This is a genomic window from Lysinibacillus sp. NPDC097868 (assembly GCF_044761135.1).
In the GTDB taxonomy this organism is placed as follows: Bacteria; Bacillota; Bacilli; order Bacillales_A; family Planococcaceae; genus Lysinibacillus.
In genome coordinates this window covers 1-57,235 of record NZ_JBIWBS010000010.1, presented here as the reverse complement: position 1 = coordinate 57,235, position 57,235 = coordinate 1, and the positions used below count along the sequence as shown (strand labels likewise).

Here is a 57,235-nt window from a genome sequence, read left to right as displayed (position 1 = left end):
CCAGGATCAAACTCTCCATAAAAGAAATTTGATTAGCTCAAATTGTTTTGCTGGCATCAATTTTGATGTCCAAAATTTTGTTTCGTTCACTAACGGAGTTAGCTAATAAAAACTATATTGATTACGTTTTGCTTGTTCAGTTTTCAAGGTTCATTTTGTTACCAGTTATTTTCAGTAACTTTTATATAATAACATTTTCGATTTTCTTTGTCAACAACTTTTTGAAATATTTTATTCCCTTAAGAAGTGACAACTTTTAAATCTTACCACTATGTAATGTTGATGTCAACACTTTTTTGTGATGTTATTAATAGTTTGCAATACTTAATGTTGCGTCGTCTTAGCGACAAGTAATAATTTAACACGATTCTATAAACTCTGCAAGTGTTTTTCTACAAAAATATCATTTTATAAAAAAACCGTCATTAGTAAGCTATTAATAGCTTATTCTAGCTTCAAAGTTTTTGCATTTATTGTTCCTCTAAAACATTATTTTTACTATACCTCTGTTTTTGTAATTTCACAATAAAATAAAGAGACCCTTTTTATAAAGGATCTCCTTATTAAGATATTATTTTGTAGTGTGGCGCATTGTTGGGAATAATAATACGTCACGAATTGACGGCGAGTTTGTAAGAAGCATAATTAAACGGTCGATACCTATACCTAAACCACCTGTTGGCGGCATACCGAATTCTAAAGCTTCAATAAAGTCATTATCCATTTCGTGTGCTTCGTCATTACCAGCTTCTTTTTCAGCTAATTGTGCCTCAAAGCGTTCGCGTTGATCGATTGGGTCATTTAGTTCTGTAAAGGCATTTGCATGCTCACGACGCACAATAAACAATTCAAAACGATCTGTAAAACGCTCGTCCTCTGGATTTTTCTTCGCTAAAGGAGAGATTTCTACTGGGTGACCGAAGACAAACGTTGGTTGCACAAGAGTTTCTTCTACTTTTTGCTCGAAGAATTCGTTAATAATATGGCCGACTTCGTGCGCAGCCTTTACTTCTACTCCGTGCTCTTGAGCAAGTGCCTGAGCTTGTTCTTTCGTCATCGGTTGCCAGAAATCTACACCTGTAGCTTCTTTAACAGCATCTACCATGTGAACACGTCTCCAACCAACTGCTAGGTTGATCTCATCTTCTCCGTATTGAACTAACGTTGTGCCAAGTACTTCTTGTGCTACATGTGCAATTAAGTTTTCTGTCAATGACATAATATCTTTGTAGTCCGCATAAGCTTCGTACAGCTCAATCATTGTGAACTCTGGATTGTGACGAGTTGAGATACCTTCGTTACGGAATACACGCCCAATTTCATAGACTTTTTCTAGTCCACCAACGATTAAACGTTTTAAGTGCAGCTCGATAGCGATACGCATATATAGTTCCATATCAAGTGCGTTGTGGTGAGTAATGAATGGACGAGCCGCTGCACCACCAGCAATAGTATGAAGCATCGGTGTTTCCACCTCTAAATAACCTGCGTTATCTAAATAGTTGCGAATAGCACGGATAATTTTAGATCGTGTAATAAATGTATTTTTGCTATCTTCGTTTGTCATTAAATCTAAATAACGTTGACGGTAACGTTGTTCTACATCTTGTAAGCCATGGAATTTTTCAGGCATAGGACGTAGCGCCTTTGTTAAGAATGTAAATCCTTCAGCTTTTACTGAAAGTTCTCCCACTTGCGTACGGAATACGTTACCACGTACACCAACGATATCGCCTAGGTCAGCTTGTTTAAATAAGTCATAAGCTTCTTCACCAACATGGTCCTGACGAACGTAGATTTGAATTTGGCCACCTAAATCTTGAATATGTGCAAATCCAGCTTTCCCTTTACCGCGTTTTGTCATAATACGACCTGCGATAATAACTTCTTGTAAGTTTTCTTCTAGCTGTTCTTTTGTTTGATCTGCGAATTGTTCACGCACTTCTGTAGATAAATGTGTACGTTCAAATCGACTACCAAATGGATCTTGTCCGTTCTCTTGAATAGCAGTCATCTTTTGACGTCTCACCAAAAGCTGATCATTTAACTCTTCTATGTTTGACACTTGTTTCACTCCTTATTAAATTGTCCGCGTTTACGTCCATAATATTTCTATTGTACACAATTTTAAAGCTGTATTCATCTGTTTCGGTTTAATTTCCAAAAGAGTTAAAATTATTAATAATTCTAAAAATTAAAGTGAGCATAAAAAATTTTATTCCTTATACACTAGTTTGTTCTATATCTTCTTTCCATAAATCACATAAAAAAGAGGCATCTCAAAATAAAATTGAGACGCCTCTTTTCACTTTATACGATTAATTCTTTCTGCTCTGGCACAAAAACACCAGAATCAAGCTCTTCATATTCTTGCACAATCCCATTTAGTATAGCACGTAACTCTACTGCTGTTTCGGTTTGGTTAATGGCACTACGAGCTTTACCATTACCGCGAATACCTTTTAAATACCATGATGCGTGTTTCCGCATTTCACGCACAGCCACACTCTCGCCTTTTAGTTGCAGTAGACGTTCAAAGTGCAGTAAACATACATCCATTTTTTCATGAACCCCAGGCTCGTCTTTTAACTCACCTGTTTCAAGATATTGAACGGTACGATAAATCATCCATGGATTACCTAATGCCGCACGTCCTATCATAACCGCATCCACACCCGTTGTATCAAGCATACGTTTTGCATCTTGCGGTGTTTCAACGTCGCCATTGCCAAGCACAGGAATATTTACATTTTCCTTTACTTGACGAATAATATCCCAATTTGCTTTACCTTCATACATTTGCACACGAGTACGACCATGAACCGCTACCGCCGAAGCGCCAGCACGTTCTACAGCCTGTGCATTTTCTACAGCAAAGACATGTTCATCGTCCCAGCCAATACGCATTTTTACGCTGACTGGCTTTTTCACAGCATCTACAACTGCTGCTACCATTTCGTATATTTTGTTTGGATCTAAAAGTAAACGAGCGCCTGCTTCACACTTAATAATTTTATTAACCGGACAGCCCATATTAATATCAATAATATCAGCAGTTGTGTTTTCGTCTACATACTTCGCCGCTTCTACTAACGTCGTTTTATCTCCACCAAAAATTTGTAATGAAAGGGGGTTTTCTCGTTCATCGATATAAAGCATACCTAACGTTTTTTCGTTTTTATTAACAATCCCTTTATCACTAATCATTTCGGCATATACAAGCCCTGCTCCAAATTCTTTTACTGTTAATCGGAAAGCAGAGTTACAAATCCCAGCCATTGGTGCTAAGACGACACGGTTGTCCATGACAATATCGCCAATTTGAAACGGCTTCTCAGTTGTCTGACTCAACGTCGATTTCCTCCTTCTACGGGCTTTACCCTACATTCCTAAAGATCTATTGTTAATGCTTAGGCAGTTATTGTTAAGTTAACCACAAATAATAAGATATCATCACATATGCTCGTTACTTCATAGACGGCATAAATCTCGTATCCGATGATTCCTTCCATAGCATTATGCCTTCCTCTTGGCAATTTAACTGTTTCAGCGTTTCATGCGCTCGTTGTAATTGCTCTCCTACCGGTGTAGGCGTAATTTCTATGAGTGGCACTAACACGAAAGCTCGTTCATACATTCTTGGATGTGGCACAAGCAAACTCTCTGTTTCAATATTTTCGTGATTGTAGACCAAAATGTCAAGGTCAATGATTCGGGGTCCCCATCGAAACTCTCGAACACGACCTAGCTCGTTCTCTACTGACTGACAAACCTTTAGCAATTCCGAAGAAGAGTAGCTCGTTCTAATATAAACCGCAATATTTAAAAAATCCGCTTGGTCAGTGTAACCTACAGCCGCTGTTTCATATATAGAAGATATACGAACAACCTCTACCCCTTCCTTTTCTATTAAAAGCTCGATGGCATGCTGTAGATTTTCATAGCGCTCACCAATATTTGTTCCAATTGATAGATACACATCATTCATTAGAAATCACCTCTAATAAGCTCAACTGAAACTTCTTTATAATAACCATGTATCGGAGGATCTGGTTTGATGAGTTCAACTCGAACACCTTTCACCTTGTCAGGGTAAGCAGAGAGTATACTGTTTGCAATTTTCGATACAAGTGCTTCTATTAACTTAAGCGGTTCACCCTCAACAATGTCACGACATAGCTCATACACTTCCGCATAATTTACAGTGTGCTTTAAATCATCTGTTTCTCCCGCCTCGGTCATATCAACCGCAAGTGAAACATTGGCACGAAAGCGCTGACCAAGTGTTGTTTCTGCCGCTAAAACACCGTGGTAACCATAAAACTGCATATCCTTCAAATGAATATAGTCCATTATGCTTCCTCCTCGTATATACGTTTGCCGACTAACACATCTGTCATCTGCGAAGCACGTGCCATTTCTTTCACATCATGCACACGAATCATATGGCAGCCTTTTTCAATACCGTAAACAACGGTTGCACTTGTACCTTCTATTCGTTCTTCTACAGGAAGCTGCAATACATTGCCGATCATCGATTTACGTGAGGTTGCTAATAACACCGGGTACCCCATGTCCACTAAATCAGCAAGATGCTGCATCATAGCAATGTTATGGGATGTTGTTTTAGCAAACCCAATACCTGGATCCAAAATAATATGCGTGTCGGGCACACCCGCCTTTTTCGCAATCGCAATACTTTCTTCAAGATCAGCCTTTGCTGTTTTCCAAAAATCAGTTCCGTAGTCCATATCTTCACGATTATGCATTAAAATTATAGGTACATTTAGTTCTGCAGCAACCTGGGCAATTGCAGGTTCTGATTTTGCACCCCAAATATCGTTAATAATATGCGCACCCGCTTCAATTGCTGCACGTGCTACGTTCGCTTTATACGTATCAACTGAAATAATTGCAGGCACTTCTGCTATTAGCGCCTGAATTACTGGTACAATGCGAGCAATTTCACCTTCATCAGAAATACGCTCATAGCCAGGGCGTGTCGATTCTCCGCCTACATCAATAATTTTTGCACCATCAGCGACCATTTTTTTAGCTTGTTCTACTGCCGCCTCGACGTTATTGTATTTTCCTCCGTCTGAAAATGAATCTGGCGTGACATTTAAAATCCCCATTACGAATGTTTCGCTTGTATAATCTAATGTAATCCCGTTAATCGTTAACGGTGTTATATATTTTTCTAGCATTTTGACGCTCCTTCTATTCTTGTTCCACTTCTTTGACAAACGCTTCATGTAAACGCAAATAAATAGGCCCCTTATTGCCTAACAACTGTATATCTTCTATTCTACAAATGGGTACAAGCTCTTGCACAGAGTTTGTAATAAAACATTCGCAACCTTGTTCCACATCATTTTTAGTAAAAAGACCTTCTTGTACTTCAATTCCTAGTGATTGTGCGCGCTCAATTACCCACGCTCGCGTTATCCCTGGTAAAATACCAGCTTCTAAAGAAGGCGTATATAGTATATCATTTTTCACCCAGAAAATATTTGATGTAACACCTTCAGCAACATAACCTTCTTCTGTTAAAAAGAAACCTTCCTGCTCGGCTAATGAAGGCATTTCAAATCTTCCTAAAACGTTATTGCCATAATGATGTGACTTTACACGATACGCTCCTTCAGGCGTATTCCGTCTTGTCTCTAACCATTGTGCTGTTTTTTCTTTCCCCCGAGGTGCATCAAGTAATTCCTTACGAAAGACAATAACATTTGGTTGCGTATACTCCCTCGGCTGTAAACCAATACCATGCTCACCAGCAGATACATTTACACGAAAATAACCATCTGTTCCATCTGCCGCTGCATTTAGTTGTTCAAAAACAGCAAGCAAATTCTGCTTTGTATATGGCAAGTGAATATGGAATTGCGTTAGTGCCGCTTGTAATCTTTCCATATGCGCATCCCAAAACAGCACTTTTCCGTTGTAAGTACGAAATGTCTCAAAAAAACCTAACCCATATAAAAAGCCGTGGTCAAATGGTGAGATTCGTAATTCATCCACCGCTACGTATTTTCCATTAATCCAGCACTGCATTTTGCTTCGCTCCTTGTACGTACAATTCGATAAAATGACGCAGCAGCTTTTTCCCCTGTTCCGTCATAATAGATTCCGGATGGTATTGCACACCTTCAATTGGATAGTCTTTATGACGAATACCCATAATTTCTCCTTCTTCAGTCCATGCAGTTACGTCAAAGCATTCTGGTAATGACTCTTTCTCCACAATAAGGGAATGATAACGTGTTGCTTTAAATGGATTTGGCATACCTGCATGTAATCCTATTTCCGCATGTAAAACGGGAGACGTTTTACCATGCATTAAACGCTCCGCACGAATAACATTCCCACCAAATACTTGAGCAATTGCTTGATGTCCGAGACAAACACCTAAAATAGGAATATTTCCCGCGAAATATCGAATGATGTTTAAACTTTCACCAGCTTCGTTCGGACTACAAGGTCCTGGTGAAATAACAATCATATCTGGCGCAAGTTTTTCAATATCTTCAACTGTTAACGAATCATTTCTTTTCACTATTAACTCATGTCCAAACTCTCCAAAATACTGCACAAGATTATATGTAAAAGAATCATAGTTATCAATCATTAAAATCATTTTGCTCGCTCCTCTGCCATCGCCTTAGCCTGCCACATCGCTTTTGCTTTATTTAGAGACTCTTGGTATTCTCTTTCTGGAACAGAATCTATAACAATACCTGCACCAGCTTGTATATGAGCCATTCCGTCTTTTACAAATGCTGTTCGAATAACAATATTTAATTCCATATCCCCTGTATAGCCTAGCCAGCCAATTGAGCCTGTGTATAATCCTCGACGTACTGGCTCTAGTTCTTCAATAATTTCCATCGTACGAATTTTAGGTGCCCCCGTAATAGTACCGCCTGGGAACATCGCTCGTACAACATCTGCATTTGTCTTGCCTTCAGCTATTTCACCACGTACATTTGACACAATATGCATTACATGTGAATAGCGTTCAATCACCATAAACTCGTCTACTTCAACAGTACCGTATGCTGAAACTCTCCCTAAATCATTACGCTCTAAATCTACAAGCATTACATGCTCAGCTCGCTCTTTCTCGTTATCAATTAATTCTTTCGCCAATGCAATGTCTTCCTCTTCCGACTTTCCTCTCGGACGCGTACCTGCTATTGGTCGTGTTGATAACTCATTGCCATGGCGCTTTACTAGCAACTCAGGAGATCCCGACACAACAGCAAACTCAGGCGCTTCAATATATGCCATATATGGCGACGGATTAAACGCACGTAGTGCCTCATAAACATCCATCGCAGTAGCATTTAACTTTTTAGATTGACGCACCGATAAATTCACCTGAAACACGTCACCCTGCGCTATATACGTTTGGATTTTTCTCACTGCAGTTTCGAAATCTGTTCCTGCGAATGACACAAGTAATTCACTTTCATCATTCACCACTTCAACAGCACTTGTCTTTTCAAATTTTCGTAAATGTAAACCTTCCTGTGCCGCTACTTGCCATGCATGCGCGCGCTCCTCTAAATTCACATCGCTATCTGCTAACTTCATAAGCGTCACTGCATTTGTCGTGACATCATGTACCGCCCAACAGTCAAATAGATAGAAATAAATATCTGGCACCATTAAATCATCTGTTCCCACTATAGGCAGCTCTTCAATCTTTCGAGCGTAATCGTATGACACAAAGCCAATTGCGCCCCCCTGAAAAACTGGTAGCTTAGGGTCATAAGTAAATTGATAGGTAGCTACTAATTGTTCTAGTAAATCAAGCGGCTCGCCTGTTAACATTTCACTGTTCCCATTTCTCCACTTGACTAGCAGACCACCTTCAATTGATTGGGCTGTTGCTAAAGGTTGCCAAGCAGCAATCGAATAATGTCCCCCACGTCCACTCTCTAAAAAAACATGGGCTTGTTCATGTTCAGTTTGCTTCTTATAGCTATAAAAAAACGCGTCTGCGTCCATCTTCATCGATTTGGTTGATAATGTATTCACGTCGCTATTCCCCTTTAAATCATATGATGTGATTCCATCTTAACTAGAAAAATGAAAAGATGCGAATTTTTTTTGCTAACAAAAAATAACTATAAACACCCCACTTACTACAACAGATTTGCAAGCACAATACCAATACTGTTTAGTAACAATCGCACCTTTTCTTTCACAAAATCGCAAAAATAAAAAGACGCCTATAATAGGTGTCTCTTTAGAGTGTAGACAAACCATTGATTTCTGTTTCATGCGCTCCCTTTCTGCAGGCACGGCTCCAACTAATTTTTTGTGGCGCCTGCCACAAAAAATGATTTTCCGTTCATGCTGTTCCCGCAGAAGTGTCACACATCCCACAAAACGCAGCGCGCTATAAATTCCGAGGTGAATATAGACCTACATCTTCTTTCCAAAGTTGTTTGCGCAAAAGGAATGTCATAGTAGCGCATCTCAGAACGCTCAAAACGTAAGGCGCAAAAAACATTGCACACGTTAGAATCCTTAACGGAAATCAAGATAAGTCGTCACCGCTGTTCCAAAAAAAGTAGGCAAACTCAATAAATTGAGTTTGCCTACTTTTTGCGAGACTCATAGGAGAGTCTTTTTTATATTCAAATTAGTCTTCAAATTGATATAAAGGTGTAGATAGGTAACGCTCACCGTTTGAAGGTACAATTGCAAGAACATTTGAGCCTTTACCTAAACGTTTCGCAGTTTCGATAGCTGCATAAATCGCCGCTCCTGAAGAAATACCGCATAGAATACCCTCTTCACGCGCAACTTTACGAGCTACATCAAACGCAATTTCATTTTCCACAGGGAATACTGATGAATAAACATCTGTATCTAATACTGCAGGTACAAATCCAGCACCAATACCTTGGATTTTATGTGGACCTGGTTGGCCTCCTGAAAGTACAGGCGAGTCTTTTGGCTCAACAGCAATAATTTCGATTTCTGGATATTTCTCTTTTAATACGCTACCAGCACCTGTAATCGTACCACCTGTACCAACGCCCGCAATAAATGCATCTAATTTTAAGCCATCAAATGCTTCTACGATTTCTGGACCTGTAGTTAAACGGTGTACAACCGCGTTAGCTGGGTTTGTGAATTGTTGTGGTAAAAAGTATCCGTGTTCTGCAGATAATTCTTCTGCCTTTGCGATAGCACCCTTCATGCCTGCTGGCCCAGGTGTTAACACTAAATCGGCACCGTATGCACGCAATAGGTTACGGCGCTCTAAACTCATTGTTTCTGGCATTACTAAGATTGCTTTATATCCTTTAGCTGCAGCGATCATTGCTAATCCAATCCCTGTATTACCTGAAGTAGGTTCAATAATAGTGCCACCTGGTTTTAACGTACCATCTTGTTCAGCAGCTTCGATCATTGCTAAAGCTAAACGGTCTTTTACAGAGCTTCCTGGGTTAAAATATTCTAATTTAACATAAACAGTACCTTCGTTCTCACCTGTTGCATGATTTAATTTCACGATTGGTGTTTTACCAACTAATTCAGCTACCGAGTTTGCTAATCTACTCATTTATTAATCCACTCCTAATCCCTACTATTTTTATAGGTTTTACTTATTTTGTATTTTATCAATTTTTTAGTTGAATTGTCAATCAATAAAACTTATATTTTCAGAATATTTATTAGAAGCCAGAAAGTACGCTACTCCCTGGCTTCCTTTTATCATTTCTTTTCCTCACCATAATACCAAGTTGCCTTAAACTCCGACCAAAATGCTTCTGGTGTTATAGATTGTTGCAATTGCTCCAATGCAAGCTCTCGTTCGATATGTTCTTTCACATCGTCATATGTAAAGGATTGACCTTCTATTACTTCTTGAACTTGCACAATTCCGTAATGTCCGTTATCTAGCTTAAATGCCTTACTAACCTCATTTGCTGATAAAGCTTTCGCTGCTTTTAAAATAGTTGGATCAATATTGCCCTGCTTTTCAGTTAGGAAACCGATATCTCCACCTAAGCTAGCTGATGCGCTATCAATTGAAATCTCACGTGCAAGCACGGAAAAATCAGAGCCACTTTTCAGTTCACTTAACGCTTCTTCAGCTGCCTTCTTTGAATCCACCTCAATGAAATTCGTACGATAGCTTGTTTCAGTATTGTATAACGCTTTATTTTCTTCATAGTATTTTTTAATACTATCTTCTTTAATAACTACATCTTTTGTCAGTACTTTATCTAAAATAAGGCCTGAGCGAATTTTCTGTTTTAGCTGCTCAGCTGATAAATTTTGCAATGCCGTATCGAATTTGTCTTGAGCTGAACGCATTAACGCAAGCTCTAAATCAATCTCTTTTTCAGACACCTTTATTTTATATTTATCGGCTGCCTTTTCCATCACTGATTCATTAACTAAATTTTGAAGTGTCTCTTTACCATAGCGTTCTTCCATAGCGATCATCCACTCTTGGCGTGTTATCACATCACCATCAACGGCAGCGACTTGTTCGTCGCTACCGATTTCCTGACCGTTATTTGGAATTAACCAAGCAATGAACCATAAAAGATTTCCTAATAATAATATGGTAAAAATTATTAAAGCCGGCTTTGTTTTTAAACGGCGTTGCAATAAAGGCGTTTGGTTTGATGTTGAAGATGGTTGTGGTCGACGATTACGCGTTGAGCTCATCAATAAACCCTTCTAATTCTTCTTTTGAGAAATGGTACGTTTCTAAGCAGAAGTGACATTGAGCTTCTGCCTCACCATCTTCATCAATCATTTCTTGAATTTCCTGTGAACCTAAGCCTAAAATCGCTGCTCCAAATCGCTCTTTTGAACATTGGCATTTAAATTCAACCGGCATTGAATCTAAAATTTGGACTTTCCCTTCTCCTAATACAGCCTCTAAAATTTGCTCTGGCGTATAGCCTTTTTCAATCATTTTTGATACAGGCTCAATCGTTGCTAAATGCTGCTCGATTGCATCAATCGTTTCTTCTTCACAGCCTGGCATAAGCTGAAGAATAAAGCCACCTGCTGCAAGAATTGAATTATCCGGATTTACCAATACGCCAAGTCCTACAGATGAAGGCACCTGCTCAGATGTAGCAAAATAATAAGTAAAATCTTCTGCAATTTCTCCAGATACAATTGGTGTTTGTCCAGAGAACATATCACGTAAGCCGAGATCTTTTACAATCGTTAACGCACCTTCTGTACCAACACCAGCTCGTACATCTAATTTGCCTTGTTCGTTTAAATCAAAATGCACGTGAGGGTTTGTCACAAAACCACGCACTTCACCACGTGCGTTACTGTCAATCACCATAGGACCGATTGGACCATTGCCCTCGACTTTAATTGTGATTTTTTCTTCACCTTTTAACATAGCTCCCATCATTACACCAGCCGTCATTGAACGACCAAGAGCCGCAGACACAACAGGCCATGTATTATGACGACGTTGTGCTTCCCCTACTGTTGCAGTTGTACATGCTGCAAAAACACGCACCTGCCCATTGAATCCTAATCCGCGAACTAAATAATCTTTCATAAATGAAAAGTCCCTCTTTTCTTATTGGTTACGTTTATATAATTTATATAAACCTTTTAATGTTAAAAATGGATCAACTACATCTATAGCTTGCGTCTCTCCAGCAATTAAATTTGCTAATCCACCTGTTGCAATAACAAGCGGCTCTTCCTTACTTTGTGCTTTCATGCGATTAACAATGCCCTCAACTTGCCCAACAAAACCATAAAAAATGCCCGCCTGCATCGCAGAAACGGTAGTTTTTCCAACAATATGTGTAGGACGCAGTATTTCAATACGCGGTAACCTAGCTGCCTGCGTATAAAGTGCCTCAGTTGAAATGGAAATTCCCGGTGCAATAGCGCCACCCATGTAATCGCCTTTTTCATTCAAATAACAATATGTTGTCGCTGTACCAAAATCCACAATAATTAACGGCGCTTTATAAGCATCTAGTGCTGCTATAGCGTTTACAATACGATCCGAACCAACCTCGCGAGGATTTTCATATTTAATATTTAATCCTGTTTTTACACCTGGTCCAACTACTAGTGGTTTTTTACGAAAATACTTTTGACACATCGATTCTAATGAAAACATAATTGGTGGTACAACCGAGGATATAATAATGCCAGTAATTTGTTCAAATGAAATGCCTGCATGATTAAAAAAAGCAAGTACTTGCATCGCATATTCGTCTTCTGTTTTACGAAGATCTGTTACCATTCGCCAATGGAAAGCGAGCTGATCATTGGTATCATAGACTCCCAATACTATATTTGAATTTCCTGCATCCAAAACTAAAATCATGGACGATGCCTCCATATCAAATTCACCTTAATGCCATGTGCTAATTTGCATTTAACATTAGTGCAAATCCACTTCCATGACTAGTCGCTCCTACTTTATTTTAAGAAGGCGCTTCAATAAACGCCAAATAAAGTTTGAACACTTTAGAAAATGATACCACACTTTTAAGACAATGAAACAGCATTCCTACTTACGATAAAAGGAGCTACTCTACATTTTAGAAGGTAGCTCCTTAAACATTATTTAAAATTAAATTTTTCAGGATCAGGACCACAACGTAGGCCGTCGTTCATTGCATCTAACTGTGCCATTTCCTCATCTGCTAAAGCAAAATCAAAAACATGTAAGTTCTCTGTCATCCGTGCTGGTGTCATTGTTTTTGGAATTGTTACAACATCATGCTGAACATCATATCGCAAAACAATTTGCGCTGGTGTTTTACTATATTTACTTGCTAACTGTTGAATCAACTCTTCCTCTAACAATGAACCATTCATTAAAGGTGACCACGCTTCTACTTGAATACCGTGTTCTTTACAGTAGTGACGCACTTCTTCTTGCGTTAAATGTGGGTGGAATTCAATTTGATTGATGACCGGAATAACCGTAGTTTCTTTTAATAAAAGTTCTAAATGATGCACATGGAAATTACTTACACCTATCGAACGAACACGGCCGTCCTGATAAATTTTTTCAAGTGCTTTATATGCCTCAATATAGTTCGTATCTAAGCCTGGCCAATGAATTAAATATAAATCTAAATAATCTAAACCTAATTTTTCCAAACTACTATCATATGCGGCAAGTGTCTCTTCATAAGAAAGTCCATCGTTCCAAACTTTAGAAGTTACAAAAAGTTCATCGCGCGAAACTAGTCCTTCATCAATGGCTGCGCGAATTCCTCGCCCAACACTTTCCTCATTACGGTACACTTGCGCAGTATCTATACTACGGTAACCTTTTGCGATAGCAGTTTTAACAGCCTCAGCCAAATCATCTCCATCTGGCACACGGAAGACACCATAGCCTACTAAAGGCATTTCTAGACCATTGTTCAATGTTACATTTCCCAAGTTCATCACTCCAATCCATTATGCAGTTGCATAATATACTATTTATATCCTAATGCTTCATACTAAAAAAAGGCAAAGAAAAAGACTGCTTATGAAAATTCATAAGCAGTCTTTTACGTGATTACTCACGTTTTTCATCGATTCCTTTTGGAGAATCAGTTTGATCCAAACCTTCTTTTGGTAAATCCGCTGTTGTTGGAGTTGGCGCATCACTTAGCAATTCTTTTTCAAGAACAGGTTTTCCGACTTTTTCTAATGACGGTTGTGCTTCAGCTTTTGGCGCTTCGTCTTCAACGTTTTCCAACGCTTCCGGTTCTGGTAGGACACCATGATCACGTAAATGCTCAATTTCTTGCGCATTTAATGTTTCTTTTTCCATTAATGTTGTCGCAATTAAATCAAGTAACTGACGGTTTTCTGTCAGAATACGTTTAGTACGTTCATATTGCGTATCGATAATTTTTTGCATTTCTTTATCGATTTCATAAGCAACTGAATCAGAATAGTTTTGATCTGAATTGAAGTCACGACCAAGGAATACATTCCCTCCTTGACTTGACCCAAACTGCATTGCTCCAAGATTTTCACTCATACCGTATTCAGTAACCATAGCGCGCGCAATACTTGTTACTTTTTGGAAGTCATTATGTGCTCCTGTAGATACTTCACCTAGCACAATTTCCTCTGCCACACGACCACCAAGTAGACCTGCAATACGGTCTAAAAGCTCTTGTTTCGTAGTGAAGAAACGCTCTTCCTTAGGTAACATAATTGCATAACCACCCGCTTGACCGCGTGGTACAATCGTTACTTTATGAACTGTATCCGCTTCATCAAGTTCTAGACCAACTACAACGTGGCCAGCTTCATGGAAGGATACAAGTTTTTTCTCTTTCGCTGAGTAAACACGGCTAGCTTTTGCTGGACCTGCGATTACACGGTCAGATGCCTCATCGATATCTGCCATATTAATCGAACGTTTACTTTTACGAGCAGCTACTAGAGCGGCTTCGTTTAATAAGTTTTCTAAATCAGCACCAGAGAAGCCTGGTGTACGTTGTGCTACAGCTGCTAAATCGACTGAATCCGATAGAGGCTTATTGCGTGCATGCACTTTTAGAATTGCTTCACGACCTTTTACATCAGGATGACCTACTGTAATTTGACGGTCAAAACGACCTGGACGTAATAACGCTTTATCTAAAATATCTGGACGGTTTGTTGCAGCGATAATAATTATACCTTCGTTCGCACCGAAGCCATCCATTTCAACTAGTAATTGGTTCAATGTTTGCTCACGTTCATCGTGTCCACCACCAAGGCCAGCGCCACGTTGACGACCAACAGCATCAATTTCATCAATGAAAATGATACATGGAGCATTTTTCTTTGCATTTTCAAATAAATCACGCACACGTGAAGCACCTACGCCGACAAACATTTCTACGAAGTCAGAACCTGAAATCGAGAAGAATGGTACGCCAGCTTCACCAGCTACTGCACGAGCAAGTAATGTTTTACCTGTACCCGGAGGACCTACAAGTAAGATACCTTTTGGAATACGAGCACCAATTTCAGTGAATTTGCGGTGATCTTTTAAGAAATCTACGACCTCTACAAGCTCCGCTTTCTCTTCATCTGCACCCGCTACATCAGTAAAACGAACTTTTTTCTTTTGGTCATCGTAAAGCTTAGCTTTACTTTTACCAAAGCTCATTACTTTATTGCCGCCACCTTGAGATTGACTCATTAGGAAGAAGAATAAGAAGATGATAATGATGAATGGAATAATACCTGTAAAGAACTGTACCCATCCACTCGTTTCTGGTGCTTTCAAGAAATCTATATTGCTATTCTTATCCTTAGCAGCTGCATCGATTCGATCCATCAATGTTTGGTTATCACGGGGAAGGTTAACTGTAAAACTTTCGCCTTTTTCATAACCTTTCATGGAACCTTCAACAATATATACTGATTTATCAGGTTGAATTTTTGCTTCTGTAATTTCATTCTTATCAAGAGCTTCTAAAAACTCTGGGTAAGTAATTTCTTTCGTCGGTGATTTACCACCGTTGAAAGTACCAAATATACCAATGATCACTAGGAAAATCAGTAAATAGAATATGGTATATCGAAATATTCGATTCATCTCCAGCCTCCTCATTACAAACAGAAAAATTATAAGTAAAATCTTAACATATCATGATTTCATCATACAACGAAAAGCCTTACTTAAAAAAAGTTTCGTTCGAATTTTGTCGAAATCTAAACATATTTATTCCTACTAATTACAATCCCAGCGTATTTGCACCCGGTGATTCCTTTTTGGCACAGCTTTTGTGTGCCCGTAATTGAATTGTATCTTAACAACACAACACCTATGTCAGCCGCTGGAGGCTTTAACTTGTACCCACGCGTTAATCGAGCGGATATTTAAGCATTAAAACGAATAAACTTCCGGTTTTAAAATACCGATGTATGGTAAGTTGCGGTATTTTTCCGCATAGTCTAAACCATAACCAACTACAAAGCCATCTGGAACTTTGAAGCCAACATAATCAGCAGCAAGATTTACTTTTCGTCCTGACGGTTTGTCTAAAAGAGTAACAATTTTGATTGATTTTGCTTTACGATACTTAAATAGATCAACTAAGTAGCTAAGCGTTAATCCACTATCGATAATGTCCTCGATAATTAATACGTCACGCCCTTCAACACTTGTATTTAAATCCTTTAAAATCTTTACTTCGCCAGATGAAACAGTGGCATTACCATAGCTAGATACATCCATAAAATCTAGCTCAATAAAAGAATCGAAACGTTTCATCAAGTCTGTCATAAATGGCATCGCACCTTTAAGTACGCCAACAGCTAACGGGAATGAATCTTTATATTCCTCTGTTAATTGGGCACCTAGCACAGCGATTCTTTCTTGCAGTTGTTCTTCAGTAATCATAATTTTTTCGATGTCATTTTGTAACATATCGATTCCTCCTCGTGTTGTTTCAAAAATTTTCAACCTGTATGTAGGTGAAATATTTTACAAAGACCATTAGTCTACGATGAGCACTGTATCATCGCTTGGCTGCGGGGTAGTTGAAAAGTAAATACCCATACGCACACCAATTACCGCTACGACCTCGTCAGATTGAGAAATCAGTAACGGCCAGCTATTTCGCTCATTTAAAGGAATCTTTTCATCTATAAAAAGGCGAGATAAACGTTTTGGCTTATCCATTCCTTTTAACAGCATTCGGTCTCCTTCCTTACGTGCCCTAATATAGAGTGGAAGTGTAAGTTTATTGGCGTTAAAGTAAAAAAGTTGTGCAGCGTCCGTAATCAATTCAGGTGCTAATTCAGATAGCCGAACGACAGATAAACGAATACCATTTGTCAATATCGTCCCACCATTAGCAGACAAAACAAACCCATTTTCAGGATAAATTTCACTTTCTAATGATTCGCTTTTCTGAATCGTCAATTTGCCATAACGGCGAACTGCTATAAAACCTTCTGGCAAGTGAATTTCAGCATACCCAGATGTTGTTTCACAAAGCTTTGAAAGCGAAGTTAAGATAGCATAACTTTGTATCGTATTTGAATCTTTGTAAAGATAGTTTAATAGTATTAAAATGAGCCTCCTTTGTAAAGCAGGTGCTACCATTTCAAACGCTTCTATCTCCATACTATACATATTTCCATTGTATATTTTTACTGTTTTTGAAAATATGTCTTGCGCAAGTGTCATTAAGTACGCATCATCCTCTTGCAAATGCTTTGTAAAACGACTCGTCTGCTCAGCTACACGTGGGTTTTCCGCCTCCAATAGTGGTACTACGTGGTGTCTAAAGCGATTTCTTACGTAGGAATCTTTCGTATTGCTCGCGTCTTCACGATAATTCAAGCCTTGCTTCTGTAAATATTCCCTTATTTCGGACTTTGTAACCGTTAAAAACGGACGAATTAATGATTTTCCTTCAAAAAAACGCTGTGAGCGAATACCTTGCATACTATTCATCGTGGCATTTTTCGTCAAGGCCATTAATACTGACTCCAGTTGGTCGTCCGCATGATGTGCAGTTACAAGCTTGGTTGCCATCGTTGTATGTATGATTTCTCCAAAATAACGATAACGTTCCCTACGACAAATTAGCTGTGAGTTGCCATTTTCTGACGCTATGATTTCTGGAATTGGAATCGCTGTTGAATGCAAGATAACACCATATTTATCACAATATTTTTGCACAAAAGCTCGATCCTCCGCTGATGCCTCACCTCTTAACATATGATCGACATGCACTGCCTCGATTTCAATCCCCCATTGTTCTTTTGTTTTAACAAAGTAATGGAGTAATGCCATTGAATCTACACCACCCGAAACGGCGATGAGAAGATGATCGTCTTGCTGTAGTAATTGCTCTTCATCAATAAATTGTTTGACTTTTAATTCAAATGACAAACGCTTCTCCTCCCCTTTTCGTTTTCTTTTATGAAGATTTACTCATGGAATATTGAACCGGTTTAAATACCGCCCATGTAGGTACGACGTGGGTAACTTCTAACATCAACACTGTACAGTCATCTTCTATTTCATAATATGTCTGGAAGGACTGCATAATTGTTGTTAATTTATCTTGGATTGTTTTATTTGTGCTTGCTACCTGTTGTGCGAACGTTAAAAATGCTTCTTCCTGTTCATCCCAATCGGCGACACTTGAAAACAGACCATCTGAATGCATAAGAATGACATCGCCTGCCTTAAGCTTTCTTTTTTCAGCCTCAACCGCTGAAATCGACAAAAAGCCAACTGGCGCTGCGTTACTTTCTACTTTCAACACCTCTTTACCTCGTAAAATATAGGTGGACATTCCTCCCGCCTTCCACGACCATAAATCACCATGTTGTAAATCCACTAAAGCAAAATCAAGCGTTGCATACATGTCATCTTGTTGTTTAAGCGACATCACATAATGCAATGTATGCATTGCAGTCTCGGGATTCATATTGAAATTCAAGCATTCCCGCATTAAATGAATCAATTTTCTACTCTCATGCTGTGCTTCTTTACTCTGTCCCATACCATCGGACAATAATATTGCAAATAGCCCTGGATGCAGTTGGAACAGCGCATGGGAGTCACCAGAATAGAGTGTTGCATCTTTTGACATGCTATATATATCATACTCTACTTCAAAGCTAATAGCTGACCTAAAGCTTACTTGTATGTGACGAAATGGTACATCACATTCAACTACTTTTTCAATTTCAAATGGTTCATCAAAAATATCATATAAAATTGGTAAAATCATACGTTCAGCCAATGTCGTGTCCTCTTCCCAATCGACACGTGCAGGTGCTAATGCACACACTATTTTTCGTGCTCCTGCTTTATTGCTTAGCACATCAAGTTGAAAACATTCTATATGGGCATCCTTCAATCGTTGAACAATATCCTTCTCTACACTAACGAATGAGATAGTTTCTTCTTTCATCTCAGCGATGAGCTGATTAAGGTGATTACTCATATCACGTAGCTGTAGTGCAATCATTTTTTTTCCGTGAAAATACTGGCCATTAATACGCTCTCTATAAAGTTCCGTATCTAACTCCTCGAATATTTTCGTTGATTTAACACATTTATAACGTATTTGTTCTTCTACTCGATGAATAGCTGATTCCTTCCCTACCCCTTTCATATGAAACCAATCCGTCATAAGCTTGTCCATGCCATTATTTTGTGCCCCCCAGCACCGATCATGGCGAAAACAGCTTAAACATGTATTCATAGGAGCTACTTCCTCCTTCACTGCTACAGGGGCCGTCATAAAGCGTTCAAAGACTAACTCTTTCATGAAATGAACAAAGTGTTGAAAGTGCTCTAGCTTAAATGTAACATGCTCTGTCAACCAATGCTGCCTTGCTAATAACACTTCTTCCCGTTGTGGAAAAAGCTTATTCCTCACTTTATCTGAATAGCCTTTAGGGATAACTAAAAAAATAATACTGCCTATAGCAATTGAAGTGAAATACACACTATCTAAAGGTAATGTTGCATCATAAAATAAAAAAAACACACTTGGCAGGATACTACCGATTGCAACACCAAATCTCCCTGCACGTGCTCCCATACCTGCACAAAGACCTGTTAAGGTAGCTACAGATAACATCCCTGTAAATGATAGCTTGGCCACCCCGATAAGCGTTCCAAGTATAGCCCCTATAACTGTCGCTAGCGGCACACTTCCTACAAATGCGCCAAAGCAAATTAGTAGCTGCAATAAAAAAATCGGCAATGAAAAATAGCTAATGACGACCGCTTGCATCCCTGTTAGCATAGCTGCAAATACAACTAGCGCGGAGCCAAGCCGTTCATATGTCCAATTGCTTGTAAACCACTCATAAGAGTTGACGAAAAGCACTTGCATAAATAACGTCATAATAAGTGCTAAGGCTACCTCACACCCTACATAAAATTGCACAAGTACCGGCGGAAGACCTTGGTACATTATGCCCTGCCACAGTACTTGCACGCTTAGTACAGCAAGAGAAACGGCAATGCTTTGAGGGAGTCGCCAATATCGGAAACGCATTATACACTCGTACATGCCTATTTGTAATGCTAGAATGAGGACTTGTCCAAAACCTAGGAAATAGCAGCCTATTAAACCGCCTAATAATACGAATTTCGCATACTCTTTATACTTACTGCGAATTATCGCCCAAAAAGGTACAGAGAAAGGTACAGCTGCTTCAAACACAACAGATTGAGCTAAAAAAAAGGATGTTAAAAAAAATAGGGAACCTATAAATAATTGCCTTTTTCTCGCCCCCGATTTTTGGTCGTCTACATTCGCTGTTTCATACCATTCAACACTAGTCATTTCATAATCCCCTTTCTACACTTTTTCGTTATTATAAGAAATTATGTGTGGAAAGATTGTCTGACGATGGCAAAAAAAAATATAAACATTTCGACGAATACATATGCATAAATACGATAATTGTCAGTAACTACTAAAAAAATGGGTAGCTGTACATATTTGAAGTAAATATTTTTCGCAATATTCCACTATTAACTGTATTTATGGTACTAATGTCAATTTTCGCGTTCAAATTATTCATTTCTTTGTCTTTTCATTAAGCTAATACACGTTTTTTCAACTTTATTAGATTTTTATTAAACTTTTTTCATAAAGATATTGACACTTGGTTTGATGGATTGTATTATTTAACTTGTCCTTTAAAAAGACATGCGGAAGTAGTTCAGTGGTAGAACACCACCTTGCCAAGGTGGGGGTCGCGAGTTCGAACCTCGTCTTCCGCTCCAATACTGTTTTGGCGGCCTAGCTCAGCTGGCTAGAGCGTACGGTTCATACCCGTAAGGTCGGGGGTTCGATCCCCTCGGCCGCCACCATAATTGGCCCCTTGGTCAAGCGGTTAAGACACCGCCCTTTCACGGCGGTAACACGGGTTCGAATCCCGTAGGGGTCATACATGTAAAAACGTCTCAGAAGTACATCTGAGACGTTTTTTTATTGTTTCGGGCATAGTAACAAGTATCATTAGCATTTTAGTATGCCTACTTTCTCAAAATGTGGCATACTTATAATAAAATGCACATGTTACTAGGAGGTTCACTGTCTTTGGGTTCATTAACTAAAGCTGCTTTAACATGCGGGAGTGGCTCAATGATCATTCTCGTATCAATACTTATCAACTTACCCTTTGCCATTCAAATTTTCTTACTTCTTGCAGGTCTCATCATAAGCGTATATGGTGTGTACTTACTCGTAAAAATGGTGACCCATCCTGTGGAGAAGACACCTGAAACAACAGCGGAGCAGCCTGTGTCAGCTCCAAAGAAGAAAAAAGGACCAACTTCAACTTTATAGGTACGCCCTACCGAAAATCGTACTTCACCACGTAATTTCAACTACATGAAATTACGTTTTTTTGATTCAAGTAATACTAACTGCCCTCAGCCACTGTATAGAATTTGCGCTTACAAACAAAAAAGATTAGCCTTTGTTATAAACAAAAGCTAATCCCCGTTCTATTTAATACACTTTTTCTACGATTAAAACAGTCAGCAAACTACCCTCTTCTAGCCCCGCGACCACCACGTTTTGACTCTGTAGCACGTTTTAATGTTGCTAGACGTTCATCACTATCTTTTAAGAAACGTGCCATTTTTTGCTCAAAGTTTTCCTTCGGCTGATGGCGTTCGTTACGATCATTAGAACGATTGTCACGACGCGGACGTTGAGGACGCTCTGGTCTCTCAACTTGAGGCTTTGCTTTACGGATTGAAAGACCAATCTTTCCATCCGCTTCAACATTCATCACTTTTACTTCAACTTCATCTCCAACTTTTAGATGCTCATTGATATCTTTTACATAATTGTCAGCAACTTCACTGATGTGTACTAAGCCTGTTTTGCCGTCTGGCAGCTCAACGAATGCTCCAAAATTTGTGATTCCTGTTACTTTACCTTGTACCTTGCTGCCTACTTCAATTGACATAAAAAAAATGCTCCTCCTTAAAAATTAAGCGACTCTTTTGAGCCATGTAATCAATTTAATCAAACTTTTTACTTCAATAAGTTTCTCTTTTCATTATATATAACTAAAAAAGTGTGTCAACAATACATAGCTTTTCAGTCGTCTTTTTTATCTTCCTTATCAGGAATAATGAAAATAATTTCACCTTCCTCTGATAAGAAGTACTCTTTGCGTAATAGCTTTGCTATATACTCATCATCTTCTAATTGTTTAATCTTAAGATTTAACGAATCCTGCTCATCTTTTACCTTTACCAAATGCTGAGTTGCCTCTTGTTTTTTCTTTTCTTTTTCAGCTAACGTCTCAGATTGATGGACTAGAACATTTATGAGGAAGGCGATAATGACGACTGGCACAATCGCAAAAAAAACAATACGGCGTATTTTTCGTTTACGCGATTGCACTTTACGATTCATAGCCTTATCCGTGTTACGGACATAGTCATTATCAAGCTTTGTGTAGTTTTGTTGTTCATCTTTTGATGAATGACGTTTAGTCATGCCCGCACCTCCGAAGTTATTGTTGTCTTTTATTATACTTGATATATCGAAATTTTTTTAATAAAGTGTAGGACAAATACGAATAAATTTTGACAAAAGGTCTTAAGACGAAAGCTCCAATTTTCATAAATATGTGTAGGATTTGTCGAATAATAGCGATTATTAAACGTACGATAAACCAAAAGGGTTTCCATGTTATATTCACTATTATACGTGCAATGAAACGTAAAAAGGTTTGAAAAAAGGTCTGATATAAAAAAATACCAGCAATCTGCGCAAGCGGGTCGTAAGCCCGCCATGCGCCATCTTTTAACCAAAACAATAAATAATACGTTAACCCTCCGAGTAGAATCCAAGTCAATAATTCTAAAACCATCATCCACTTTCGGAGGCTTGACCTTTTTGGAGTTGAAAAAACAATGAGCCTTACACTATCAATAATAAATCCAACTGCGATACCGCTCACAACCATGACTAATAGCTGAACGAATTGCTGACTAACAATCATCCAAACAATTTATGAAGGAAACCCTTCGAGAAGCCACTTTCCTCCTCGTCATACTGTAAGGTTTTTACAGTTCCTTCAAGCGTCAATAACCCTTTGTCAACATCTAAGTGAACGATATGCAGTTCCTCTCCACGAATCAATAAATGCCCTTGGGACGTCTTAATAAAAAACTCTTCCTGATCAAAGCGTTCAATTGATTTTACAGAAGTCATGTCCATTCTTTTACGATTACGAATCGTTAAAATATGTTCTCCAGATGGAATTGTGTAACGATTACTTTCTTGATGTAGCGTCATTTTTTTCCTCCTTTAGTCGTCCTAGCTTCTGTTCACTTTATGCGGACAACCTTAAAAGCATGACAAACTTTATGAAAGTTGCCTTACTTTTATTAAGGAAAAATTTATAACGTTACTAGCAAATCAATTACAACTCGGTATAATTGCGCCCAGATTTTTTTCGAGCACGATTAAAATGCGAGACAATTGCAGGAACCTTTAACTTGATTCAGTCAGCGTTTGAACTATGAAATCAGTGTTGGAATTTATCCCTATGGAGTACTTCTGAAGCAAGTGAAAATTAGTCTTCGTCATCAATAAATTCAGGCTCAACCTTTTCAAGACGCTCTTCTTTTAATATTGTAAACATCTTTGCTGCATCTTCTTTTTTAACAGTGTCACGCAACTCTTCCACGCGAGCTGTAACAATTTTTTGGCCAAAACGAATAGCTAGTTCGTCACCAGCCTTCACACTACTACTAGCCTTCGCTACTTTACTATTAATTGTGATACGACCTTGGTCAGCGACTTCTTTTGCTAACGTACGTCGTTTTATTAATCGTGAAACTTTTAAATATTTATCTAATCGCATTTTATTACTCCTTCTCAAGTTGCTTTGCTTCAAGCCAAAAAGCATCTAATTGTTCTAGTGTATAATCTGAAAATGGCTTACCACTAGCTTTTACTTTCGCTTCAACATAGCCAAAGCGTCTTGCAAACTTCTCATTTGCATGCAGCATGGCCTCTTCGGGTGATAGCTTGTAAAAGCGAGCTAAATTAACGAGCGTAAATAACACATCTCCAAATTCATCGAGACGCGTCATATTAGACCCTTTCGCCACTTCATGACGGAATTCCTGCCACTCTTCTGCAAACTTATCCCATGCGCCATCTACATCTGGCCAATCAAAACCAACTTTAGCTGCCCTTTTTTGATAATTGTACGCTGTTTGCAGTGCAGATGAAGCACGATATTCCTCTTCCAATAACGGCTTGTCGCTAATACCTTTTTCTTCAGCCTTGATCGCTTCCCAATTGGCAATGACACCGTCAGCATCCTCAACTGAGACATCTCCAAATACATGAGGATGACGACGAATCATTTTTTCACTAATTGAAGCTAAAACGTCCTCTAATGTGAAGTAGCCTTGATCTTCTCCAATTTGCGCATGTAGAAATACTTGTAATAATACATCCCCAAGCTCTTCAATCATCGCAAAATCATCTTCTGCATCTACAGCGGCTAAATATTCATGTGCTTCCTCTAGTAAATATTTCTTTAGTGATTCATGTGTTTGCTTTTGATCCCACGGACACCCATTTGGTCCACGTAAAGTAGCAATAATTTGGCGGAAAGTTGCCCAATCACGTAACGCTTCCTCCTGAGAAGTCACCGGAGGCACATAAACCGTTGTTAAATTATTTACTTCAACGCTTTGGTCAAGCTCATATAGCGGAACTGTCACTAGCTTTTCTTGAGAGGATCCCGCTGCTGTAACGACCGTTACTGGATATTCATCATCATATTTCTCCATCAATGTCAGCTTCACTTCCGACGCACTGAATGTATCATATACTTGTGCAATTAAAATGTGCTGGCGCATATTAATGTCATGCATCGAAAAGCTTGTGCCATCAAGTAATTGGAAGCCCTCAATTGGGTCAATTTTTAAGGCTCCAAAAATAGGGTCTAAAAAGCTCTGACCACCTTCTATTACTACATTGACCTTATCTTCTTGTGCTGCTCGAATAAGAAGTTGCACAGTTTGCTCTGCAACTAGCGGATGACCAGGTACAGCGTACATCACATCTCCCAGTGCAGTAGCCTCGATTAATCTTTGCGCAATTTCTTCATACACTGGCTGGAATGTACTATGCTTCTCATATACAGCGTCAAAGCTTTCAAATTGTAAGCCTTCATTAGCTAACTCCTCTAATACAGGGTGATCAACCGTCCGGACAAACAACTTCTTTGCTGCTTTTAATTTTTTATAAACGCCCATTTGCAACTGATTGAAATCACCAGCGCCAAGACCTATTATCGTTAATGTATTCAATAACTCCACCTACTTCTTTCTATTTAACCATAGTTGATAAACAGCCATTCTACGACCAAAAGGCAGTAAATACCATTCTTTTTCAGCAAGTACTCGTAGTTTTGCAATGCAAGTAATCATCACCATTGCGCCAATACAAACCGCACTGAAGCCAGCAACTACAGCGACAAGGCGTTCAGATAAAATTCCATTTAGCAAAGCTGGGGTAAATTGTAGCCAAAGTATTACTACCACTGACATACATAATGATGCAATGCTAAGCTTTTGATAAAAGCTTGCAGGTGCCAATTGAATGCCTGTAATTTTCTTTAAGTACAGCACGAGCGCTAATGCTGTGAACAAAAGTCCCACATTATTAGCAACAGCAGCGCCTAGAACACCAAACGGTGCAATTGTGAAGACATTTAGTAATACTTTTAATAAAAAACCTACAAATAAAAATAGAGCTGGCATTTTTAATTTCCCAAAACCTTGCAAAATAGCTGTAAATGTCAAAATAATTGACAACGGTACAATTTGTAGAACATATAACATGAGTACTTCTGATAATGCATCTGTTTTAAATAGCATTGCATTAATATAAGGCATGACTAGTATTAGCCCTAGTGAAGCTGCCCAACCAAACAATACAGAGGCCCTAAACGTAAGCTGTATAAATGGCATCGCACTGCGCCCATTTTTCTTGTTAGACATATGTGCAACAAGTGGCACAATGGCAAGCGATAATGAGGCAGCAATGACAACCCCTAGCTGCACCAATGGTTGTCCACGGTCATAAATACCTTTTGTTTCCTTAGCTAATGTCTCGTCCATTCCACTATCTATGAGTAGTGAAAAAATAGTAAAAGAATCGACAAGCTGATAGCCAAGCAATAACAAGCTACTCATACTCACACTTAAACTAAGCAATGTCACCTCTTTTAACACAGGAAAGCTTGCTATTCGTTGTTGTTGTTTGCCAATAAAAGAACCAAAGCGTTTTCTAAAAAGAAACGCAATTAATAATAAGCCAACTACTTCTCCGATGACCGTCCCAACAATAGCCATTTGTCCTGCCCCATAGAGGGATTTTGTTGTCGCCATAATTATAAACGTACCAGCCAAAATAACGGAAACTCTTACCGTTTGCTCCAGTACTTGTGCATAAGCAATTGGCTCCATAATCCCTCTCGATTGAAAGCCACCCTTAAAAATAGCAAGTGCTGGCATTACTAATACAATAAAAGATCCTGTGCGTAATAATAGCGCAAGATTAGCATCACCCATCATTTTCGCAAGTACATCTGCTCCAGCAAATAAAACACCAAAAAATACGAAGGAAAGTACTGTTAAATAACGAAAAATAATCCGCATAATACTTCGTCTTTTCTCTGTACGTTCTTCCTCATCTACAATACAATCATTATCTGCAAGCATTTTTGAAATAGCTACAGCAAAACCACTTGATGTCCATACTACAAAGATGGATATTACAGGATACACTTGTTGATAAATGTAAAACCCTTCGTCACCAACTAGATTTTGAAAAGGTACACGATAAATTGCGCTTAAAACTTTTACAATGAGCGCTGCAATGGTTAGTAATGCCGCACCCTTCATGTAACTTTTCATACCAAATCGTTCCGACATAAATTGTCCTCTTTCCTTCATTTAACAATGCCAATAGTATAGCATACCTCAAAAGTATGACGCTCACGTTAACACTGTCTCCGCTATCGGCACAGCATTATGTATACAAAAAAAGTTATTGTTCACCCTAAAAGAGTCATGACAATAACTTTCGATGTTCATCAATTATTCATTTGTTTTGCTAAGAAATTAGCAGCTGTTTCCACTACTTTTACTTCTACTTCGCCAACAAAATGTACTTTAGATAAAACAATGATACAACCAATTGGATCACCATTCACCATGATTGGTGTTGCACAATATGATTTAACTTGCTCATATTGTCCAGGAACAATTTCAATAGTTGTTTCCATTTTCTCAATTTTTGTTGAACGCTCGTCCATAAAACCTTCTGCAAAAGATGTAATACGGCGATTGATATATTCTTTCTTGCCAATCCCTGCAACAGCGATTACTTCGTCTCGGTCTGTTACAAACGCTGGAGTGCCTAGCGTTTCATACAATGTTTCTACATACTCACGTGCGAATTCTCCTAAATCATTAATTGGAGAATACTTTTTCAAAATGATTTCACCTTCACGGTCCGTATAAATTTCTAACGGGTCACCTTCGCGAATACGTAGCGTTCTACGAATTTCTTTCGGTATTACCACACGTCCTAAATCATCTATACGACGAACAATTCCTGTTGCTTTCATGCTAAACTGCCTCGCTTTCGTATTCATTAAAATTTTTCTACAACAATAGTATGGTTTTTCTCAAGACAATCTATGCAAAAAATGAACGAAAAGGATTTTGAATCCAACATTATTTTTTTTAATAAAAATTTGTCTTTTCATACAATAAGGCTGAACTTGCCAATTTGTCAACAAGTTCAGCCTTTTTTCACATATTTTTTTTCGATTTTGCAATAATCTGCATTATTTCTTCTAATATATCAAAATGATGGTATTTATTGCATTTACGCTCATCAATTGTCAATATCAATTGCATACTATCCATACCAAAGCCAACAGCTCGCTCAAATTTCATCGTTTCAGTTACAATTTTACTGCCATCTACTTTTGCAGACCCCTCTTCAGATATCAAAATAGAGATAACCTTTTGCTTTTCTTTAATAGAGGAAACGCCCATTTCTAAGCCCCAAATTTTCATCCGTGCAATACGCAGTAACCGTTCTGTTTCAATCGGTAAATCACCGAAACGGTCTTGCAATTCTTCAATAATTTCTTCGTATTCATCCACTTGGTCCATCGCTTTAATGCGTTTATACATTTGAATTTTTTGATAGCCATCCGGAATATACGTATCAGGAATATAAGCATCGACGTTCAGTAAAATTTCTATCTCTGGCTTCTCCTCTTTTTTCACGCCAGTTTGTCGTTCTGCGATGGCCTCTTCTAGCATTTGCGAGTACAAGTCAAAGCCAACAGAATCAATAAAGCCATGTTGCTGTGCACCTAATAAATTACCAGCTCCACGAATCGATAAATCACGCATAGCAATTTTAAAACCAGATCCGAGCTCCGTAAACTCTTTAATAGCTTGTAGTCGTTGCTCTGCTACATCTGTAAGTACTTTATCACGCTGATACATAAAGTAGGCATACGCTACTCGATTTGATCGACCTACACGACCTCGTAATTGATACAGTTGCGCTAAACCCATTCGATCTGCGTCATGGACAATAAGCGTGTTGACATTAGGAATATCTACTCCAGTCTCGATAATTGTAGTCGTTACAAGAACATCATAATCCCCTTCAATAAAGGCTAAGATGACCGATTCTAATTGTGCTTCAGTCATTTTGCCGTGTGCATGACCGATACGTGCTTCAGGGACAAGCGTTTGAATCTCGTCAACCTTCCGTGCCATATCCTCTACTCGATTGTATAAGTAAAATACTTGGCCACCACGTGCCATTTCACGCTCAATTGCTTCTCGTACTAGTGCACCACTATGCTCCATAACATAAGTTTGCACTGGGAAACGGTTTGCAGGAGGCGTTTCAATAACCGATAAATCACGCACACCTACCATAGACATATGCAGCGTTCTTGGAATAGGCGTTGCTGTTAAAGTTAACACGTCCACATTCGTTTTCAACTGTTTAATTTTTTCCTTATGCGTAACACCAAAGCGCTGTTCCTCATCTACAATGAGTAGGCCAAGATCTTGGAACGTTAAATCTTTAGATAATATTCGATGAGTTCCTATTACAATATCAACTTGCCCCTCTTTTAAACCCTTTAATGTCGCTCCTTGCTCTTTTTTCGTACGGAAGCGAGATAGTAGGCCAACATTAATTGCAAAGTCCTGGAATCTCTCACGGATCGTCTCGTAGTGCTGCTGCGCTAAAATCGTCGTAGGCACGAGAAAGGCAACTTGCTTACCGTCTTGAATGGCTTTAAATGCCGCACGAATGGCTACTTCTGTTTTGCCATATCCTACGTCGCCACATACTAGGCGATCCATTGGGCGTTCTCGTTCCATATCACGTTTTACTTCAATAATTGAACGTAGCTGATCTTCTGTTTCTTCATAAGGGAATGATGTCTCAAAATTACGTTGATCATCATTATCAGGGGCAAAAGCATGCCCTTTTTCCGCTTCACGCTTAGCATAGAGCTTAATTAAATCATCTGCAATATCTTGAACGGCAGAGGAAACCTTTGCTTTAGCTTTTTTCCACTCCGCACCACCTAATTTATGTAGCTTCGGTTCGCGATCTTCAGATGCCACATATTTTTGAATTAAATCAATTTGCTCCACAGGCACATATAATTTATCATCTGCGCGATATCGTATATGCAAGTAGTCTTTATGTGTCCCATTGACTACTAGTGTTTCTACACCGATATATTTCCCAATCCCATGGTGCACGTGCACGACATAGTCGCCCGGCTTAATTTCTGTATAGCTTTTAATACGCTCTGCATTTGTCATTTTTTGAGGGCGTGATTTTTTCTTTGCTTGCTGTTTAAATAATTCATCCTCTGTTACGACTGCCAAACGCTGCAAAGGCAATTCAAATCCGCTTGATAATCCACCTTCTACAATATAGAGACCAGACTCAGTCGGCTCCCCGATTGTTGCATGAATGTCGTATTCCTCAAGCATTTGCTGTACACGCTTCACGCGGTTTTTATCCCTAGCAACGATAAGCACCGTAAATTTACCGAGCTGCCATCGTTCAACTTCATTTTGTAATAATGCCATTTGCCCGTGGAATTGCTGCATCGGCTTACATGAAAAATTAGTTGTCTTATTAAAGGTAATACCAGCAAACGTGCGTGAAAATAATGAGAAATATAGCTTCTGCTGTGAAAGCATTGCCAAAATCTCCTTTAAAGAAAAGGCTGGCTTCACATCATGTACCATTTTCCCCTCTTCAATCAGTGATAAAAACCACTCTTCTTCTTCACGCTCCCATGCATCCATTACTTCTTGAATGCGGCCAAGCTCATCAAATAATACGATGCCATCCTGTGCAAAATAATCGCCTAAATAAGCCGTTTTATCATATAACAACGAGCCGTATTTATTAACGAAATCTGGGAGGTTTCCTTGCTGCAACAGTTCAATATCGTATTGAATATGTTGATACAGAAGCTCTTTCGTCTCCTGTTTCTTTACTTTTTTCAAGCTTGTCGCTAACGCAATTTCTAAACGATCTGCTAAAGCTATTCGTTCTTCCTTAGTCAAAATTACTTCTGACGCAGGTAAAATACGAACTTTTTGTAATTTATCTATTGAACGTTGATCATCTGCTGAAAATGTACGAATCGAGTCTACTTCCGTATCGAATAACTCTATTCGAATAGGTGCTTCTAAATACGGAGGATATATATCTAAAATGCCTCCACGCAACGCAAATTCACCAGGCGTAGTTACCATTGAGTTACGGACATATCCCATCGCTACGAGCGTTTGGAGCCATTCCTCTATTTGTACTTCCTCGCCTACGGCCGTCTGTAAAAAATAATGTATCCAATGTTCTTTCGGGGGCATCATTTTTCGCAAGCCAGCAATAGGTATAATGTAAATGGCTTTTTCACCTCTCGCTAGACAATCAAGCGTTGCGATACGCTCTGCTCGAAGCTCCGGAGAGGCCACTGATAAGTCTGCAGCAATAAACTCATCTGCTGGGTAATAGTGGACATATTCCTCTCCTAATAACCCTACAAGCTCATCCGCCATTTTTTGTGCCTGCAATAAATTGGGTGACACAATATAAATTGGTTTTTGTACATGGTCAAATAACGCATCGACCATAATTGGCCGTGCGCTTCCTGTTAAACCTGTAATGAGCTGAGATGCTGTATTGCCGCTCTGAATCTCCTGTAAAAATGATGTGATATGTTTGTCCTGCGACACAATCTGTCGTAAAACTTCCACAGTCAAAAGCTCCTTTCAGCGCGAAAATTCTAATTATTCAATGTGCTCATACTATCAATCTAGTACAATAAAACACATTTCATTTGTCTAATTATCAAGTTCACCTTTGTGTAATTGTCCTAGTCATTAAACTCTCTGTTTAGAAAACATAACGCACTCATATACATCATGTTTATTATCCTTGCATTACTATTGAAAGAGCGTATATTTCTACTTCAAAAAATAAAAACGGAAAAAGCTTTGAACGCACGCAATGTGCGCCAAAGCATCCTTCCATTATTGAATCCATTTATTGAGTGCGTGATAATCTGGATATTGTCTAAGCGAATCCTCACATTGCTCACAAATGCAGTGAACAGTCGTTTGTCCATGTTGATCCTTTTCAACATAATCATCTGCCTCACCTAATTCGAAAATATGCAACTTTCGAATTGTATCATCTGCATCAAATGGTAGTGTTCCTATTTCTACTTCACAATGCCTACAACGGTAGCGAATTGCCATCTCCAAATCATCCTCCTTTAAGCAACTTACTACTTAAAGTATAGACATTTTGGAAAAAGATTATGCACCGTTAAATTGGCTCATCACATCAAGAAATGGTTTTGAAAGAGACGCTTCTATTGCATTAACACTATTATCAATAGCATCTGCCATAACAATATTGTCTTCTTTAGAAAACTTCGATAGCACATAATCCGCTACCTTCATGCCAGCCGGTGGACGACTCACACCAATACGAATTCGATTAAATTCCTGTGTTCCTAAATGTTGAATCAAAGATTTAATGCCGTTATGTCCACCTGCACTACCTTTTTGACGCAAACGCAATTTTCCTGTTTCTAAATCTAAATCATCATAGATTACAATTAAATCTTTTACATCAATATCAAAATAGTCCATGAGAGGTCTAACGCATTCACCTGATAAGTTCATATATGTTAAAGGCTTAACAAGTAGAACCTTTCCTTCAGGACGATGTACTGTCGCATACATGCCATTGAATTTTGAAGTTGCTAACGGAGCATCCCACTTTTTAGCTAATGCATCAATTACATCAAATCCAATATTATGTCTTGTATGCTCATAAGGTTTACCTGGATTTCCTAAACCAACGATAATTTTCATAAGTACCTCACTTCTTTCAATCTAATAGTCATTATTTTACCATACTGAGCTATAAGAAAACATTTCGTTCATCCCGTTATGAACAAATATACGTATGATAAAAATTTATCAGTCCGTCGTAAAAACCGTTAATTTTTACTACAACAAAAAAAGCTATCGAGTCCGTCTTTTACGACTTCCTCGATAGCCTTCCCTTCAAACATACATTTAACCTTATGACTCAACGCTTTCTTCAACTTCAGTATCGTCATCTGTCGAAACTGTTGGCGCCATAATTGTTACTAAAATATGATCATCTTCGTTCACAATTTCAAAATCCACATGATCGCGAATATCCGCTACCATAATAGTTTCTCCAATTGCTAGTTTCGTAATATCAATTTCTAATGTTTCTGGAATATCAGTAGGTTTAACTTTTATTTTTACTTCCAAATTCGGCTGCATTAAAATGCCACCTTCACTTACACCAGCTGATTCTCCAACAAGTGTTACCGCTACGTCTACTTCTAATTCTTCAGACATATTAATTGCTAAAAAATCAACATGATTCACTTCATCTTTCAGTGTACATCTTTGTACTTCTGATACAACGACATTTACCCTTTCACCATCTAACTCCACCGGAATGACACCATTACGTCCGTTTTTTTGAACGAACTGTCTAAATTCTTTCGCTGAAATAGAAATTGGGGTTGAATCTAGTTTGTAGCCATAAATAACAGCAGGAATGGCTCCCCCTTTTCTAAGTTGGGTTAATGTTGAACGATGCCCAGCTTCGCGTTTATTTACACTTAACACTGTACTCATACTATACCTTCCCCTTCCAAGAAAATTATTTATGCCCTAACACTGATGCCACATGCAAATTACAGAATTCAATATAAAAAATGCTATCTTCTGATATTAGTTTATGACAGTCGCTAAAGGCTTTTATAATATTTACATCTCTTTTCTCTAATAAACGTAAATATTACACAGTAACAAATACTATTATACCCTTTAATTAGAATATTCAAACTTAACAGCTATACAAAAAGGACAAATCTACTCATAAATGTAGATTTGTCCTTTTTTTGTCACACATTATGCTATATCAAATATATATTTATTCTAATTAAAATTAATCGAATAAAGTACTTACTGATTTGTTTTCGTATACACGAGAAATTGCATCCGCCATTAATTTAGCTACTGAAAGCTCTGTAATTTTTGGTGATTTTTTCTCTTCAGAAAGTTGAATTGTATTAGTTACTACTAATTCTTTAATTGCAGAGTTTTCAATACGCTCGATTGCTGGACCTGATAGTACTGGGTGTGAGCAGCAAGCATATACTTCTTTTGCACCAGCAGCACGTAAAGCGTCAGCGCCAATTGTAATTGTACCTGCAGTATCGATAATATCATCAATCAAGATTGCCACTTTACCATCAACATTACCAACGATATTCATCACTTCCGCAACATTTGGTTTTGGACGGCGTTTGTCAATAATTGCAATCGGTGCTTTTAAACGTTCTGCCATTTTACGCGCACGAGTTACTCCACCGTGGTCAGGAGAAACAATTACGATTTCCTCAGAAGGAATACCTTTAGATTTGAAGTAATCAGAAAGTAAAGGTACCGCCATTAAGTGGTCAATTAAAATATCGAAGAAACCTTGGATTTGTGGTGCGTGTAAGTCTAAAACGATAACACGTGTTGCACCAGCCGTTTCAAGTAAGTTTGCCACTAATTTAGCTGTAATTGGCTCACGCGCTTTTGCTTTACGGTCTTGACGAGCATAACCATAATAAGGCATTACAACGTTAACTGTACGAGCAGATGCGCGTTTCACGGCATCTACCATAATTAAAAGCTCCATTAAATGTTCGTTTACAGGTGCAGAAGTAGACTGCACGATAAACACATCACAACCACGAATACTTTCTTCAATACTAATTTGAATCTCTCCATCGCTAAAGTGCTTAACTGAAGATTTCCCTAATTCAACTCCCATTTCTTGCGCAATTTCTTGGGCTAGTGGGTTATTAGAATTGAGTGAAAATATTTTTAATTGTGAGTTTGCATATTGATACGGCATGATGGCCTCCTGTTTATTTGATAATTATTTTGAATTTAATTTGCTTACATAATTCGGTTTGTTTTCTTGTCTTGCACGAGCAATTGCTAGTGCATCCTCAGGAACTTCTTTTGTAATTGTAGATCCTGCTGCAATAAATGAACCTTTTCCAACTTTCACTGGCGCTACTAAGTTAGTATTACATCCTACAAATACATCATCTTCAATAATTGTTTGGAACTTGTTTTTCCCATCATAGTTTACTGTAATAGAACCACAGCCAACATTGACGTTATTGCCTATTTCAGCATCTCCAATATAGCTTAAATGAGATACTTTTGTGTCGTGACCTAATTTACTTTTCTTCACTTCTACAAAGTTACCGATTTTAACATGGCTTCCGATATCAGAAAGTGGGCGAATATGTGCAAACGGTCCAATTGCTGTATCTTCCGCTACAGTGCTTTCTCGTACAACAGATGAATGTACAGAAGTACGGTCACCAATACGGCTATCGATAATTTGTGTATTTGGACCGATTAAACAATCTTCTCCAATTACAGTTGCTCCTTCAATCATAGAGCCTGGTTGAATCACTGTATCACGACCAATTACTGCATCTGCGCTAATGTACGTAGCATTTGGATTAATGATCGACACGCCATTACGCATATGACGCTCATTAATACGCGTACGCATTAACTCTTCCGCTTGTGACAATGCCACACGGTCATTCACACCGAGTGTTTCTTCAAAATCATCCGTTACATAAGCTTCAACGATATCGCCTTGTTTTTGTAAAATTTCAATTACATCAGGTAAATAATACTCACCCTGTGCATTATCATTTTTCACAAGTTTTAATGTTTCAAATAATGCTTTGTTATCGAAGCAATATGTCCCAGTATTAATTTCTTTCACTCGTTGCTGCTCTTCACTTGCATCTTTTTGTTCAACAATTTGCTCCACCTGTCCACCATCGCCACGTAAAATACGACCATAGCCAGTTGGATTTTCAGCAACAGCTGTTAAAATTGTTGCTTTTGCATTTTTTGCTTGATGATGCTCAAATAAAGCTTTCATCGTTTCAGGGCGAATAAGTGGCGTATCTCCGCAAACAACTAATGTTGTTCCTTGCTCGCTACCTAAAATTGACTCTGCTTGTTGTACTGCATGTGCTGTACCTAATTGTTCAGCTTGTAAAACATACTCGCTCTTATCTCCAAGTTGTTGTTTTACTTTTTCTGCACCATGTCCTACAACCGTTACGATGCGGTTCACATCTAACGTTTGAATGTGATCCACTACATGCTGTACCATGGGTTTCCCACATACTGGATGGAGCACTTTATATAATTTGGACTTCATACGTGTACCTTGACCTGCAGCCAAAATGACAGCAAAAATATTGCTCATCAGTAAGTCCTCCAATACGCTCATTTTCTCTTATGACTATATAGCAAAATTCATCTATTTTCAAGGCATGTAGAATTGACTAAACGGTGAATTCCTAAATCAAACACACCTTATGCTCGAATGTAATGAGCTATACACTACAAATTGCTGTTTTTCTCTTTTTTGAAAAATAAAAAGAACTCCTCAATGATTGAAGAGTTCTTTTTATTTTCTTCCGCCAAAAGGATACTTATTTGTAAATAACCTTTAAACGAGTATTTATTTTCATAAAACTATACGCCAATTCCTTCTAATTCAGCTGCTTTTTCTGACTCTGGCAAATCGCTAGAGTTATGGTAAGCATTTAAAATAATCTCTTGAATTTTGTTACGTGTCGTTGAATTGATAGGATGCGCAATATCTCTAAATTCGCCATCTGGTGTACGTTTACTCGGCATAGCGACGAATAAGCCTGTATTCCCATCAATAACGCGGATATCATGTACCACAAACTCATTGTCGAGTGTAATGGAAGCAATCGCACGCATGCGACCATCCGTTTGTACATGACGTAATCTTACATCTGTAACTTCCATTTTCTCACCACCTCTCATCTTAGATGCCTAAATGAAAATATTATATTCATATTACCGAATATTTCCCTTTTCATAGTCTACCAAATTTTCTAAAAAATTTGAATACTTCATTTTTAATTCGTTACAATATTTTCTCTAGTTTACGGTAAATTTGACAATTGTTTGTCAAATTTTTAAAAACTAATTAATTACGCGGGGTAATTGCGTCTTTTTAGCCTTCTAGAAAAGCCCCTTTAAAAATCTATGACATTCCATTAATTTGTTTCAACAGAGGTTTGAGTCCGCACTGAAATCAGTGCATATTTAGTTTTTATTCGGCTCTTTTAGAATTAGAAGGCATAATTTAAAGCAAAAAAAAGCCCTATAAAAGAACTTTCAGTGTGTTCACAAAAGCATCAAGAAGTTGAACTCGATGGCTTTTGTCTTTTTTATCCTTTTGATGCTCATAAATTAGATTACTCTACCAACGTGTTCCGTTGTTTGGAGTGCAAGACCGCGACTTCTGCTCAGAACAGCACATAACGTAATGCGCAACAAACCTCGCCTTAGCGAGTTACGACTTACAGAGCGCTGTGCAGAAAGCGCCACACGCCATGTAAACCAACGGCAGTATTAATCTATAATAAAAGAATAAATGCCCTTTAAAAGAGCTTTCGTTCTTTTAAAGGGCTACTAAATTTTATTTTACGATTGCGATAACTTCTATTTCTACTTTCACATCTTTTGGTAAACGTGCTACTTCCACTGCTGAACGAGCTGGTTTATGCTCTCCAAAATGACTTGCATATACTTCATTCATTGCAACAAAGTCATTCATATCTTTCATAAAGACTGTTGTTTTTACTACATTGTCTAGTGATGAGCCTGCAGCCTCTAGCACTGCCTTTAGATTAGCAAATACTTGGTGAGTTTGAGCGACAATATCACCCTCTACTAATTCGCCTGCTGCAGTTAATGGAATTTGACCTGAACTATAAAACATCCCATTAACGATCATTCCTTGTGCATATGGTCCAATTGCTGCTGGTGCATTCGTTGTAGATACTACATTCATTTGTCATTTCTCCCTTTTTGTAAAATAATTGCCTTCACTTAATGCAATCGTACGATCTTTTTCATTGACCTCATGAAGCTTTACAAGTGAATAGTAATCATCTACTAAAGTTTCGTCTGCATGCTCTGCCTCAACTAGCACAGCAATGCCAGCTAATTGACAGTCAAACTCTTCTAATAGATTCTTCATGCCGTTCATCGTACCACCGACCTTCATAAAGTCATCGGTAATAAGTACACGCTGTCCACTCTTCATGCTTCTTTTAGATAATACCATTGTCTGAATTCTTCGAGAAGAACCAGATACATAATTTATACTGACTGTAGAACCTTCTGTTACTTTGCTGTCTCTACGAACAACAACAACTGGAACGTTTAAATGCCTTGCAATAGCATGGGCAATAGATATCCCCTTTGTTGCTACTGTCATAATAACATCGATTTGCTGGTCAGCAAATGCAGATGCAAAAACCTTCCCAACTCGATTAATTAAATCTGGATTGCCCAATAAATCCGTCATAAATAAATAGCCACCAGGTAACAATCGATCTGAATGTTCAAGCTCTGCTTTTAAATCCTGGATGACTAAACGAACTTCCTCTTCGGACATTTTAGGAATATACTTCACACCACCTGCAGCTCCTGGTACTGTTATCAATAACCCGATTCCTTTTTCTTCGAAAGTTTCTTTAACAATCGTTAAATCTTCACTAATCGAAGACTTTGCAGATTGATATAATTCTGAAAAATAAGTTAGCGGGATCAGCTGATGTGGATGTTCTAGTAAATAGTACGTCATATCAACTAGTCGTTCACTACGCTTCCATTTCATGCGACCCTCTCCTAAACACGAATATTTATAGGTAAAATTAACACAATTATGCGTTTTTAAGCAAGCGTATTACGCTCCCCTAATATGCGCACAGCATATACTTCTTCACAAAAGCCTCGTAAGCCATTGTAAATTCGGCTCACTCGGGCCTCAGTATCCACGAGTCCAAAGACCGTTGGACCGCTTCCGCTCATTAACGTAGCATCTGCCCCAAAACGTTTCATCTGTTCTTTTAACATAATAACTTCCGGGTGTAACTTAAATGTTACAGTTTCCAAAACATTTCCTAATGATGCACATAGTAGATCATAACTTTCTGTTTCAATTGCTTGGATCATTTGCTTTGTATTAGGGTGCTCAAGCCCTTCAACCTTTAAGCCTCCATATACTTCTGCTGTTGACACCCCGATTTTAGGCTTAGCTAACACAACCCAACAGCTTGGCGGTGCAGGTAATTCTTGAATTTTCTCCCCTCGCCCAGTTGCTAGTGCAGTACCTCCGTATACACAAAAAGAAACATCTGAACCGATTTTAGCACCAAGCTCCGCTAGCTCGTCTATTGATAGCTTTAAATTCCAAAGCTCATTTAAACCTTTTAGTGTTGCCGCGGCATCGCTACTGCCTCCTGCAAGACCTGCTGCAATCGGTATTTCTTTTTCAATTGTAATGGATACACCTTGTCTAATGCCGTATGTATCTTTTATAAGACGCGCTGCTTGATAAGCAAAATTGCGGTGATCATTTGGTACGAAATTATCCGTTGAAATAATTTCAATTACTCCATCTTCACGAGATTCTAAGCTAATGCGATCTGCCAAATCGACAGTCGTCATGACCATCTCCACTTCGTGATAATTATCTGGTCGTTTATAAAGAACATCTAATGTTAAATTAATTTTTGCAGGCGCCTTTACATAAAGCATCTTACTTCCTCCCTCATAACTACACGCATAAACAGCCATTCATTTTTCGCGCAAGATAATTCATTTTATTTTACCATAATGAGAAAGCAAACTGAAAAAAGAACCGTTTTAAAAACGGTTCCCTCTCGTCAGTTGTTTTGTTGTGTTCAGCATCGGCTCAATTCCTAGCTGAATGAAGTAAAAAATGTAAGCAAGTTATTTTATGCGAAGTACACTACTTCCGCTCTTGCTCACTGCTTGCTCTTTCCGCCATCTCAATGGCACGTTTCACCATATTACCAGCATCTCGAGCTTTAATTCCGCCCCAACCTTCTTTTTGCACAACATCATAAAATCCAAGTTCTTTGGCGATCTCTTCTTTTAAACGAGGTGACATGATTCCCTTTCTAGGCATGCAAACTCCTCCTTTAACAACTGACGAAATTAGTATGTCCGATAAAACGAAAAACACTCATGTAGTTTTTAACATACATGAGTGCTTCAAAATATAGAAATAAGTACTAGAAACTATTTCGCGACAGCAGCCTGTGCTTCGTCTAAAAATGTAATCTCTACTGCCTCAGTTAAAATATCTGTGTAGCTATACGATACGCGCTTGCACGTATTGTCTTCTTGATCAAGTTCAACTACAAAAATTGCACGATATGTTTCACGCAATATCCCTGCACACTCGACCGTTTTCTTGCGACCACCGTTTGCTTTTAACTGCAAACGTTTACCCAAATGACAATCCAACGACTTTTTAATGTCCGCTAAAGTTTTTGGCATTTTCGCTTACACCTCACTATTTATTAGTATAAGGGATACGCCCAAAAATGTCAACAAAATATAATATTTTATCAGCCCTTCATAAATGTTGTCAACTTATTTTTTTAAAAAAAATACGTTTTTTTTCATTTTGAATGAAAATGTAACATATTTTTTCACTTTGCAAAGGTTGGATATAAGGCATCCGCTAACTTTCCAAACTCTTGAATTGACAACGTCTCACCACGACGAGTTGGTTCAATATTCACAGATTCTAAAGCTTCGATTATTTTTTCCTTATTTGCCTTTCCATTTGGTAGCCCTGATTGCAAATTGTTTAAAATTGTTTTACGGCGCTGTACAAATGAAGCGCGTGTTACTACGAATAGGAAATCCTCATCAATAACATTTACTGGTGGCTCATCATGCTTAATAAGGCGAATAACCGCTGAATCTACATTAGGTTGTGGCATAAAAACAGTTTTTGGCACGGTCATAGCAATTTCAGCCTTCACATAATACTGAATTGCAATAGATAGTGAACCATATTCTTTTGTTCCTGGTTTTGCTGTAATGCGATCAGCGACTTCCTTCTGCATCATTACAACAAATCCACGAATTGGTAAACGATCATTTAGCAATTTCATTAAAATAGGCGTCGTAACATAATAAGGCAAATTAGCAACAACCATAATATCTTCGATGCCTGGCATTTCTTCCTCAATGACCTTCGCCACATCTGCCTTTAAAATATCAGAATGAACGATAGACACGTTATTATATGGACTTAATGTATCTGCTAGTACTGGTAATAAGCGCTGATCTATTTCAAACGATACGACCTTTTTTGCGCTGCGTGCTAAATGCTCTGTTAATGCGCCAATCCCAGGCCCTACTTCAATTGCACCACTATTTTCCGTTAAATTTGCATGACTAACGATGTTTCTTAAAATATTTGGGTCAATTAAAAAATTTTGGCCTAAACTTTTTTTAAACGAAAATCCATATTTCTTCAAAATTTCCTGTGTTCGAATCGGTGTTGCAATATCCTTATGCATTATTTTCCTCCTGATCTACCTGTGCGACAGCTGCACCAAATTGCTGTTCTGTTATTTGAAACATTTTCAATCTTTTATGAAGTTGTTTACCATTTGTTGCACCTATATTTAATATTTCTCCTAGACGATCTCGGCGGCTTTTCGCCGATGGATGACCAATTAAGCGAGCAGTCATTAAATCTTCTAGTGTAATATCATCAGCAATGGGCTCAGTGCTATTTGGAGTATAAACAAGACTCAATGCCTCACGAATATCCTCATCTGCCGCATGCTCAATACCTAAACCTTTACCATTCTTCGCAATTGTTTTGGATTTTGGTAAAAAGGCATGTTTAACACCTTGTACGTGTTGTTCTATAATTGCTCGAATTCGGCGTCCTGGATAATCAGGGTCTGTAAACACTATGACGCCTCGTTTATCCTGTGCATGCTGAATCCGTTTAAGCGTCTCTTCTGAAATGGCCGATCCATTTGTTTCAATCGTATCTGCCTGAACAGCTCGCTTAATTGCGGTTGTATCATCTTTTCCTTCAACGACAATCACTTCTTGAATTTGCAAAAAGGCTCCTCTTTTCTACCTTATCTTCAGACCATTTTACAACTGACCTGTATGATTGTACAGAAATACAAAGCTTTTGCCTGGTATACGTGAAAAAAGCTTTCCTGCCAGTCAATACAGGAAAGCCAATGTATGCTTAGTGAAAACATTTTGATATTTTTTACAATTTTTTTAATTTAATACTTTAATACGCACTTTCTTGCGTCCCCAATTACGAGCTTGTGCATCTGATTGTACTAGTATGTCGATCTTATTACCCTTAATTGAGCCACCAGTATCCCCAGCAATCGCTGTTCCATAGCCTTCAACCCAAACTTTTGAGCCTAGTTTTATAACAGATGGATCTACTGCAATTACCTTTAAGCCAGAATCTGAACGTAAGTTAATGCCAGTAGCTGATGTTCCTGAACAACCTTTACAGTAAGGTGTATATGCAGTTGCAGTTACATAAAACTCTTTCCCACTAGATGGCTCCGCTGAACCACGAGACACAGTTGTAGTGCTAGCTACTAATTGTTTAGTACCAACTGCAACTACTTGTTTCTTTGGCTCATTTATGACTTTTTCAGATTGTAAATTTTTCGCGACAATTTTGCCGTTTTCTTTAACGACTTCATACGTTCGAGAAATTTTACCCTTCTCGCCCGTTGTTACTACTTTTTGTTTCCCTTTTAACAAAGAAGCATCCTGCTTCTTTTCAATTGTGAAATCTAATGAGTCTTCCACTACATCGATAACCTTTTCTACGCGAACTACTGCGATTTTACTCTCTGGAGTGATAACGTCCTCCAGGTTATTCTCGACACGATCGAATTCATTTAGCCGAATTCCCTGTTGTTTTAAAAAGTTAGCGACCGTAGTCGAAGTGGACCAAACTTGTCTATTTTCTAAACCATCGACAAGCGTTACCTGAAACGCTTTTTGAATATCGATTTTGTTATCTGCTCCTACTTCTGTATCCAAGCTCTGCTTTAATGTATCATGCTCTGATACTTCAATATTTGCTTCCTTCAAAATGTTCTTCACTAGTTTTTCAGTTGTCCAAACTTTTGACTGATTTCCATCAACTGAAATTGTTACTTCTTTTGCCTGTTCATAAGTAATTGCTAATCCATTAACAATTTTGGCATTCAGAGAGGGTGATATTTTATCATGCGCTGCTACGTCTATATTTTGATTTTGTAATAGTTCTTCTACAGTTTTGGCATGTGTTGCTACTTCAATTGCATCCCCGTTAGCGCTAAGCGTTACGGTTTTTTTAGTACCTTGGAAAAGTACGAATGAAATTACTGATACAAACAGGACAATTGAAACAATTCTTATCACTGTTTGCTTACTCCTCAATGATCCTAAGAACAAGTTTTTCATGGAATTATTTGACATGAAAAAACGCCTCCTTAATACAAAGTTGGATTATACGGACTAGAATTAGCACTGTCAACCCGATTGTATTTCAAAAAAATTTGACCATGCTATTTTAGCCAACCGCAAACACAGTATTGGAGGCACTTTAGCTAGTTAATCGTCAATCCTAAAAAATTTTTTTGCATTGGCAGTCGTTACTTGTGCAACTTCCTCAATTGATATTTCTCTTAAACGTGCAATTTCCTCTGCAACTAACGGCACCAATGCTGGTTCGTTACGTTTACCGCGATATGGATGTGGCGCTAAATATGGCGCATCTGTTTCAATCATCAAGTGCTCTAAAGGTATCTCCGTTGCCACTTCCTTCGGCATACGGGCATTTTTAAAAGTCACTGGTCCACCAAGACTAATCATAAAATTCATCCCAATACATTGACGGGCAGTTTCTACACTTCCGCTATAACAATGCATTACGCCTCCAACAGAAGCTGCGTTTTCTTCGCGCAAAATGTTGACAACATCTGCTGTCGCCTCTCTGTTATGAATTATAATTGGTAAATTTACTTTTTGTGCTAAATGAATTTGCTTGCGAAAAAGGGCTTGTTGAACATCTTTTGGTGATTTATCCCAATAATAGTCTAATCCTGTTTCGCCAATTCCGACGACCTTAGGATGTGCTGCCAATTCTTCGATCCATTTTAAATCCTCTTCAGTACAATCAATGGCATCTACTGGATGCCAACCAATAACACCATAAATAAAATCATATTGCTCTAGTAATTCCATTGTTTTTTCAATCGTTTTACGATCAAATCCTACAACTACCATAGTTTCAACTTTTGCTTCAAGAGCTCGTTCAATGACTTCTTGTAAGTCTTCTTGATACTGCTCTGCATTCAAATGTACATGTGTATCGATAAACATTTTCATTCTCCTAACATTGATTTTATTAAAAATTATTATTTCATATTTTGCATCAGCATTACAAATTTGTTACAAACAATTTAGTATTGTGACAATACACTTATATATATTCGCCATAACTATTACCATGTACCTAAAATTCGTCAATTTACGCATTGCATAAATTATCCTAAAATAATTAAATAGCCATTTTTAGTCCAAATTTACAATGGCCTGCTGAATATTTTCTACTCAGCAGGCCATTCTTCGTTTTTTTATTTTACCTTTGCACCATTTTCAAGTTTTGGATCAACAGATGCAAGCTTTAAAATTCCATCTTTTTCGCCAGCTAATATCATTCCTTGTGATAATTCACCACGTAACTTAACAGGTTTTAGGTTTGCAACTACGATTACTTTTTGCCCGACTAATTCTTCCGCAGAGTAGTACTTTGCAATACCCGAAACTACTTGTCGTTGCTCATAACCAAGGTCAACCTGAAGCTTTAATAATTTATCTGCTTTCGGGACTTGCTCACATGCTGTAACCGTTGCCACACGTAAGTCAACTTTCATAAAATCATCAATTGAAATTTCCGGAATTTCTGGAACCTCAACAACTTTTGATTCTACGCTTGGTTCTTCCTCCTGAGAAGTTTTTACTGAGCCGCGCATTTCCTCTCGAATATAAGTAATTTCAATTTCGCTATCTAAACGAGGGAAAATCGGCGTTCCTTTTTCTACCACTTTAATGTTTGCTGGAATAGTATTACCGAATGTTTCAATTGTTTCCCATGCTAAGAATTTGTCATCTAGACCCAATTGTTGGATAATGCGTGTCGGTGTAGATGTCATAAATGGTTGTAACATGACTGCAATATGCTGCAAGCTCTCTGCCAAATTTCGCATAACAGACCCTAATTTTGGCTTATCTGCCTCATCCTTAGCAAGAACCCATGGTTGTGTTTCATCAATGTATTTATTTGTACGTGATACTAGCGTCCATAGGTCAGCTAATACGACACTAAATTGCATTTTTTCCATACTTTCTTCATATTTAATACGTACTGATTCTGCATGCACTTTTAATGCCTCATCAAATTCAGTAGATTGAAGATTTTCTGAAGGAATATTGCCATCAAAATATTTATTAATCATAGAAATCGTACGGTTTAATAAATTTCCTAAATCATTTGCTAAGTCGAAATTTGTTCGCTCAACAAACGATTCTGGAGAAAATACACCGTCAGAGCCAAATGGAAGCTCTCTTAATAGGAAGTAACGCGTTGCATCTAATCCATAACGCTCGATAAGCATTTCAGGATATACAACATTCCCTTTTGATTTAGACATTTTACCGTCCTTCATCATAATAAATCCGTGTGCGAAAACTTTTTTAGGTAATGGTAAATCAAGAGCCATTAAGAATATTGGCCAATAGATTGTATGGAAACGTACAATATCTTTTCCAACTACATGTACGTCCGCTGGCCAATATCTGTTAAATAACGTTTCATCATCTGATAAGTATCCTAAAGAAGTAATATAATTTGTTAACGCATCTACCCAAACATAAATTACGTGTTTTGGATCTCCAGGCACTTTAATACCCCAGTCGAATGAAGTACGTGAAACTGATAGATCTTCAAGCCCTGGTTTAATAAAGTTGTTAATCATTTCATTTTTACGTGATTCTGGCTCGATGAAATCAGGATTTTCTTCATAATAAGCTAATAGTCGATCAGCGTATTTCTTCATATTAAAGAAGTAAGATTCCTCTTTCACTTTGTGTACGGCACGTCCACAGTCTGGACATTTACCATCTTCTAATTGTGTCTCTGTAAAGAATGACTCACAAGGTGTGCAGTACCAGCCTTCATACTCACCTTTATAAATATCGCCGTTATCTAAAAACTTTTGGAAAATCTTTTCGACAGTTTTTGTATGACGTTCCTCTGTTGTTTGAATGAAATCATCATACGAAATGTCCATTAATGTCCAAAGTTTTTTTGCTGCCTCGGCAATCTCATTTACATATTCCTGAGGGTGCTTACCAGCTTCTGCTGCTTTTTCTTGAATTTTTTGTCCGTGTTCATCCATCCCTGTTAAGAAACGTACATCATATCCACGTAAACGTTTATAACGTGCTATCGTGTCAGACGCCACTGTCGTGTACGCCGTACCAATATGAAATTTTCCACTTGGATAATAAATCGGGGTTGTTATATAGAATGTTTTGTTTTGTTCGCTCACGAGAACTGCCTCCAATGTTTCACAGTATAATATCTATTCTATCGAAGTACGAAATTCGTTTCAATGAAAGTTTATTGAATGCGAAAATTGTCGAATATTATACTAATCCATTTAATGTATTTTATAAGAAGCTTTTTTACTATAAAATAAAATCTATAATAAAAACCTTTTAAAAAAATTGAAATAACAGTTTTCTTCTCAAAAATTTTTACAAATAAGAGATTATTACTGTATTAATTAATTGACGTTTATGGCATTACTTGGTATGATAACTATCAGACAAAGAAATAATGTCGAAATTTGACGAAATACAATATAACTTTTACTTTTAGGAGGAAAAATAATTATGAAATCAACAGGAATTGTTCGTAAAGTCGATGAATTAGGTCGTGTGGTAATTCCAATCGAACTTCGCCGTACATTAGGTATCGCTGAAAAAGACGCTTTAGAAATCTACGTAGATGACGACAAAATCATCCTAAAAAAATATATGCCTAATATGACATGTGCTGTTACTGGCGAAGTTTCTGATGATAACTTCCGTCTAGTTGGAGGCAAATTAATTTTAAGTCCTGAAGGCGCTGAAATGTTAATGAAAGAAATCCAATCTAGCCTAAAAAAATAATTTCTTTCTAGCACCTAAATCGAGAACGAAGATTTAGGTGTTTTTATTATTTGATAAAAACTTCTTTTTATAATGGAAAAGTAATATACATGATTCCCTTATAATGTCCATGTCAGACATCTTTTATTAAGATTACTCTTTTTTACAATTATTATCAATTTTAAATATTTTCTTTTAACAAAGAAAATAACAACATTTTGTAAATTTTTATATAAAATCATCAAAAAAGGTTGTCTCTATTGAGACAACCCTGCTGTTATTGACACTTACTCACTATGATAAGCATTATAAATATCTCGTTTTGCTACTTGACGTAGTTTTGCAACTTCTTTAATAGCTTCCTTAGAAGTAACGTCTGTTTCAGCAATAATATAATCGACGTGTTCCACAACACTCATATCTTTCCAATATGCCTCTTCTTGATTGTCTTCTTCTGCATTTTGATTTCCTTCTAGAACAATGCAAAATTCCCCTCGAATTTCTTCGGTTTGTGACCACTCAACCGCTTCTGTTAAAGTACCACGAAGGAATTCCTCAAATTTCTTTGTCAGCTCACGTGCTAGCACAATACGACGATTGCCAAGAATTAATTCCATATCCTTTAACATTTCCTTTAAGCGATGTGGCGCCTCGTAAAATAAGATAGTTTCTTGTCGATTTTTTAATTGCTCTAATTGCTGTCGTCTCTCTTTTTTTCCCCTGTTTAAAAAACCATAAAAGAAAAATGGCTGAGGTGTTAATCCTGACGCAATTAAGGCCGATATTGCCGCATTGGCACCTGGTATTGGTACTACCGCAATTCCTTCAGCGATTGCCTTCACGACAATATCTGATCCAGGATCAGAAATACAAGGTAGACCCGCATCACTAACTAATGCCACTGTTTTCCCTTCTCGCAAAAAGCTTAATAGCTTCTCTCCCCCAGCATCGATATTATGCTCATGGTAACTAACAAGTGGTGTATTAATTTCAAAATAGTTGCAAAGCTTCTTTGTATTACGTGTATCTTCAGCAGCGATTACATCCGCTTCTTTTAATATACGAAGTGCACGTACACTCATATCCTCTAAATTTCCAATTGGTGTTGCCACAAGATATAAGTATCCTTGATGCGTATGCATCGTACTTTTTTGTGATTTCACGATTTATCCCTCCCTATATATTTTGTTTTTTGCGTTCGTGTTAACTGCTTAAAAGCATATTCTGCTCGCATCGCTTCTTGTTTTGTGTCGAAAGCTTCGACATATATGCATTCTACAGGTCCCCTTGCCTTTGTATATTTAGCACCTTTACCTGCATTATGTGCGGCAACACGCTTGTCTACATTATTTGTATAACCTGCATAGTACGACTTGTCTGCACATTCTAATACATAGAAGAAATGGCTATTCGTTTTTTCCATAGAGCATTTCTCTCACTTCTGCAGTATATTCATTATTTGCATCATAGACATAAAGTGGGGGTAATATTTTCAAATCTGGTTTACCATCCTTTATTCCTTCTATTAATAAGGTATTGGCTTCTTTCCCCGCTTTCGGATAAATTAGCTGCATTCGTTTTGGTTCTAATCGATTTGCCCGCATCGCAGTGACGATATCTAAAAGGCGGCCAGGTCGATGAACAAATGCTGCTTTTCCACCTTGCTTTAATAATTTACTTGCAGACTGAACCGCTTCATCGAGTGTTAAATGTAGTTCGTGTCGTGCAATAGCATGATGTTCACTTAAATTTTTATCACTCGCTTCATGAGCTAAGAAATACGGCGGGTTACATGTTACCACATCATATTTTTCCACCCCTAATTGTGATGGAATTTCCTTTACATCACCAAGGACCATTTGGATTTGTTCCTCTAAGTTATTATAACGAATACTTCGATCTGCCATATCAAATAAACGTGGTTGTATTTCTACACCTGTAATTTGTCCTTTCGTTCTAGCGCTTAAAAATAGTGGTATGACACCGTTACCCGAACACAAGTCAACAATTTTTCCTTTATAATAAGGTACATTGACAAATTTCGAAAGTAACACTGCATCCAATGAAAAAGAAAAGACAGATGGGCTTTGAATAATACGTAAATCCTCTGCCAACAAATAATCTAGCCTTTCATCATCCTTTAACCAATTTTCCACGAACCCTTCCTCCTACTATACAAAACAAAAGACTGACACCACCGAAGCGGGAATCAGTCTTCTATTACACATTTTGCTTATTTAAAAATGATAGACAAAACAGACAGTCTTCACCTTTACGTGAACTCCCAAAATGAACATGACAAACGTGGAAGCCCTCCTGGTATAGACGTGCTAAGTTATCATATCCCTCGCCAATATCTAATGGAATCTCTTTCTTCTCATCTGCAGCCTGTACGGTGTTCTCTTTAGAAAGTAGTTCTTCTAGACGTGTACGAAGGTGATGATTTTCTGTTTCGAGTGCCTTATGTTCTTCCATCATTAACGCTACAAATTGCTTCAATGCACCAAATTGCTCCTGCATTGCTTCGAGCTGTTGTTCGAACTCCATAACGGTATCTAAGAAATTACGGTCCTTCACCCAAGCCACCTCGTTAAATTCTCTATCTTATATAAGATTTTTTTCGCATGCCAGCAGTTCTTCTAGTGTATACTCAACCGTGCGCTCCTGCTCTTGTAAATATACTTGAATAATTCTTTCTAGCACATTTAAACCTACAACTCTTCCGCGGCCATCTGGTGTCATTGTCATTTCACCAACATCTGGCATACCTTCTTTTGCTTCTTCATACTCATCGTTTTCATACTTTAAACAGCACATTAAACGACCACACAACCCTGATATTTTTGATGGGTTTAAAGATAAATTCTGATCTTTTGCCATTTTAATAGACACTGGATCAAAATCACCTAAAAATGTTGAACAGCATAACATTCGGCCACATGGACCGATACCACCTAATAATTTTGCTTCATCTCGTACACCAATTTGGCGTAGCTCGATACGCGTTCTAAAAACAGAGGCTAAATCTTTTACTAAATCCCTAAAATCTACCCGACCTTCTGCTGTAAAATAAAAAATTATTTTATTACGATCAAATGTATATTCAACATCAACAAGTTTCATCTCTAGTTTGTGTTCTATGATTTTTGCACTTGCTAACTCAAATGCCCGCTTTGACTCTATTGCATTTTCTTCAACCTGAATACGATCCCGTTCATCTGCTGGTCGTAGTACTTGTTTAAGTGGCAATACGACATCATTTTCCCCTACTACTTTTTGAGGGACAACTACCTTACCGTATTCTACACCGCGAGCTGTCTCTACAATGACATATTGACTGTCTTCTAGTAGAAATGATGCTGGATCGAAATAATATATTTTACCCGCTTTTTTAAAGCGGATTCCTACTACATTATACAAATGAATATCCCTCCTGCAGATTAAGCATTAGCTGCTCCATCATTAACGTCCTATTCATGTTACGCTGTAAAGATGCGCGCGCCTGTAAAATAGCCTCCATTTGACTAGATAGGCGTTCGAAAGTCGAATGTAACGCAGCTTCTTTAAAAGTCTGTAACATGTCTGGATAAGTACAAGCTGCTTCGGGATTAGCTTTTATTGACACTATATCACGGTAAGCAAATAGTAGTAAATCCAATGCTTGCTCCATTTCGCTTTTTTCCTTAAATAGTGGCAACCATTCCTCATGCACAACAATCATAGCTTCATGTACATTTTGGCGAATTGCCTCTACTAATTTTAACACTGTTTTTCGAGCCTGTGCAAACTGCTCATCTTTTGCTAAAAAAATAGCTGTTTCGAGCTCGTTCGTCATCATGCTAACTGTAGAAGCCATGGAGTGGGGAATTTCATTTTCTTGCAAATGCTTTAACAAAACTTGTCTAGGCATTTTTTGAAACTTAATATGCTGACAGCGCGAACGAATTGTAGGTAATATCGATTGCATCTGCTCTGTTAACAAAATAGCCGTAACTTCTCCATCCGGTTCCTCTAAAAACTTTAAAATCATATTAGCTGATGCTATATTGAGGCGGTCTGCATGATGGAGTACGTAAATTTTCCGTCCTTGCTCTACCCCCATCATCTTCATCTCAGCAATAAGATCACGTATTTGATCAATTTTAATAAATTGACCTTCAGGAAAAATTTGATGAATATTCGGATGATTCCCAGAATCCACACGTCTGCAATTTCGACATGTTTCACATGGAACATTTTCATGTGGATGTTCACATAGCATTAATTTTACAAAAAAACGCATAATATCCACTTTCCCTGTCCCTTTTTCGCCATCAAAAATGTATGCATGGGCTAATCTATTTTTATCAAAAATCGTTTGAAGCTGCTTCATTACGACTGGCTGTAGTGTGAAAAGCTCTTCAACATTCTTCGCCATTTTTTATTAAATTCCTTCCTATACAATAAAGCCTTTTAGACTTGTACAAGTAAATTTATTTCAGTAGAAATACATTCCACCAATTTTAATATTTAAAACCCGACTGAACCAATTTGAAAAAAGCCCGCGCCTACAAGTGAACAAGACACGGGTTTTACATATATAAATTAATTAACAGACCTTTAATCTCTCCGATTTTATCGAGAAGGTCAATTGCTTCTTTTTCTTCATCTAAAATATCTTGTGCAAGCTCCACAAGACGACTATCAATTGTTTCAATAATCTTTAATCGTCTTCCTTCACCAAAGCGATTCCATGTATGTGATTGTTTTAATTCCATTCCATGTTCTACAGTTTCCTGTAAAAAACGCTTCACAAGCATTTTAAAACGAGCAAGCTCGCGCAAATTCCGGGATCTTGCAACACGGTCACCAGCAGTAGAAATATCCCCCAACAATCGTGTTAATTGTTCGGTTTGCAATTTTGAACCTTGCTTAACGACCATATCACCGAATCGGTTGTTTTGATTATTATTTTGAAGAGGCTCTGTACGATTAGTATTTAACCCGACACGTATATCTTGATTGATCTTCAAGCTGCTTTCGCCCCCAATTGCTTTCTTATAAAATTCATCTTCATTTGTGAATTCGTACTGTCTGCTTGGCAATTCTTACTGAACAACAAATTTATCTATTATTTAAATACCGTTAAAAATGGTGAAATTGTTCAATCGGTAAAACAAATACAGTTGCGCCCCCTACCTCTACCTCCACTGGATATGGTATATAGGAATCTGCATTACCACCTAATGGTGAAACAGGTGCAACCAACTGTTCACGCGCTCGACAATTATCACGGATAATATCTAAAACTTTGGGTATGAGAGAGTCTTCTGTTCCAATTAAGAACGTCGTATTACCAGAGCGTAAAAAACCCCCTGTACTCGCTAATTTTGTTGCGCGAAACTGATTTTTCGTTAAAGCATTCGATAAGCGGCTACTATCCTGATCTTGTACCACAGCTACGACTAACTTCATTCGCACTCACCCCTTTTATATAATTGGCCTTGATAGAATTTATTCAAAAACAGCAACTTCTACTATCAATTTATCTTCAATTAAAACAAAAGCACAAAATTAATTAGGCTTTCGTATTATTACCACGAAGTAATAAATTGCGCTAGAGAAATTCACTTCTTTATTTTATCATTGATTTGCGTAACCGATGATAATTAGTTAAATTGCACTCTTCTTAGCACCTATAAGGAAAGGTCCTCTTTTATCCGATGCAGTTCATCTGTCACCGTATGTTACCATTATATCACAATATGGTAGCCGACTTCATGTTTTTACTGTATTGCTTCGTACAATATTGCCCATACATCTTCAACTACACGCTCAATACTTTGGTCTGCATTGACGACATTTATACGTTCTGGATAACGTTTTACTAATTGTAAATATCCTTCACGCACCTTTTGATGAAAAGCCAGACTTTCAACATCAAGACGGTTCACTTCTCGGTCACCATGTGCATGAATACGCGCTAAACCAACCTCTGGAGAAATATCGAATAGGATTGTTAAGTCAGGCAATTTTTTTCCTATTGCAAATTCATTAATAGAAAGCACCTCATCTACACCAATGCCACGTGCATATCCTTGGTAAGCTAATGATGAATCGATAAATCGATCACAAATTACCATTCTTCCAGCATCTAAAGCAGGTCGTACTTTTTCAAAATAATGCTGACTTCTAGCTGCCGCATATAATAATGCTTCTGTACGCTCATCCATTGCTGTATGCTGCGGGTTTAAAATGATTGTACGAATCTTTTCAGCAATTTCAATGCCACCAGGTTCTCTCGTTGCTAAAACATCAATATTCTCTAGTGATAACCGTTCAGCGATTTTTTTAATAACGGTTGTTTTGCCAGCACCTTCTGGACCTTCGAATGTAATAAATAAATTGCACTTCATGCTGTTATTGCCTCCAACTATTTAATGACCTCAATCATTTTTTCTTCTAACCGGTGATTTCCTTGGAAAGTTGCACCTGTTGCAAGTAATTCCTCTAGTTGACTTAGTTTAGCCACTGTAATTTTTTCACCTGGAACAAGTAATGGTATGCCAGGAGGGTAAGGAATAATCATACTTGCAGCCGTACGTCCCATCGTTCGCATATAGGGTAGCCATTCTTTCTTCATATTCATTATTTCATCAAACGAATACATTGGTTCTGTAATAGCTACAAAATTGTATGCAGTTTGGGAAACAGTTTGTATTTGTGTTTTTTCAGTGTTTAATAATGCTGTTACAGCATCTTTAATGCGAACGCGTATATCTGCAAACGGGTAACTATACCCTTGTTTTAAAAGTGGCAATACAAGTAATACTTGGTGTGCATCTGCAAGCTCTGCATAAACATGCTTAGCTTCTAATGCTTCTTGTAATTGATAACCACTATAACCTTTGACTCGTAGCAATAACTTTATAGGATCGTCTACTTCAATTACTTCAAGTGAGCCAATTGCACGTAAAGCTTCAGCCCATTGTTTTTTTTTCTCTATTATATATGCACCATCACTCTCCATATATGTCTGTATATAATAGCGTGCATCATCTAAAGAAGCTAACAATACATACGATGGACTGCTGGATTGTAACATGCGCAAATAGTGATGAATGCTATCAACATTCACTAATTCTGAGTTCACATGCATAAAAGAAGCCATTGTCATAGCTGGCAACGTTTTGTGCGCTGACTGTACAACAACATCTGCACCAAAGGTCAATGCAGATGGCTGAAATAAAGAACAGGCACTAAAATGAGCGCCATGAGCTTCATCTACCAAAACGGGTATTTTTTTTTCATGACAATATGCCACTTGCTGCGAAATTTCTTTCGATGTCATACCGTAATATGTGGGGTACGTTAATACAACTGCCTTTGCCTCAGAATAACAATCTACTGCCTGTTTTAAGTCGTGATAAGAGACATGTGTTGCTGTTAATGTACGATCATCCCACTTCGGAGAAACATATACTGCCTTAGCTCCAACTAGCTCAATTGCGTGAAATATAGACTTATGTGCATTACGTTGTACGATAATTGTATCGCCTCTTTTACATGTAGCATAAATCATAGCCAAATTTCCTACCGTAGAGCCACCTACTAAAAAAAAGCTTTTCATCACGCCATATGTATCAGCCAGTAAATTTTCTGCCTCTAAAATCATCTCTTCAGGGTAATGTAAGTCATCTAGCCCTGTTAATTCTGTCACATCGTAACGCATGACATCTTTAAAAGCTTGTGGTAGATGTGACAATTCACCATGTTTATGTCCTGGTACATGAAAAGATATATTTTGTTGTTGTCGAAAACGCTCTAAACCTTCTACAATTGGCTTTTTCTTTTGCAAAACAAGACACCCTTTTCAATTTATTATCCTTTAATTATACGGGATTATTGCAGGATAAAAAAGCTATCCTACAAAATAGGATAGCTTAAGATTTAAGGTGTAGAAAATTTTAAATTCCTATTGATACAAAAACACGCGTGCTGCTACAACGATTTAAAAGAGTGCTATTCATTTTAGCTACTGAATTGGCATAAAGGCAACTTGCCAAATACCGTTTTCATTTTTCACCATTTGATAGCCCATGTCACTTTCATTTTTTGAAAAAAGAATAGCTCCTCCATTATCGGGCAATTCTTTAAATGTCCCATTTTTCATCGCTTTCGCCATTTCCAATGCCCAAGATCTATTTCTTTCTGCCTCTACTTGTGTATGCATTCGCATATGCTCGGCTTCGCTCCATTTCGAATAGTTTTCCCGAGTTGTATACAGCCGATATACAGTTTGTTCATCGGCTAAAAACTTCGCGAATAACTGCACACGGGCTATCGTCAATGGATCTACATCACGGAATATTTCCACATCATTTTGTTCTCTAAAAGCTTCATATAATCCCCTTTCCGTTTTGGACCATTCATTTGCTATCTCTAATGCTTCATAACCTAGCACTTTCCCAATAATTTGTGAATCCGTAATTTTCGTCATTATACCATGTCCCCAATTATCTGCTGCTACATAATATTCGCCTGCATCAAGGGTCAGTTCATCCATATTCCAGAAAAAATATTTACGAATTTCATTTTCATCAAAAAACGTACCATCTTTTTTTAACTGCTCAATGTATGCCTCAAACACATCGAAGCCCATTTGTGTTGCAAAGCCATAATAAATATCTAGTGGTATTGTATTTACAGTAATAGTCCCTTCATTAATAGCAATTTTTTCTCCCGGTAATCCAACAATACGTGTCATTGTCTTTGTTCCATCTTCTGCATTTACATAAACAACATCGCCTCTATTGAAATTTTCAACATTTGGCTCTATAACAATAGGATAGGCCGTATATTCGTTGTTACCACGATTCATCGCATTGCCTGTATACTGCATCTTATATTGTTGCCCCATTATATTGCCTATCACAGGGACCCTATCATCCATTTCTGTGTACGCCCATTCAATGGAATTCATACGTTGCATTGATCCATCCATATATTCGTAGACAACACGTGCTACAGGTTGCTTGCTAAAGGCGAACCAAAACATCTCAGCATCGGCTACCTCCAATATCTTCGCTTCCTGTTGTCCAACTATAACTTTCTTTAAAGCGTTGCTTTTCTCTGCACCACAATATAAATAAGGCGCCTGTCTAGAATTTAAATAATGTACAGTTACGTCTTCTGTACCAAATCCATTCGTACAATGGTCTTTGGAAATCCATTCGCCATCCTTATAAATTAAATATGCTGCATGAACTAGCAAACTCGAATCTGTCTGTACTTTATAAACAATAAGAGCATCTTCCTTTTGCAACACATTCAATTCTTCATAGAGAATTTCATCTGCATCAGTTTCCTGCAACCATAATGCTAGTGACTCTTCTTTGGATATATTTGAATCAAAAAATACGATCATTACTAGCAATACTATAAGAAAAATAGAGCCGCACATTATAAGAGGATACTGCCATGAACGTTTACGACTAGTATTTCTTCTAGCTATTATGTCTTGCATGACCCGTTTCTCATTTGCCTCCGAAAATCTAGATTCATCACTAAATAACTTATCAAATTCATGCTTTATTTTATTCATGCCGTAACACCTCCCACTCTGCTTCATCTAACCTCTGTTTTAGCATCTCCCTTGCACGTCTCAATCTTGTTTTAATTGTATTCTCAGATAGATTCAGTAACTCCCCAATCGCCGCAGTGGTCAGTTCTTCATAATAAAACAGTATAATTACTTCACGGTACTTCACTGATAACTGTAGAACACTTTTAGCAATATCAAGCTTCTCTAAACGTTGTAACATCTCGCTATCTAATGAGCACTTTTCTGCATTGATTTGATTTAACCAGTAGTTAGAAATTATTTGTCTCCTACTTTTCCAACTTCGTAAATAATCGTGGCATCGATTGATTGTTATTTTAGCTAAGTAAGTTTTTAATGTAGCACGTTCCTCAAATTGGTGATGCGTTTCGAAAAACTTAATAAAGACGTCCTGTACAATATCTTCAGCTGTAGCCCAGTCCTTAACATATAAATACGATAATCTCATTAAATAGTCACCATATGTATGCATAATTTCCTTCATATTTTGTGCTTCATACTGCTCCATATAATCCCCCCTTTCTATCATGTTTGAATTACTAAATATAAATTTTACTCAATAGACGGATACAAATTAGGTATAGTTTCATTTTCTTTTTATGTAATTTTTTAACTAATAGCAAGTAATTAATTACTTTGTATGAAGTTTTTTACTTTAGCTAAAACAAAAAAACATCGAAGATTTCTCTTCGATGTTTTGAATGTGCCTAGCGACGTCCTACTCTCACAGGGGGAAGCCCCCAACTACCATCGGCGCTAAAGAGCTTAACTTCCGTGTTCGGTATGGGAACGGGTGT

At 37.8% G+C, this 57,235-nt stretch carries 56 protein-coding genes, 3 tRNA genes and 1 rRNA gene; 5 read left to right on the top strand and 55 right to left on the bottom strand.

The window, feature by feature from the left end; genetic code table 11:
• Positions 1 to 571 precede the first annotated feature (571 nt).
• The 17 genes from lysS to ACIQXJ_RS23770 form a co-directional block, all read right to left on the bottom strand.
• The gene (gene lysS / locus ACIQXJ_RS23850) at positions 572 to 2,074 is read right to left on the bottom strand and encodes a lysine--tRNA ligase (RefSeq protein ID WP_403058542.1); all 1,503 of its coding nucleotides are present in this window, start codon (positions 2,072 to 2,074) and stop codon (positions 572 to 574) included.
• A 236-nt stretch (positions 2,075 to 2,310) separates the two neighbouring features.
• Positions 2,311 to 3,351, bottom strand: a complete 1,041-nt coding sequence (gene dusB, locus ACIQXJ_RS23845; protein ID WP_403058539.1) for a tRNA dihydrouridine synthase DusB — start codon at positions 3,349 to 3,351, stop codon at positions 2,311 to 2,313.
• A 115-nt stretch (positions 3,352 to 3,466) separates the two neighbouring features.
• A complete protein-coding gene (folK, locus tag ACIQXJ_RS23840) occupies positions 3,467 to 3,988 on the bottom strand; it encodes a 2-amino-4-hydroxy-6-hydroxymethyldihydropteridine diphosphokinase (protein ID WP_403058536.1) in 522 nt (173 codons plus the stop codon).
• Positions 3,988 to 4,353, bottom strand: coding sequence for a dihydroneopterin aldolase (gene folB / locus ACIQXJ_RS23835; RefSeq protein ID WP_403058533.1), 366 nt, complete (start codon positions 4,351 to 4,353; stop codon positions 3,988 to 3,990). The genes folK and folB overlap by 1 nt, the downstream gene beginning before the upstream one ends.
• Positions 4,353 to 5,207: a dihydropteroate synthase gene (gene folP, locus ACIQXJ_RS23830; protein WP_403058530.1), complete on the bottom strand. Its 855-nt coding sequence runs from the start codon at positions 5,205 to 5,207 to the stop codon at positions 4,353 to 4,355. Before folP ends, folB begins: the two co-directional genes overlap by 1 nt.
• Before the next feature lie 13 nt (positions 5,208 to 5,220).
• On the bottom strand, positions 5,221 to 6,060 hold the full coding sequence (gene pabC / locus ACIQXJ_RS23825; RefSeq protein ID WP_403058527.1) for an aminodeoxychorismate lyase: 840 nt from the start codon (positions 6,058 to 6,060) through the stop codon (positions 5,221 to 5,223).
• Entirely contained in the window at positions 6,044 to 6,643 is a 600-nt protein-coding gene (gene pabA / locus ACIQXJ_RS23820) for an aminodeoxychorismate/anthranilate synthase component II (protein ID WP_403058524.1), read from the bottom strand. The genes pabC and pabA overlap by 17 nt, the downstream gene beginning before the upstream one ends.
• Positions 6,640 to 8,019, bottom strand: coding sequence for an anthranilate synthase component I family protein (locus ACIQXJ_RS23815; protein WP_403058544.1), 1,380 nt, complete (start codon positions 8,017 to 8,019; stop codon positions 6,640 to 6,642). The genes pabA and ACIQXJ_RS23815 overlap by 4 nt, the downstream gene beginning before the upstream one ends.
• A 640-nt stretch (positions 8,020 to 8,659) precedes the next feature.
• Positions 8,660 to 9,589: a cysteine synthase A gene (cysK, locus tag ACIQXJ_RS23810; protein ID WP_337980132.1), complete on the bottom strand. Its 930-nt coding sequence runs from the start codon at positions 9,587 to 9,589 to the stop codon at positions 8,660 to 8,662.
• A gap of 152 nt (positions 9,590 to 9,741) precedes the next feature.
• Positions 9,742 to 10,707 carry a peptidyl-prolyl cis-trans isomerase gene (locus ACIQXJ_RS23805; RefSeq protein WP_403058521.1) on the bottom strand — a complete coding sequence of 322 codons (966 nt, stop codon included), beginning with the start codon at positions 10,705 to 10,707 and terminating at the stop codon, positions 9,742 to 9,744.
• Positions 10,691 to 11,572, bottom strand: coding sequence for an Hsp33 family molecular chaperone HslO (hslO, locus tag ACIQXJ_RS23800; protein ID WP_401014818.1), 882 nt, complete (start codon positions 11,570 to 11,572; stop codon positions 10,691 to 10,693). Before hslO ends, ACIQXJ_RS23805 begins: the two co-directional genes overlap by 17 nt.
• Positions 11,573 to 11,593: 21 nt before the next feature.
• Positions 11,594 to 12,361 carry a type III pantothenate kinase gene (locus tag ACIQXJ_RS23795; RefSeq protein ID WP_340821428.1) on the bottom strand — a complete coding sequence of 256 codons (768 nt, stop codon included), beginning with the start codon at positions 12,359 to 12,361 and terminating at the stop codon, positions 11,594 to 11,596.
• A 239-nt stretch (positions 12,362 to 12,600) separates the two neighbouring features.
• Positions 12,601 to 13,440, bottom strand: a complete 840-nt coding sequence (locus tag ACIQXJ_RS23790; protein ID WP_403058517.1) for an aldo/keto reductase — start codon at positions 13,438 to 13,440, stop codon at positions 12,601 to 12,603.
• Positions 13,441 to 13,555: 115 nt separating this feature from the next.
• On the bottom strand, positions 13,556 to 15,583 hold the full coding sequence (gene ftsH / locus ACIQXJ_RS23785) for an ATP-dependent zinc metalloprotease FtsH (protein WP_403058514.1): 2,028 nt from the start codon (positions 15,581 to 15,583) through the stop codon (positions 13,556 to 13,558).
• A 291-nt stretch (positions 15,584 to 15,874) separates the two neighbouring features.
• Positions 15,875 to 16,417, bottom strand: a complete 543-nt coding sequence (hpt, locus tag ACIQXJ_RS23780; RefSeq protein WP_228134267.1) for a hypoxanthine phosphoribosyltransferase — start codon at positions 16,415 to 16,417, stop codon at positions 15,875 to 15,877.
• 69 nt (positions 16,418 to 16,486) lie between these two features.
• Entirely contained in the window at positions 16,487 to 17,893 is a 1,407-nt protein-coding gene (tilS, locus tag ACIQXJ_RS23775; RefSeq protein WP_403058511.1) for a tRNA lysidine(34) synthetase TilS, read from the bottom strand.
• A gap of 28 nt (positions 17,894 to 17,921) precedes the next feature.
• Entirely contained in the window at positions 17,922 to 20,315 is a 2,394-nt protein-coding gene (locus ACIQXJ_RS23770; protein WP_403058508.1) for a SpoIIE family protein phosphatase, read from the bottom strand.
• Positions 20,316 to 20,686: 371 nt separating this feature from the next.
• Between ACIQXJ_RS23770 and ACIQXJ_RS23765 the strand changes: the two genes are divergently transcribed.
• The 4 genes from ACIQXJ_RS23765 to ACIQXJ_RS23750 all read left to right on the top strand — a co-directional run bounded on the left by ACIQXJ_RS23765 (position 20,687) and on the right by ACIQXJ_RS23750 (position 21,326).
• A tRNA-Gly gene (locus ACIQXJ_RS23765) sits at positions 20,687 to 20,761 on the top strand.
• 10 nt (positions 20,762 to 20,771) lie between these two features.
• Positions 20,772 to 20,848 (top strand) — tRNA-Met (locus tag ACIQXJ_RS23760).
• Between the two features lie 5 nt (positions 20,849 to 20,853).
• Positions 20,854 to 20,925 (top strand) — tRNA-Glu (locus tag ACIQXJ_RS23755).
• Positions 20,926 to 21,077: 152 nt separating this feature from the next.
• Entirely contained in the window at positions 21,078 to 21,326 is a 249-nt protein-coding gene (locus ACIQXJ_RS23750; protein WP_403058505.1) for a hypothetical protein, read from the top strand.
• 202 nt (positions 21,327 to 21,528) lie between these two features.
• On the opposite strand, the gene ACIQXJ_RS23745 is transcribed toward ACIQXJ_RS23750, so the two are convergent.
• From ACIQXJ_RS23745 to metG, 25 genes are all read right to left on the bottom strand, one after another.
• Positions 21,529 to 21,957: a S1 domain-containing RNA-binding protein gene (locus tag ACIQXJ_RS23745; protein WP_219363866.1), complete on the bottom strand. Its 429-nt coding sequence runs from the start codon at positions 21,955 to 21,957 to the stop codon at positions 21,529 to 21,531.
• 134 nt (positions 21,958 to 22,091) lie between these two features.
• Entirely contained in the window at positions 22,092 to 22,496 is a 405-nt protein-coding gene (locus tag ACIQXJ_RS23740; protein ID WP_403058502.1) for an FtsB family cell division protein, read from the bottom strand.
• A gap of 16 nt (positions 22,497 to 22,512) precedes the next feature.
• Positions 22,513 to 23,004: a spore cortex biosynthesis protein YabQ gene (yabQ, locus tag ACIQXJ_RS23735; protein ID WP_403058499.1), complete on the bottom strand. Its 492-nt coding sequence runs from the start codon at positions 23,002 to 23,004 to the stop codon at positions 22,513 to 22,515.
• Positions 23,001 to 23,300, bottom strand: a complete 300-nt coding sequence (gene yabP, locus ACIQXJ_RS23730; RefSeq protein WP_004229167.1) for a sporulation protein YabP — start codon at positions 23,298 to 23,300, stop codon at positions 23,001 to 23,003. Before yabP ends, yabQ begins: the two co-directional genes overlap by 4 nt.
• 280 nt (positions 23,301 to 23,580) lie before the next feature.
• Positions 23,581 to 23,871 carry an RNA-binding S4 domain-containing protein gene (locus tag ACIQXJ_RS23725; protein ID WP_228134262.1) on the bottom strand — a complete coding sequence of 97 codons (291 nt, stop codon included), beginning with the start codon at positions 23,869 to 23,871 and terminating at the stop codon, positions 23,581 to 23,583.
• A 4-nt stretch (positions 23,872 to 23,875) separates the two neighbouring features.
• On the bottom strand, positions 23,876 to 25,336 hold the full coding sequence (gene yabN, locus ACIQXJ_RS23720) for a bifunctional methyltransferase/pyrophosphohydrolase YabN (RefSeq protein WP_403058496.1): 1,461 nt from the start codon (positions 25,334 to 25,336) through the stop codon (positions 23,876 to 23,878).
• Positions 25,337 to 25,345: 9 nt separating this feature from the next.
• Positions 25,346 to 26,965 carry a putative polysaccharide biosynthesis protein gene (locus ACIQXJ_RS23715; protein ID WP_403058493.1) on the bottom strand — a complete coding sequence of 540 codons (1,620 nt, stop codon included), beginning with the start codon at positions 26,963 to 26,965 and terminating at the stop codon, positions 25,346 to 25,348.
• Between the two features lie 161 nt (positions 26,966 to 27,126).
• On the bottom strand, positions 27,127 to 27,663 hold the full coding sequence (gene spoVT / locus ACIQXJ_RS23710; protein ID WP_107896456.1) for a stage V sporulation protein T: 537 nt from the start codon (positions 27,661 to 27,663) through the stop codon (positions 27,127 to 27,129).
• A gap of 187 nt (positions 27,664 to 27,850) precedes the next feature.
• Positions 27,851 to 31,363 carry a transcription-repair coupling factor gene (mfd, locus tag ACIQXJ_RS23705; protein ID WP_403058490.1) on the bottom strand — a complete coding sequence of 1,171 codons (3,513 nt, stop codon included), beginning with the start codon at positions 31,361 to 31,363 and terminating at the stop codon, positions 27,851 to 27,853.
• A 276-nt stretch (positions 31,364 to 31,639) separates the two neighbouring features.
• Entirely contained in the window at positions 31,640 to 31,867 is a 228-nt protein-coding gene (locus ACIQXJ_RS23700; RefSeq protein WP_228134495.1) for an anti-sigma-F factor Fin, read from the bottom strand.
• Positions 31,868 to 31,927: 60 nt separating this feature from the next.
• A complete protein-coding gene (pth, locus tag ACIQXJ_RS23695) occupies positions 31,928 to 32,491 on the bottom strand; it encodes an aminoacyl-tRNA hydrolase (RefSeq protein ID WP_340821444.1) in 564 nt (187 codons plus the stop codon).
• Between the two features lie 213 nt (positions 32,492 to 32,704).
• Positions 32,705 to 33,298 carry a 50S ribosomal protein L25/general stress protein Ctc gene (locus ACIQXJ_RS23690; RefSeq protein ID WP_403058486.1) on the bottom strand — a complete coding sequence of 198 codons (594 nt, stop codon included), beginning with the start codon at positions 33,296 to 33,298 and terminating at the stop codon, positions 32,705 to 32,707.
• A gap of 313 nt (positions 33,299 to 33,611) precedes the next feature.
• Positions 33,612 to 34,571, bottom strand: a complete 960-nt coding sequence (locus ACIQXJ_RS23685; protein WP_340821447.1) for a ribose-phosphate diphosphokinase — start codon at positions 34,569 to 34,571, stop codon at positions 33,612 to 33,614.
• A 24-nt stretch (positions 34,572 to 34,595) separates the two neighbouring features.
• Positions 34,596 to 35,966, bottom strand: coding sequence for a bifunctional UDP-N-acetylglucosamine diphosphorylase/glucosamine-1-phosphate N-acetyltransferase GlmU (glmU, locus tag ACIQXJ_RS23680; RefSeq protein WP_403058483.1), 1,371 nt, complete (start codon positions 35,964 to 35,966; stop codon positions 34,596 to 34,598).
• A gap of 272 nt (positions 35,967 to 36,238) precedes the next feature.
• Entirely contained in the window at positions 36,239 to 36,541 is a 303-nt protein-coding gene (spoVG, locus tag ACIQXJ_RS23675) for a septation regulator SpoVG (RefSeq protein ID WP_403058480.1), read from the bottom strand.
• Between the two features lie 679 nt (positions 36,542 to 37,220).
• Positions 37,221 to 37,595 (bottom strand): RidA family protein, encoded by a 375-nt coding sequence (locus ACIQXJ_RS23670; protein ID WP_340821450.1) that lies wholly within the window; start codon positions 37,593 to 37,595, stop codon positions 37,221 to 37,223.
• A 3-nt stretch (positions 37,596 to 37,598) separates the two neighbouring features.
• Complete coding sequence (purR, locus tag ACIQXJ_RS23665; RefSeq protein WP_340821451.1) at positions 37,599 to 38,426, bottom strand: pur operon repressor; 828 nt, start codon at positions 38,424 to 38,426, stop codon at positions 37,599 to 37,601.
• 56 nt (positions 38,427 to 38,482) lie between these two features.
• Positions 38,483 to 39,349: a 4-(cytidine 5'-diphospho)-2-C-methyl-D-erythritol kinase gene (gene ispE / locus ACIQXJ_RS23660; RefSeq protein WP_403058477.1), complete on the bottom strand. Its 867-nt coding sequence runs from the start codon at positions 39,347 to 39,349 to the stop codon at positions 38,483 to 38,485.
• Between the two features lie 214 nt (positions 39,350 to 39,563).
• Positions 39,564 to 39,743 (bottom strand): small, acid-soluble spore protein, alpha/beta type, encoded by a 180-nt coding sequence (locus tag ACIQXJ_RS23655; RefSeq protein ID WP_004229193.1) that lies wholly within the window; start codon positions 39,741 to 39,743, stop codon positions 39,564 to 39,566.
• Positions 39,744 to 39,856: 113 nt separating this feature from the next.
• Positions 39,857 to 40,117 carry a biofilm formation stimulator Veg gene (gene veg, locus ACIQXJ_RS23650; RefSeq protein WP_010857021.1) on the bottom strand — a complete coding sequence of 87 codons (261 nt, stop codon included), beginning with the start codon at positions 40,115 to 40,117 and terminating at the stop codon, positions 39,857 to 39,859.
• A gap of 155 nt (positions 40,118 to 40,272) precedes the next feature.
• Positions 40,273 to 41,154, bottom strand: a complete 882-nt coding sequence (gene rsmA, locus ACIQXJ_RS23645; protein WP_403058474.1) for a 16S rRNA (adenine(1518)-N(6)/adenine(1519)-N(6))-dimethyltransferase RsmA — start codon at positions 41,152 to 41,154, stop codon at positions 40,273 to 40,275.
• The gene (gene rnmV, locus ACIQXJ_RS23640) at positions 41,147 to 41,713 is read right to left on the bottom strand and encodes a ribonuclease M5 (protein ID WP_401014873.1); all 567 of its coding nucleotides are present in this window, start codon (positions 41,711 to 41,713) and stop codon (positions 41,147 to 41,149) included. Before rnmV ends, rsmA begins: the two co-directional genes overlap by 8 nt.
• A gap of 171 nt (positions 41,714 to 41,884) precedes the next feature.
• A complete protein-coding gene (locus ACIQXJ_RS23635) occupies positions 41,885 to 43,096 on the bottom strand; it encodes a resuscitation-promoting factor (protein WP_403058471.1) in 1,212 nt (403 codons plus the stop codon).
• Between the two features lie 135 nt (positions 43,097 to 43,231).
• Entirely contained in the window at positions 43,232 to 44,002 is a 771-nt protein-coding gene (locus tag ACIQXJ_RS23630; RefSeq protein WP_403058468.1) for a TatD family hydrolase, read from the bottom strand.
• A 254-nt stretch (positions 44,003 to 44,256) separates the two neighbouring features.
• Positions 44,257 to 46,233 (bottom strand): methionine--tRNA ligase, encoded by a 1,977-nt coding sequence (gene metG / locus ACIQXJ_RS23625; protein WP_403058465.1) that lies wholly within the window; start codon positions 46,231 to 46,233, stop codon positions 44,257 to 44,259.
• A gap of 346 nt (positions 46,234 to 46,579) precedes the next feature.
• Here metG and ACIQXJ_RS23620 point away from each other — a divergent pair, with 346 nt between their 5' ends.
• Positions 46,580 to 46,858, top strand: coding sequence for a transition state genes transcriptional regulator AbrB (locus ACIQXJ_RS23620; protein ID WP_024362580.1), 279 nt, complete (start codon positions 46,580 to 46,582; stop codon positions 46,856 to 46,858).
• A gap of 266 nt (positions 46,859 to 47,124) precedes the next feature.
• Here ACIQXJ_RS23620 and rsmI read toward each other — a convergent pair whose 3' ends face one another.
• The 13 genes from rsmI to rrf all read right to left on the bottom strand — a co-directional run.
• Positions 47,125 to 48,000, bottom strand: coding sequence for a 16S rRNA (cytidine(1402)-2'-O)-methyltransferase (gene rsmI / locus ACIQXJ_RS23615; protein WP_403058462.1), 876 nt, complete (start codon positions 47,998 to 48,000; stop codon positions 47,125 to 47,127).
• Positions 47,997 to 48,260, bottom strand: coding sequence for a GIY-YIG nuclease family protein (locus tag ACIQXJ_RS23610; protein ID WP_403058459.1), 264 nt, complete (start codon positions 48,258 to 48,260; stop codon positions 47,997 to 47,999). The genes rsmI and ACIQXJ_RS23610 overlap by 4 nt, the downstream gene beginning before the upstream one ends.
• A complete protein-coding gene (locus ACIQXJ_RS23605) occupies positions 48,244 to 48,993 on the bottom strand; it encodes a tRNA1(Val) (adenine(37)-N6)-methyltransferase (protein WP_403058456.1) in 750 nt (249 codons plus the stop codon). The genes ACIQXJ_RS23610 and ACIQXJ_RS23605 overlap by 17 nt, the downstream gene beginning before the upstream one ends.
• A 64-nt stretch (positions 48,994 to 49,057) precedes the next feature.
• Positions 49,058 to 49,414: a DNA replication initiation control protein YabA gene (yabA, locus tag ACIQXJ_RS23600; protein WP_228134245.1), complete on the bottom strand. Its 357-nt coding sequence runs from the start codon at positions 49,412 to 49,414 to the stop codon at positions 49,058 to 49,060.
• A gap of 27 nt (positions 49,415 to 49,441) precedes the next feature.
• The gene (locus ACIQXJ_RS23595; protein ID WP_401014895.1) at positions 49,442 to 50,257 is read right to left on the bottom strand and encodes a PSP1 domain-containing protein; all 816 of its coding nucleotides are present in this window, start codon (positions 50,255 to 50,257) and stop codon (positions 49,442 to 49,444) included.
• Entirely contained in the window at positions 50,250 to 51,254 is a 1,005-nt protein-coding gene (holB, locus tag ACIQXJ_RS23590) for a DNA polymerase III subunit delta' (RefSeq protein WP_403058453.1), read from the bottom strand. Before holB ends, ACIQXJ_RS23595 begins: the two co-directional genes overlap by 8 nt.
• A gap of 154 nt (positions 51,255 to 51,408) precedes the next feature.
• Positions 51,409 to 51,849 carry a YaaR family protein gene (locus ACIQXJ_RS23585; protein WP_340821465.1) on the bottom strand — a complete coding sequence of 147 codons (441 nt, stop codon included), beginning with the start codon at positions 51,847 to 51,849 and terminating at the stop codon, positions 51,409 to 51,411.
• Positions 51,850 to 51,961: 112 nt separating this feature from the next.
• Complete coding sequence (locus ACIQXJ_RS23580) at positions 51,962 to 52,291, bottom strand: cyclic-di-AMP receptor (protein ID WP_024362572.1); 330 nt, start codon at positions 52,289 to 52,291, stop codon at positions 51,962 to 51,964.
• A gap of 311 nt (positions 52,292 to 52,602) precedes the next feature.
• Positions 52,603 to 53,232, bottom strand: a complete 630-nt coding sequence (gene tmk / locus ACIQXJ_RS23575; protein WP_403058450.1) for a dTMP kinase — start codon at positions 53,230 to 53,232, stop codon at positions 52,603 to 52,605.
• A gap of 17 nt (positions 53,233 to 53,249) precedes the next feature.
• Positions 53,250 to 54,674 (bottom strand): aminotransferase class I/II-fold pyridoxal phosphate-dependent enzyme, encoded by a 1,425-nt coding sequence (locus ACIQXJ_RS23570; RefSeq protein WP_403058447.1) that lies wholly within the window; start codon positions 54,672 to 54,674, stop codon positions 53,250 to 53,252.
• A gap of 177 nt (positions 54,675 to 54,851) precedes the next feature.
• A complete protein-coding gene (locus ACIQXJ_RS23565; RefSeq protein ID WP_403058444.1) occupies positions 54,852 to 56,420 on the bottom strand; it encodes a S26 family signal peptidase in 1,569 nt (522 codons plus the stop codon).
• Positions 56,413 to 56,946 carry a sigma-70 family RNA polymerase sigma factor gene (locus tag ACIQXJ_RS23560; protein ID WP_403058441.1) on the bottom strand — a complete coding sequence of 178 codons (534 nt, stop codon included), beginning with the start codon at positions 56,944 to 56,946 and terminating at the stop codon, positions 56,413 to 56,415. The genes ACIQXJ_RS23565 and ACIQXJ_RS23560 overlap by 8 nt, the downstream gene beginning before the upstream one ends.
• A gap of 197 nt (positions 56,947 to 57,143) precedes the next feature.
• Positions 57,144 to 57,235 (bottom strand): 5S ribosomal RNA (gene rrf, locus ACIQXJ_RS23555); the annotation flags it as partial.

What these genes read in the sequence shown, in the direction of transcription:
- folK (WP_403058536.1), bottom strand. Translation starts at nt 3,988, where the DNA reads ATGAATGATGTGTATCTATCAATTGGAACAAATATTGGTGAGCGCTAT.
- folB (WP_403058533.1), bottom strand. Translation starts at nt 4,353, where the DNA reads ATGGACTATATTCATTTGAAGGATATGCAGTTTTATGGTTACCACGGT.
- folP (WP_403058530.1), bottom strand. Translation starts at nt 5,207, where the DNA reads ATGCTAGAAAAATATATAACACCGTTAACGATTAACGGGATTACATTA.
- pabC (WP_403058527.1), bottom strand. Translation starts at nt 6,060, where the DNA reads ATGCAGTGCTGGATTAATGGAAAATACGTAGCGGTGGATGAATTACGA.
- pabA (WP_403058524.1), bottom strand. Translation starts at nt 6,643, where the DNA reads ATGATTTTAATGATTGATAACTATGATTCTTTTACATATAATCTTGTG.
- ACIQXJ_RS23815 (WP_403058544.1), bottom strand. Translation starts at nt 8,019, where the DNA reads ATGGACGCAGACGCGTTTTTTTATAGCTATAAGAAGCAAACTGAACAT.
- cysK (WP_337980132.1), bottom strand. Translation starts at nt 9,589, where the DNA reads ATGAGTAGATTAGCAAACTCGGTAGCTGAATTAGTTGGTAAAACACCA.
- ACIQXJ_RS23805 (WP_403058521.1), bottom strand. Translation starts at nt 10,707, where the DNA reads ATGAGCTCAACGCGTAATCGTCGACCACAACCATCTTCAACATCAAAC.
- hslO (WP_401014818.1), bottom strand. Translation starts at nt 11,572, where the DNA reads ATGAAAGATTATTTAGTTCGCGGATTAGGATTCAATGGGCAGGTGCGT.
- ACIQXJ_RS23795 (WP_340821428.1), bottom strand. Translation starts at nt 12,361, where the DNA reads ATGATTTTAGTTTTGGATGCAGGAAATTCAAATATAGTATTGGGAGTC.
- ACIQXJ_RS23790 (WP_403058517.1), bottom strand. Translation starts at nt 13,440, where the DNA reads ATGAACTTGGGAAATGTAACATTGAACAATGGTCTAGAAATGCCTTTA.
- ftsH (WP_403058514.1), bottom strand. Translation starts at nt 15,583, where the DNA reads ATGAATCGAATATTTCGATATACCATATTCTATTTACTGATTTTCCTA.
- hpt (WP_228134267.1), bottom strand. Translation starts at nt 16,417, where the DNA reads ATGTTACAAAATGACATCGAAAAAATTATGATTACTGAAGAACAACTG.
- ACIQXJ_RS23770 (WP_403058508.1), bottom strand. Translation starts at nt 20,315, where the DNA reads ATGACTAGTGTTGAATGGTATGAAACAGCGAATGTAGACGACCAAAAA.
- ACIQXJ_RS23745 (WP_219363866.1), bottom strand. Translation starts at nt 21,957, where the DNA reads ATGTCAATTGAAGTAGGCAGCAAGGTACAAGGTAAAGTAACAGGAATC.
- ACIQXJ_RS23740 (WP_403058502.1), bottom strand. Translation starts at nt 22,496, where the DNA reads ATGACTAAACGTCATTCATCAAAAGATGAACAACAAAACTACACAAAG.
- yabQ (WP_403058499.1), bottom strand. Translation starts at nt 23,004, where the DNA reads ATGATTGTTAGTCAGCAATTCGTTCAGCTATTAGTCATGGTTGTGAGC.
- yabP (WP_004229167.1), bottom strand. Translation starts at nt 23,300, where the DNA reads ATGACGCTACATCAAGAAAGTAATCGTTACACAATTCCATCTGGAGAA.
- ACIQXJ_RS23725 (WP_228134262.1), bottom strand. Translation starts at nt 23,871, where the DNA reads ATGCGATTAGATAAATATTTAAAAGTTTCACGATTAATAAAACGACGT.
- ACIQXJ_RS23715 (WP_403058493.1), bottom strand. Translation starts at nt 26,965, where the DNA reads ATGTCGGAACGATTTGGTATGAAAAGTTACATGAAGGGTGCGGCATTA.
- spoVT (WP_107896456.1), bottom strand. Translation starts at nt 27,663, where the DNA reads ATGAAAGCAACAGGAATTGTTCGTCGTATAGATGATTTAGGACGTGTG.
- ACIQXJ_RS23700 (WP_228134495.1), bottom strand. Translation starts at nt 31,867, where the DNA reads ATGGCAATTCGCTACCGTTGTAGGCATTGTGAAGTAGAAATAGGAACA.
- pth (WP_340821444.1), bottom strand. Translation starts at nt 32,491, where the DNA reads ATGAAAATTATCGTTGGTTTAGGAAATCCAGGTAAACCTTATGAGCAT.
- ACIQXJ_RS23690 (WP_403058486.1), bottom strand. Translation starts at nt 33,298, where the DNA reads ATGAGTACAGTGTTAAGTGTAAATAAACGCGAAGCTGGGCATCGTTCA.
- ACIQXJ_RS23685 (WP_340821447.1), bottom strand. Translation starts at nt 34,571, where the DNA reads ATGCCGTATCAATATGCAAACTCACAATTAAAAATATTTTCACTCAAT.
- glmU (WP_403058483.1), bottom strand. Translation starts at nt 35,966, where the DNA reads ATGAGCAATATTTTTGCTGTCATTTTGGCTGCAGGTCAAGGTACACGT.
- spoVG (WP_403058480.1), bottom strand. Translation starts at nt 36,541, where the DNA reads ATGGAAGTTACAGATGTAAGATTACGTCATGTACAAACGGATGGTCGC.
- ACIQXJ_RS23670 (WP_340821450.1), bottom strand. Translation starts at nt 37,595, where the DNA reads ATGAATGTAGTATCTACAACGAATGCACCAGCAGCAATTGGACCATAT.
- purR (WP_340821451.1), bottom strand. Translation starts at nt 38,426, where the DNA reads ATGAAATGGAAGCGTAGTGAACGACTAGTTGATATGACGTACTATTTA.
- ispE (WP_403058477.1), bottom strand. Translation starts at nt 39,349, where the DNA reads ATGCTTTATGTAAAGGCGCCTGCAAAAATTAATTTAACATTAGATGTT.
- ACIQXJ_RS23655 (WP_004229193.1), bottom strand. Translation starts at nt 39,743, where the DNA reads ATGCCTAGAAAGGGAATCATGTCACCTCGTTTAAAAGAAGAGATCGCC.
- veg (WP_010857021.1), bottom strand. Translation starts at nt 40,117, where the DNA reads ATGCCAAAAACTTTAGCGGACATTAAAAAGTCGTTGGATTGTCATTTG.
- rsmA (WP_403058474.1), bottom strand. Translation starts at nt 41,154, where the DNA reads ATGCATAAGGATATTGCAACACCGATTCGAACACAGGAAATTTTGAAG.
- ACIQXJ_RS23635 (WP_403058471.1), bottom strand. Translation starts at nt 43,096, where the DNA reads ATGTCAAATAATTCCATGAAAAACTTGTTCTTAGGATCATTGAGGAGT.
- ACIQXJ_RS23630 (WP_403058468.1), bottom strand. Translation starts at nt 44,002, where the DNA reads ATGTTTATCGATACACATGTACATTTGAATGCAGAGCAGTATCAAGAA.
- ACIQXJ_RS23620 (WP_024362580.1), top strand. Translation starts at nt 46,580, where the DNA reads ATGAAATCAACAGGAATTGTTCGTAAAGTCGATGAATTAGGTCGTGTG.
- ACIQXJ_RS23610 (WP_403058459.1), bottom strand. Translation starts at nt 48,260, where the DNA reads ATGGAAAAAACGAATAGCCATTTCTTCTATGTATTAGAATGTGCAGAC.
- holB (WP_403058453.1), bottom strand. Translation starts at nt 51,254, where the DNA reads ATGGCGAAGAATGTTGAAGAGCTTTTCACACTACAGCCAGTCGTAATG.
- ACIQXJ_RS23580 (WP_024362572.1), bottom strand. Translation starts at nt 52,291, where the DNA reads ATGAAGTTAGTCGTAGCTGTGGTACAAGATCAGGATAGTAGCCGCTTA.
- tmk (WP_403058450.1), bottom strand. Translation starts at nt 53,232, where the DNA reads ATGAAGTGCAATTTATTTATTACATTCGAAGGTCCAGAAGGTGCTGGC.
- ACIQXJ_RS23565 (WP_403058444.1), bottom strand. Translation starts at nt 56,420, where the DNA reads ATGAATAAAATAAAGCATGAATTTGATAAGTTATTTAGTGATGAATCT.
- ACIQXJ_RS23560 (WP_403058441.1), bottom strand. Translation starts at nt 56,946, where the DNA reads ATGGAGCAGTATGAAGCACAAAATATGAAGGAAATTATGCATACATAT.